Below are 48,288 nucleotides of genomic sequence, written 5' to 3'. Positions count from 1 at the left end.
CGTCGCGGCAGGCCCGGGCCACGCGGACAGCGATTTCGCCACGATTGGCGATGAGCACCTTGCGCAGCATGACGCGAATACCTCCAGAAGACCGTGAGGCCGATCCCGCCCGCCGGGCGCGCGGGGTCCCGGACGGGGCGGGCGGTCGAGTCAGGAGCGGGTGGGGGACGCAGAGCGCACACCGCGGCCGTGTGGGGCGCGTCGGTACGTACGTCTGCGGGTGAGCACGCCTGGAGCAAGCACCGGGTACGCCTGGGGCGAGGAGGTTCCGTGCGGGCGTGCGGAGCGGGTGTGCGGAGACGGGCGGGTGGAGACGGGCGGGCGTCAGAGGGAGGCCGCCGCCGTGCCCGCCGAGGCGGTCTCGGTGCCGGTCTCGGTGCCGGTGCCGGTGCCGGTGTCGGTCTCGGTCTCGGCCGGTTCGGTGCCGGCCGGGCCGAGGGCGTCCACGGTGGCGGCGAGTTCGCCGACGGTTCCGGTGGTGAACGTGCGGGCGGTCGGCTCGGTCCTGCGGCACAGGCCGCCGAGCACGCGCCCCGGCCCGACCTCGACGTACCGCCGTACCCCCCGCCCGGCCAGCGTGCGCACCGTGCCGGTCCACCGCACGGGTGCCGTGAGCTGCCTGCGCAGTGCCGAGACGATCTCCTCGGCGCTGGTCAGCGCGGTGGCGGTGACGCTGGAGACCAGGGGCACCGAGGGGTCGCGGAAGTCCACCGCGGCCAGCGCCTCGGCGAACTCCGCCTCGATGTCCCGCATGAGCGAGCAGTGGAACGGTGCGCCCACCCCGAGCGGAACGACGCGCCGGGCACCCGCCCGCCGCGCCGCCTCGGCCACCGCCCGCACGGCCGCCGCCTGGCCCGAGACCACGGTCTGGGCGGGCTCGTTGTCGTTGGCCACCTCGACCACCTGGCCCGTCTCGGCGGCCGCCCGGGCGCACAGGTCCCGCACGGTGGGCAGGTCCAGGCCCACCACGGCCGCCATGGCCCCCGGCATCCGCTCGTTGACCCCGGCCATGAGCCGTCCGCGCAGTCGCACCAGGCGCAGGGCGTCCTGCCAGGACAGCACGCCGGCGCACACGGCGGCCGCGTACTCGCCGAGGCTGTGCCCGGCGACGACGTCGGGTTCGACGTCGTGGGTGCGCAGCACGTCGAGGACGACGATGCTGGTCAGGAAGACCGCCGGCTGCGTGACCGCGGTGTCGCGCAGGGCCTCGGCGGGCCCTTCGTGACACAGCCGGGACAGCGGAAAACCCAGCAGATCGTCGGCCGCGCGGTAGTAGGTGTCGACCAGGTCGGGGCGTCTGCGGACGAAGTCGGCGCCCATGCCGACGCGCTGCGAGCCCTGGCCGGGGAAGACGAACGCGGTGGATGTCATGTCCGGGTGCTTCCTCTGCGAAATACCGTGGGGGATACCGCCCGGGGAATTCCGGTCCGGCGGCCGGAGAAGTCGGCCGGTGCCTCAGAGCTTCACCGGCGCGGTCCGCCTCGTCAAGGCTGCGAAAGAGCCCGGCAAAGCTACGTCAGAGGACTGCAAAATCTGAAAGGGGAGGACAGCGGAAGGTCATAGGAGTGCAAGGTGCTTCTGTAATCCGTGCGGGGCATCGTATATCTTCTCGACCGGAGAAAAAATCCGTCGGCAACCGGCGCGCAACCGCCGGGAAACCACATGGTCTTTTCTTCGCCCCCCACAGTCCCCCCACAGTTCCGGACCGCCGGTCCCGATGGAAGGTGGATCCCCGTGCGCGTACTCCTCGTCGAAAGCGACCGTGAACTCGCCCGGTGCCTGACCGTCGGCCTGCGACGGCAGGGGTTCGCGGTGGACCACGTGACCACGGGAGCCGAGGCGCTGCGCTCCTGCCGGCAGGCCGACGTCGTGCTGCTGGACCTCGGCGTCCCCGACCTGCTGGGGCTGCGCCTGTGCCGCGACATCCGGGCCGTCGCCGGTGTGCCCGTGGTGGCGGTCAGCGCCGACCGCACGGAGGCCACCCGCGTCCGCGCGCTGCGCGCGGGTGCCGACGACTGCCTCGACAAACCCTTCGGGTTCCGCGAACTGGTCGCCCGCATGGAGGCGGTCACGCGCCGGGCGCGTTCCGCGCGGTCCCGTGACACGGCACCCGGGAGCGACGGTTCACCGGTCACGGTGGACGCGGTCGCCCGGAACGCCCGCGTCGGCGAGCGGCTCCTCTGCCTCACGGAGAAGGAGTTCGACCTCCTCCACCTGCTGGTGTCGCACGCGGGCACCGTGGTCTCACGGGAGGAGATCATGGCGCAGGTCTGGGGCGACGCCCGCAACCGGCGCAGCCGCACGGTGGACACCCATGTGGCCAGTCTGCGCCGGAAGTTGGGCGACGACCGGTGGATCGTCACGGTCCGCGGCGTGGGATTCCGCTTCACCTCGCCGGGCCGCCCCGCCCCGGTCCCCGCCGAGCCCGCCGTCGCCGCCGGATCCGCCGGACCCGTCGAATCTGTCGAGCCCGTCGAGCCCGTTGAATCCGTCGAGCCCGTTGAATCCGTCGAGCCCGTTGAATCCGTCGGGGTCGAACCCGCCGAACCGCCGGAACTTCCCGTCGCCCTGCGACCGCCCCGGCGCCGCCCGGCCGGCCGCGGCCCGGGCGGCCCGGCCACCGCGGAATCGCTCAGGGCGGTCCGCCCCGCGCCCCGGTTGCGCGACCATCGGCCTTCCCGCGAACGCCACTCGCGCCGGCCGCCGACCGCGCTGTGAGACCTCCGACGACGTACCGGGCGTGCGCGAAGGGGGAGTTCACCCGTGCCGGGCCAGATAGGCGTCCAGCGGTTCCAGCGCCCCCCACGCCTGGTCGAAGGAGTCCGTGAAATACCCCGCGAACCGCGCCCCTTCGACACGGAAGCCCGTCAACTGCTGGCGTCCGGCACCGGAGAAGGACAAGTAGGTGGCGGAGTCGTCCATGACGCCCATGTTGTGCCAGGCGCAGGCCGCGCTCCACGGCATCACCCGGGCCTCGTAGGCGTACACGTCCCGGGCCTCGGCCTGGTGCTCCTTCAGCCACTGCAGACTGGCGGCCTTGGGCACGCCCCCGTGCTCGGGGACGCCGATGATGCGCCGTACGCTGCCGCACTCGGCGGAGTGATCCCGGGCCCACTGCAGAACCGTGTCGTAGTAGGCGGACGCCTCGGCGGCTCCCCACTGCCCGGGGGGATGCAGGCGCACATAGGTGAGGCGGATCTCCCGCCGGGCCGCGCGGATGCCGTCGGCGGCGGCCCGGTAGAAGGCGGGCGGGTCCGGGTAGCACACCATCTCCACCCGCGAACTCCCGGCGAGGACACGGCCGAGGTCCGGTACGGCGCCCGAAGTCCCCGGCTCCCGCCGCACGTCCGGCACGCCCCGCTGCAGCGCGTCGAGTTCCGTCTTCGCCTCCCGCCACAACTGCCGCCACCGCCCCCAGTCGCCCCCCAGGGCGTCGACGAGACGCCGGATGACCGACTCACTGGCCAGGCGGCGCCCGTTGAGCACCTCGGAGACGGTCGCCGGACTGCACTGCGCCCGTGCGGCGATCGTCTTGATCTGCGGCTCGCCGGCCGTGATGCGCAGCCGGCGCAGCTCGGCGGCGAACCGCTGCACGGGCGGTGGAAACGGTGTGCGGTCGGGTGCCCATGTCTCCCCCTCGGCTCCGGTCGCCGGCCTCCGGCCCCGGATGTCGGCCGGACGACGGGGAGCCTCCCACCGGACCCGCCGAAACCGCCGGGCTTTACCGAAGTTCACCGAAGAAGTCCGAATGTTTTCCCGCCGGTGCGGTGCCCTTCGGCGGGGATCGGAGGAGCCGGGAATGCGTGGACCCGCGGCACGGAGAGGTGATCGGATGACCGGCACCCAGTAGGAACAACCCGAGAGAGGTGGGGCCCGTGCCGATCACCTTGAGGGCGGTGCTGCACCGCCACTACATGACCTTCCTGGCCGTCCTCGTGACCGCCATCATCCTGATCGCCACCGGCGGAGGCGTCTCGCAGGCCACCGCGGTCTGCCTCGACTGCACCCTCGGCGTGGCCGGCCTCCTGGCCGACTACGCCCTCGCGGCGCCGGCCCCGGCCGGTGGTGCCGCCCACCGCGGCGGACACGGCCGGCGCCATGCCCGCCGCATCCGCCGCGCCCGCCGCATCCGCCGCGCCCGCCGCATCCGACGTGCCCGCTGCGTCCGACGTGCCCGCCGGGTCCGGCGCCGGCCGTCGGCGCCGCGGCCCCGGACCGGCTGACCCGGCCCGCGGCGGTGGCCGGGGCGGGCGGCCCTCCTGGACGCCCGCCCCGGCACGCACGGCGATCAGTGGGAGGAATCCCGCTCCTGCCGCACCACGACGACCGGGCAGGCCGCGTGCTGGGCACAGCGCTGGCTGACCGACCCCAGCATCGCCCGGGCGAAGCCGCCTCGCCCGCGCCGGCCCACGACCAGGATCTCGGCCCCCTCCGACGCCCGGATCAGCACCTCCGAGGGATCGCCCTCGACCAGCCGCTGCCGCAGCTCGGCGGGGGACTCGTCCGGGAAGACGGTGCGCAGTTCCTCCGCGAAGCGCTCCCGGGCCTGCTCCAGGTCGAACTCCGGATCGATCGCCGGCCCGCTCCACCCGACGGCCGACGGGGTGTCCCAGGCGTGCACGGCCTCCACGACACCGCCGACCCGCTGGGCGTACCGTGCCGCCCAGCGCAGCGCCTCGTACGACGACGGGGACCCGTCCACACCCACGACCACCCGCCGTTCCGCCTCAGTGGATTGCATGGTCACCTCGCTCGGCAGTCGACGTCTCCCCGTGTCTGTCCGTGTCTCCCCGTTCACGGCGTCCACGCCGCCCGGTTCACGCATCCACGCTGCCCGTCCCGGCGGTACCGCGCCAGCCGGGGGACTCCGCGCGTGCCATTCCGCGTGCGGCACTCCGCGCGCCGGCCGCGTGTCCGCCGCCGCGGCCGGGCGGCGGCCCGAGCGGGCCAGGTCACGGCGCAGCCCGGGAGTGCGGTAGTGGCGGCGCAGGGCGTCGGTCAGCCGTCCACGGCCGATGTCGCCCAGGGCGTCGGTGCAGGCGCCGTGGAAGTCGGCGACGTGGCCGACGGTGGAGGAGGGGCTGCCGGTGGAGGAGGGGCTGCCGTCGTGGATCCGGGCGGCGGTGTCGGCCGGGGCCGGGCCGACCGTGGCCGGGCCAACTGTGGCCGAAGCGGCTGCGGCTGGGCCGACTATGGCCGAGGTGGTGACGCGACGACGGCCACCGGGCACCGCGCCTCCCCGACCAGGGCGCGCACCACGGACCCCGCCGGCCGGCCGGCGCGCCGTCCCACGACCACCAGGGCACTGCTCGGACAGGGGCGGAGCAGGGCCTGCACCGGCGTGAGCAGGACGACGTCCTCCACCACCGGCACCCGCGGGTACCGCGCGCGCCACGGCCGCAGCGCGTCGGCCAGCAGCTGCACCTCGTGGTCCTCCCACGTGGCACGGTCCTCCTCCGGTGCGGAGAAGGGCAGTCCGGCGGCACGGGCGGGAAGCGACCAGGCGTGCACCGCGCGCAGCCGCGAGCACCGCACCCGGGCGGCCCCGAAGGCGAAGCCGACGGCCTCGGCCGCCGGGTCGCGGGCGTCGACGCCGAGCGTGACCTCGTCCCGGTGGTGCTCGAAGCGGCCGGGACCGGACGGCACGACCACCACCGGACGGGTGGAGGCACCGACGACGGCGAGCACGGCCCGGTGCGGCACGGCGCCGTACGCGCTGTACGCGCCGCCCGTGCCGTACGCACCGTACGCGTCGTACGGTGCGTACGTGCCCTCCGTGTCGCCCCCGCCGTCGCCGGCCCCCGTGCCGACCACGACGATCTCGGCGTCCCGCGGCTCGTCCGGCGGGGCCGAGCCGTGGACCACGCGCAGCGGCAGACCGCGCCGCCGGGCCTCCCGCGTGGCCCACTCGACCGCGGCGGAGCTGCCGGCCGGCCCGTCGGCACGGGCGACGACGACCCGTTTCATGACGGTCTCCTTCCTCGGATTCCTCGACCCCTGCTCACCGGACCGAATTCACCGGGCCGGATCCACCGAGTCGGATGCTCCCGACCGGGTTCACCGGGCCGGATGCGCCGGACGGCACTCACCGGATCGGGCACACCGGGCGGGACTCACCGGGGAGGCGCACCGGGGGAGGCGCACCACGGGAGGCGTCCCGGAAGGCGGGTGTTCTCCCACCGTCCAGCCTGACGGAGGCGGCGGGGGCCGACCAGGAGAAGGCCAGGGCCGACCGGCCCATGCGCGTTCCCGGCGCCCCGGACAAGCTGGAACCACGGGAGTTGTCAGACGATCCCGCGGATGCCGGCAAGAGGGTGAGGTATCGGCATGAAAGGCTACGTCTTCCGCGGCCCCGGCCAGTCCGCCTGGGAGGAAGTCCCCGACCCGGGCCTCAGGGAACCCACCGACGCGATCGTGCGGGTCGACGCCGTCACCATCTGCGGCACCGACCTGCACATCCTCAAGGGCGACGTGCCCGAGGTGCGCCCCGGCACGGTGCTTGGCCACGAGGCGGTCGGCGAGATCGTCGAGACCGGCGGCGACGTACGGTCCGTGCGGCCGGGAGACCGGGTCCTGGTGTCCTGCATCAGCGCCTGCGGACGGTGCCGCTACTGCCGCGAGAGCGCCTACGGCCAGTGCCTGGGCGGCGGGGGCTGGATCCTCGGCCACCTCGTCGACGGCACCCAGGCGGAGTACGTCCGGGTGCCGTACGCCGACCTCTCCGTGTACCCGCTGCCCGCGGCGGTCGCCGACGAGGACGCCGTCCTGCTGGCCGACATCTTCCCGACCGCCTACGAGGTGGGTGTCCTCAACGGGCACGTCCGCCCCGGGGACACGGTCGCCGTGGTCGGCGCCGGGCCCGTGGGACTGGCCGCGATCGCCACGGCCCACCTGCTCGCGCCGGAGCGCGTCATCGCCGTGGACATGTCCCCCGCCCGGCTGGAGGCCGCCCGCAAGCTCGGCGCCGAGGCCGTGGCCGACGCCCGCGAGGCCCCCGAGCAACTGGTCGCGGACCTCACCGGAGGGCTCGGCGCGGACGTGGTCATCGAGGCGGTCGGTGTCCCGGAGACCTTCGAACTGTGCACGCGGATGGTGCGGCCCGGCGGCCACGTGGCCAACGTCGGGGTGCACGGCAAACCCGCGACGCTGCACCTGGAAGACCTCTGGATCAAGAACCTGACCCTCACCACCGGCCTGGTCGACACCCGTTCCACGCCCACCCTGCTGCGGATGGCGGCCGCCGGCCGGCTGCCCACCTCGCACCTGGTCACCCACACCTTCCCGCTCGACCGCATGGAAGAGGCGTACGACGTCTTCGGCCGCGCCGCCGAGACGGGCGCGCTCAAGGTCGTGCTCGGTGTACCGCAGCGCGAGGTCGTCCCGACGAGCGCGTCCTGACACCCGAGGAGCACCGGGCCCGCAGGGCACGCCTCGCCCACGCCGCGCGCGGCCGCGGGCCCGTCGGCAGCCTGAGACCACCGTGAGCCGAGCCTGCGCGCGGCGGACCGGGCGGCCGGAGGCGACGGTGCCGTACGAAGCCGTACGGATCCGGGGCGCCGCGTCGACTCGGCGCCCCGTCGGCGTCTCAACGGCTCAGCGGCTCAACGTCCCAGCGCCCCAGCGCCCCAGCGCCCCAGCGTCTCAGCCGGTCTTCTGGTCCCACCGCGGGCCGATCGCCTCCCACTCCTTGCCCCACTGCGCGAGCCGCCGCCGGTCGAGGTGCCGGCGGGCGAGGGACGCGGTCGCGAGAGCGGCGCCGGAGAGCGCGAGCGCGGCCGCCCCGCCGAACAGGGCCGACTCGGCGGTCGCCACACCGACAGGCGTGGGCTCGGTGGTCAGGGCCCCGTGACGGTCCAGCCAGACGGTGACCCGGGAGCCCGCGAGCAGACCGCTGTCCACCAGCGTCCGGCCCGTGCGGGCGGTGCCGTCGTCGGCGGTCCAGCGCACCGCGGTCAGGGTCCGTACGCTCGTCCCGCCCCTGGCGGTGCCGTCGTACGGCGCGTCGGTGACGAGCACGGCCCGCACGGGGTGGCGTTCGGCGCGCCGGCGGGCGAACATCTCGTCGGCGGCGTGGCTCGTCACCAGGCCGACGAGGGCGCCACCCACCACGACGACCAGCCACATCACCAGCACGATCCACGCTTCGACCACGTCGTCGCGCCGCCGCAGCGGATTGCTCCGCCACCGCCACAGCCGCACCCTCGTACGCCCGCTGCCGTTCCTCCTGGCCTCGCTGCCGTTCATGGGACCCCGCCTCCTCCGCTCCTTTCGACGGTCGCAGCGCCACGGGCGTCCTGACATGGGCCGACCGGAAGGCATGGCCGGGCCGACCGGGCCCGACTTCCCGCCGCGGCCGGGCCTGTCGGCCCTGACGCGCGCACCGGCATCACGAGGCGCGGCCGGATGCGGCCGGACGGCCCTGCCGGAAGGGACCGGACGGCCCTCCCGCCGTGCACCGTCCGGCACTGGGAGACGTCCGGCCAAAGGTGTTGGCTGGAGGGGTCGGAGGAGGCTGTCATGAACACCAAGGCATCTGCCCCGCGTCCGCCTCACCGCCCCCTGGTACCGGCCACGGCCGTGCTGCCGGTGTCGTCCCTGGCGACCGCGTGGCGACCGTCGACCTGTCCGGGCACACCTCCGGGCACACTTCCGGGCGTACCGCGGCCGACGTCCTCGTCACGGCGTCGTCCGGCACCGGGACACGGGGTACGTTCGACGTGACGGTTCCCTACCGGGCGAAACGCCCGGGCCCCGGCCGGCTCACGGCGTACTGGAACTCCCCGAAGGACGGCCACGCCATGATCGAGGACACGGTGCCCCCGACCGCGCACCGGTGAGGCGCCAGGCTGTTGCGGACCCCGCCCCGGGGTACCGCACAGACACGGCCGGATCCGGTGCCCAGCACCCGAGGAGGTGCTCCCATGTCCGTGCGGTACCCCGACGTCCGGACGGTGAAGGCGCTGGTCGCCGACGCGGTCCTCGCCCCCTCCCTGCACAACGCGCAGCCCTGGACGTTCCGCTACGTCACGGCCGACGGCGTCGTGGAGCTGCGGGCCGACCTGGGGCGGGCCATGCCCCGCACCGACCCCGACCACCGGGCCCTGTACATCGGGTGCGGCGCGGCCCTGCTGAACCTGCGGGTGGCCGCCGTCCACCGGGGTCTCGTCCCCGACGTCCGGCTGCTGCCCGATCCGGGCGATCCCCGGCTGCTGGCCGCGGTCCGCCTCGAACCCGCCGCCGAAGGCCGCGGCCCGGACGCGGAGCTGGCGCGCCTGCACCCCGCGATCCCGCGGCGGCACACCAGCCGCCATCCGTTCACCGACCGGCAGGTCCCCGACCCGGTGCGGCAGGAACTGCGCGAGGCGGCCGCACACGAGGGCGCGGAGCTGGCCTTCGCCGCCGCGTGGCACGCCGCCTTCCTGATGGAGCTGGCGCGCGACGCGGAGAGCCGCGACGCCTTGGACGCGGCGGGCCGGCAGGAGCTGGAGAGCTGGACCCGGCTCGGTCCGGAGGCGAACACCGCCGTGGACGGCGTGCCCGAGTACGCCTTCGGGCCGCGCGAACTCGGCGGCAAGGCACCCTGGCGCGACTTCGCCGGCCGCCGGCCCACGGCCGACCGGGGCGCCACCGTGTTCGAGCACGCCCCGCAGCTGGCGCTGCTGAGCACCCGCGGCGACCAGCCGCGGGACTGGCTGTCGGCCGGCCAGGCACTGGAGCGCGTCCTGCTGTGCGCGACACTCGCCGGCCTGGCCACCGCTTTGACCTCGCACGCCCTGGAGAGCCGCGACCTGCGGCAGTTCTCCCGGCCTCCCGTCTCGGGGACGGGCCAGGTGCAGATGGTGCTCCGTCTGGGCTACGGCCCGCAGGGAACGGCCACTCCGCGGCGCCCCGTCGACCAGGTCTTCACGGCCTTCTGAGGCACGGCCGGCGGACCGCCCGAGCAACGGACGGAGCGTGCGGGACCGCCCGAACAACGGACGGCGGGTGCCGAACTGCCCGATCTTTGACGCCTCCTGACGGTCCGTCGACTCGCTCACGGTCGAAGCCGCCGCACCGTCCGCCCCCGCTCTCTCCCTCCCCCCGTGCCGTGCCGGCCGGGGAGGGGGAGCGGTGTGCCGGGCCGGGCCGTGCGGGGGACGGCCGCGCCCGGCGTCAGCCGGGGCCGCCCGCCTCCGGCTGGGGAAGTCTGAAACAAGCGTGGACGATCTTGCCGTCGGGGCAGGGGCGGGCCTGCCACTCGTCGGCCAGTACGTCGACGAGCAGCATGCCGCGCCCGCCGGTGCGTTCGGTGCTCGGCCGGCGCGGCTGCGGCAGCTCGGCCGAGGAGTCGTGCACGGTCACGTGCAGGCAGCGACTGTCCCAGGTCAGCACCAGTTGGGCGGTGCTGTGCGCGTGGACGTGCGCGTTGGTGACGAGTTCGGAGACGGTCAGCAGCACCGCGTCGACCGTCTCCGGCGCGCGGTCGGTCCATCCCAATGTCCTCAGATGCGCCCGCGCCCAGTCCCGGGCCGCCTTCACCCCGCTGCTCACCGGCAGGGCCCGCGCCCAGCCCACCGCCCGCAGGGACGGTCCGCTCGATCCGCTCGATCCGCCCGATCGGTTTGCTCCGCTCAACTTCTCCCTTTCTGCCCCGGCCACCGCCGGACCGCAGGCGGACGGGCCTTCCCGGGGCCGGGCCGGATCGGCCGGGCCGGCCGGGTCGGTGCCGCCTGTGACGTGCCCATACCTACCCGTACCGATCGAGTGCCCGCGAACCCGGGTCCCAACGCCCGGGGCCGGCCGGGCGCCCCGTTCGCACGGTGGGGCCCGGCCTCCCGGCCCGACCGGGGCGATCGCAGCGCGGAAGAGTCGCCACGGGCGTGCGGGCGGGAACAACGCGGCCTTGCGCGGTGCTGTTCCTGATACCCGGCTGGGTATCAGGTCTCCAGAAGGCGACGCTCGTCGGGGACCGTCACCGATCCGGTGGAGGAGCGTGAGAACGATGGCGACGGCGGAACGTGACCGGCCTTCCGCGACCGAGGACACCTCTCTGGACACCTCTCTCGTGACCAGGTGCGGGCGCAGGATCGCCGTGCGGTGCCTGCGGCTCGTGCCCGCGGGGCGGCCCATCAGCCGGGTCGCCCTGGATGTGGGCCGGGGCCGGGGCGGCGAGCCGGGGGCGTGGGCGTCGCTCACCGCCGAGGAGGCGCGCGACCTGGCCCGCCTGCTCCTGCTGCACGCCGGCCTGGCCGAGCGCGGCACCGGGACCGCCGGGCCGCCGCGGAAGGACTCTTCCTCCTCCTGACTCCTGACCTCCGTACCGGCCCGGGGAGTTCCTCTCGAGTCCCTCTCGACTCCCGCGCCGCTCCCGGGGCGTTCCGGACCGCTCCGGACCGTTCCCGTGGTGCCCGCTCTGCCGCCCGGCCGAGTGCCGGGTGCCGGGTGCCGGGTGCCGGGCGCCGGGTGTCGCGCGTCGAGTGCCGTGCGGGAGTTGGGGCGAGGACGAGGCCGAGGAACGCCAGGGCGCCCGCCGTGAACCGGGCCCGGCGCTCCGCGCTCCAGCCGGCTCGGGTCTCACAGGCGTTCTCCGGGCGGGCGCCGGAGGCGCACACCGCGAGCAGGTCGCCGCGCTCGGCCGCGTGCCGGATTTCCGGCAGGGCCCGTCGCAGGTGGTCCAAGGGGATGGTCAGGGCGCCGGGCGGGTGGCCGGAGGTGTACTCGGCGGACGTGCGCACGTCGATGACGGCGAACTCGTACAGCCGGGCGCGGGCTTGGCCGGCGCCGAGGGCGACGGGGGTGGGCGAGTGGGTCGTGGCAGGTGTGATCCTTGTGGTCGACGGTGTCCCGAACCGGGACGTACACTACCCCCAGGGGTATTTTCGAGGAGTGGTTGTGGAACTGGCGTTCGAGGGTGCGGACCTGAAGGCCGTGCTGAACCGGCTGCGCCGCGCGCAGGGGCAGATCGCCGGTGTGATCCGGATGATCGAGGAGGGGCGTGACTGCGAGGACGTCGTCACGCAGCTCGCCGCGGCCTCACGCGCCCTCGACCGGGCGGGATTCGCGATCATCGCGACCGGCCTGCAGCAGTGCGCGTCGGACGTCGAGACCGGTCGGCGCAACGGCGAGGACAGCGAAGCGATGCGCGCCCGGCTGGAGAAGCTGTTCCTGTCCCTCGCGTGACCACGGGTCGTGGCCTCCTCACGTCACCACGGCGTCGATCGGCATGAAGACGGCCACGGCGAGCAGCACCAGGGCGAAGGCCCGCTGAAGCGTGTGCCCGGAGACCTTCGCGGCCGTCCGGGACCGCGGCATGCGCAGGGCGGCCGCTCCCGCGACCACGGCGAAGGCCGCCGTCGGCGCGGCACGTGCGCCGCGGGCCGCGAGCAGTTCCGCAGCCTGCCGGGAGCGGTTGCCCGAGCGGTGGATCACGACCGGGGGCCGTGCCCGCGCCCTCCCGGGCAGCGGGGCTCCGCCGGCCGGCGCGGACAGCGGCAGGCGCGCGGCCGCCTCCTGGACGGGACGGCAGCGGAGGCGTGCCGGACCGCGCCCCGTACGACGCGATCGTCGTGTCCGCCGCGTTCCCGGAGGTTCCCGCGCCGCCGGCCGGGCAACTGCGCCGCGGCGGCCGCCTGGTACAGCCCGTCGGGCCGGACGGCCGGGAGCAGGTCGTGTCCTTCCTGCGCACCGCGACGGGGCTGGAGCGCCGGCGGATGCTCACGCCCGCGCATTTCGTCCGCCTGCGGGGACGGTACGGCTTCCCCTCCTGAGCCGCGCCGGCCGGCGGAGGCGGACCGCGCAGCCCGGCGCCGTGCTTTGTCCCTGACGTCCCTGACGTCCCTGACATCCCGGGCGTCCGCGTGTCCGCGTGTCCGCGTGTCCGAGCGCCCGCGCGCCCGAGCGCCCGTTCCGCCCTCACGCAGGCCGTTCCTCTCTCCCAGCTCTCCGCTCTCCCCGCTCTCCCCGCTCTCCGCCTCCCCGCATGCGAGGCGAGCCCGGGGTGCGGTGCGCAGCGGTGCGCATCGGTTCTTCGCGGGGGTGAGGATGGAAGTACGGGGCGCAGGCGTCGCCCACCGCGTTCCTCCGGGGTGAGGAGGTCGGATCGTGTTCTTCCTGGATCGTCGTGACGCGGGACGACAGCTGGCCGCTCGGCTGGCGCACTTCAAGGGGGCCGAGGTGGTGGTGCTCGGTCTGCCCCGGGGCGGGGTTCCGGTCGCCGCGGAGGTCGCGAGGGCCCTGGGCGCCCCGCTGGATCTCTGCCTGGTGCGCAAGCTGGGCGTGCCGTTCCAGCCGGAGCTGGGGATGGGAGCGATCGGTGAGGGCGGTGTGCGCGTGATCAACGACGACGTGGTGCGCACGGCGCATGTCACCCCGGAGGAACTGGCCGAGGTCGAGGCCCGTGAGCGGACGGTGCTGGAGAGCCGCGCCCGGCGCTATCGGGGCGACCGGGAACCGGTCGGGCTCGAGGGCCGCACGGTGCTGGTGGTCGACGACGGGGTGGCCACGGGATCGACGGCGCGCGCCGCCTGCCGGATCGCCCGCGCCCAAGGGGCCGCACGGGTCGTGCTGGCGGTCCCCGTGGCACCGCACGGCTGGACCGCCCGGCTGGGTGAGGACGCCGACGAACTGGTGTCCCCGTACACCCCGCGGGGCTTCTCCGCGATCGGCCAGTTCTACGCCGACTTCTCCCAGACCGACGACGACGAGGTCGTCGCCTGTCTGGAAGAGGCGGCCGCCCGCCTGGCGGGCCCCCGCCGGCCCGAGCCGCGTCACACCGCTCCCGAGGACCGGGAGGTGGACGTGCGGGCCGGTGCGGTAGTGCTGCGCGGGCAGTTGACCGTACCCGGGGACGCGGTCGGAGTGGTGCTGTTCGCACACGGCAGCGGCAGCAGCCGGAACAGCCCGCGCAACCGGTTCGTCGCCGCCGGGCTGAACCGGGCGGGGCTGGGCACCCTGCTGTTCGACCTGCTCACCGAGGAGGAGGGAGACGACCGGGCCAACGTCTTCGACACGGGCCTGCTGGCCCGGCGTCTGGCGGACGCCACCGGCTGGCTGCGCGGACGGCCCGAGTACGAGGGGCTGCCCGTCGGGTACTTCGGCGCCAGCACCGGCGCGGCCGCCGCGCTGTGGGCGGCCGGCGAGCCCGGCGCGCGGGTCGCCGCGGTCGTCTCGCGGGGCGGCCGGCCCGACCTGGCCGGACCGCGGCTGCCGGCGGTGACGGCGCCCACGCTGCTGATCGTCGGGGGCCTGGACCGGGTGGTGCTCGACCTCAACCGCGACGCGCAGGCTCGGCTGCGGTGTGAGAACCGGCTCGCGGTCGTCCCCGGCGCGACCCACCTCTTCGAGGAGCCCGGTGCCCTGGAGCAGGTCACCGATCTGGCGCGTGACTGGTTCACCGATCACATGGCCCCGGTCTCCCACGCGGTCTGAGGCCCGCCCGCGCGGTCCGGTCACGGGCGGACGCCCGGGTGTCCGGGTACGACGGCACGGGTCCCGTGCCGTCGCCTCACGGGCCGGGACTCTCCTCACGCCGGGCGCGTCGCCGGGGCGTCGCGGCTGCCTCCCGGGGCCGGGGCTGCGTCGGCGGCCTGCCGGGTGGGGCGTGCGGCGATCACCGGGCAGGCTGCCGAGCAGGGCGTACGGGACGAACGCCCCCGGGAGTGGGGACGGCGCGGGGCGCAGGGAGGCCAGAAGAGACAGGGAGGCCAGGAGGGAGCAGGGAGACCAGGAGGGGACAGAGAGGGAGCGGGGCGGCATGGAGAGGGGGCGCTGCGGGCCGCTCGTGGAGGCTCGCAGCGCCCCCCCCGGCATGCACCTGAGGGGTCCTCGGGGTCCTCAGGCAGGTCTTCCGGGATGGGAGACGCCCCGTGTGCGCACGACGCCCCGTGCGCGCACGCGGCCGGGGAACGCGGCCGGCCCGGCGGGCCGGGTGCGCGCCTCCGGGCGCCCCGCCCCGGCGCGGTTCCCGCCCCGGGAAGTGATCCCTGCCAGGACGCCCCCGCTGAGGAGGGGGCCGCCGCTGTCGCCCTGGCAGGTGTCCACGCCACCGGACGGGTGTCCGGGGCAGATCGTGTCGCTCGCGGCGGAGCCGGAGCCGTGGCAGGGCCCGCGGCGGGCCTTGCCGGGGTGGGAGCCGGGGACGAGGGGCGCGGTCGCGGTCCGCGGCCGGCCGGCGAGGCCGCCGGTCGTACAGGTCGTCGCCCGGCCCGGGACGCGGACGGCGGCGCCGGCCGCGCGGGCGGCAGCGGCCGCGGCGGTGCGGGCGGCGGCCCGTCTGGCGCGGGTCAGGCCGGACATGCGTCTCCTCGCAAGGGGGTTGCCGGTGGGGGCGCGCGGGTGGGGGTGGTGCACGGGGATTCCGGGACGGACTCCCCGTGTGCCCGGGCGAGCGGCACGCCCTCACGCTAGGACGGCGTCCGGCGGCTCCCAATGAGGGAAGCCCCTAAGGGAGTTGGGGGAGGGAAAACCCTCGGTGGCCGCGCGGACGGCCCACCGGGCGGCTACACCACCGGGCGACCCGCCGGGCGGCCACATCACCGGGCGACCCGCCGGGCGGCTACGCCGGCGGGCGGCCCGCCGCCAGTCTGACGATGTCCACCCGCGAACGGATCCCGAGTTTGCGGTAGACGCGGGTCAGGGTCGCCTCGACCGTCTTGACGCTGATGAACAGCCGCGCGGCGATCTCCCGGTTGGTGGCGCCCTCCATGACGAGCGCGGCGACCCGCCGCTCCATCGCCGCCAGCCCCTCCAGCGCGGCGGGAGCGGCGGGCCGCGCCTCGGCGTGCTCCGCCGCGGTCCCGGCCGCGGCCGCCTCGACGGCCCGCAGCCACGGCAGCGCCCGGCACCGCCGGAACAGCCGCGCCGCCTCCTCGAACGCCGCCGCCCCGGCCCCGCCGAAGCGCAGCCGGGCCAGCGCGAACGCGGCCCGCGCCTCCTCCAGGCCGTAGCCGAGCTTGCCGAGCCGGTCCCGCACGGACGCCAGCCGGCCCGCGGCCGCCTCCACCTCGCCGCGCGCCGCGAGCACCAGCGCCTCCGACCGGTCCAGCACGGCCAGCACGCTCTCCCGGCCCAGCCGCAGCGCGTGCTCGCGCGTGGTGTCGATGACGTCCTGCGCCTCGGCCGGCTCCCCGATCGCGACCAGCGCCTCGGCCAGGTCCCCGTGCCAGCGGCCGCGCGCCGGATCGGTGATGCCCAGGCTCCGCTCCAGCTCCCGCACCCGCCGCAGCGACGCCACGGCCGCCCGCGCGTCCCCGGCCACCAACTGGGCGTACCCCAGGGCGCCCAGGGCCCGCGACAGGTACATCTGGTCGCCGTCCTCCTCGGCGTGCTCCGCCGCCTCCCGGGCCAGCGCCAGCGCCCGGCCGGTGTCCCCGCCGGAGGCCTCCGCCAGCGAGGTGAGCATGGCGGAGGCGCCCTCGCCGATGCCGGTGTCACGGGCCAGCCCGAGGCTCTCCCGGGCCAGGTCCAGGGCGCGCGAGCAGTGCCCGGAGCGCAGCTCGGTCTCGGCCAGGCCGCGCAGGAAGTGCACCTCGCTCTCCACCGAGCCGCGCCGCCGCACCTCGCGCAGCAGCCCGGTGATCGTGGTGCGGGCCTCGGCCAGCCGGTCGCTCATGATCAGCCAGCGGAAGCGGGCCGAGCCGGCGCCGTTGTGGTGGCACGCCACCTCCGGGTCCTGCGGCTCCCGCAACGCGCGCTTGATGGTCGCCGGGGCGTCCGGGTGGCCCATCAGGGTCTCGGTCTGCGCCTGGAAGGACAGCGCCATCAGCTCGGTGCGGCGGTCGCCGCCGCGCGCCGCCAGCCGCGCCGCGTGCGCGGCCTCCTCCCGCGCCTCGGCGAAGTCGCCCTGCACCAGCAGCGCCCGCCAGGCGAGCTGGTAGTGGATGAGGGCGAGCAGCCGCGGGTCGTCGCCGGCGTCGGCCAGGGCCTGCGGGAAGACCGAGTCGACCTCCGTCATGGCCTGACCCGCGGTGTCGATCACCACGATCCAGGCCCGCACCCGCTCCGCCGGATCGGTCGTCCGGGCCAGCACCTCGCGCGCGATGTCCCGCGCCAGGTCCACCTCGCCCGCGGTGATCGCGTCCTCGGCGGCCTGCAGCCGGTGTTCCTCCGGGCCGGGCACGCCGTCCGGCGGGGTGTGCCGGGCGGCCAGCAGCCCGAGGGAGGCCGCCACCGAGGGGGCGCCGCGGTCCCGGGCCAGCGCGGCGGCCTCGGCGAGCCGGGCGGCCACCTCCGGGTCGGTGCCGGTGGTGGCCAGGGCCAGGTGACGGGCCCGCTCGATCGGGTCGGAGGCCGCCGTGGACAGCGCCGCGTGCGCCGCGCGCCGCTCCTGCGCGGGCGCCTCCGCGTACAGCGCCGCCGAGATCAGCGGGTGCGCGAACCGCAGGGCCGGCTCGTCCGGGTCGGTGACCAGCAGGCCCAGCTCGGCGGCCCGCGCGCACTCGGCCTCGGCGTCGGCGCGGCCCGCCGCGTGCAGCAGCGCCAGCGTGGGGCGCGCGCCGGCGCTGGCCACCAGCAGCGTGCGGCGCGCCTCGGCGGACAGCATCTCCAGCCGGCTGAGCACCAGCGCCCGCAGCGAGGTCGGCACCGGCAGCGGCTCGCCGGGGCGGGGCGCGGTGGGGCTCTCGGCGAGGGCGCGGCCCAGTTCCAGGGCGAAGAGCGGGTTGCCGCCGCTGGTGCGGTGGATGTCGCGGACGGTGGAGCGGGGCAGGCCGGTGTAGCCGCGGTGGGTGAGCAGCTCGGAGACCTGCGCGCGGGTGAGCGGGCCGAGGCGGACGGCGAGCGTGTCCGGCGGGCAGGCGCGCAGGTGACGGTCGTACTCCTCGCCCTCGGTGCGCACCGCGCACAGCAGCCGCACCGGGGTGTCGCCCAGGCGGCGGGCGGCGAAGCCGAGCAGCTCCGCGCTGGCCGCGTCCAGCCACTGCAGGTCGTCGGCGACCACCAGCACCGGGCCGTCGGCGGCCAGCGCGCGCAGCGCCGACAGCACCGCCAGGCGCAGCGCGAGGCCGTCGCTGTGCAGGGTGGAGTCGCCGCGGCCGGTGAGCGCGGACTCCAGCGCCGTGCGCTGCGCCGCGGGCAGCCGGCCGGACACCCGGTCCAGGACCAGGCCGAAGAGGTCGGCGAGCGCCAGGAACGGCAGGTGCGATTCGGACTCGGTCGCCGAGCAGCGCAACACGGTGCGGGCCGTGGCGCCGTATTCCGCGGCCAATGCCCGCAGCAATGTCGACTTTCCTATTCCGGCCGGACCGTGCAGGAGCACGCTGCCGCCCCGGCCGAGCTGCGCGCGCGCCGTCGCGTACGGCTGCTCCCGGCCGATGACCAGGTCGGAGCGGTAGCTCGCCGGCTCCTGGAACTCCCGTCGCACGGTCACCGCTCCCCTCCTGTGTCGTGTTCTGGCCAAAGTTTAGGCACCGGTGCCGGAAATCGGGCGGGCGGTAAGTCCGAAAAGGGCCGGGAGCGGCGCGGCGGCGGAAATTCACCGGGGCGGGGAGGGAATGGGCGGTGCCGCCGGGGCGGCCGTGGGGGCCGGGCAGGAACGGCCGTGAGGGCGGCCGCAGGGGGGCGGCAGGGGGCAGGCGTAAGGGCCGGGCAGGAACGGCCGCGGATGCCGGGCCAGGGGGGCCGTGAGGGCCGGGCCGGGGCATCGCGGGCGCGCCGGCAACTCCCGGCCGCCTGCCCGAACAACCCGCCCACGACAGCCGCACCTTACGACGGCTGCCCCTTACGACAGCCGTCCCCTACGCCTACGACAGCCACCCCTCACGGCAGCACCCCCGCCCGGCGGGCGGCGACCACCGCCTCGCCGCGGGTGTGCGCGCCGAGCTTGCGCATGGCCGACCGCAGGTAGGCCTTCACCGTCTCCGGGCGCAGCCCCAGCCGCTCGGCCACGCCGGCGTTCGTCGCCCCCTCGGCCACACACGCCAGCACGTCCACCTCCCGGGGCGCCAGCGACACCCGCCCGGTCGGCACCCCCGTGGCCAACAGCCCGCACACGCCGAGGAGTTCGGCCCGCAGGTCCGGGTCGGTGATCCGGGGGACCAGGGCCCGCAGCGCCGCGTGCGCCTCCCGCACCTGCTCCCAGGCCGGCCCCGCCGCGCCGCCTTGGACGGGCTCCGGCCGCACCGCGCCCAGCAGCTCCCGCGCCTCCTCCCGGACCACCAGCGCCTGCTCGACGTCCCGCGCCGCCTCCACGGCCGCGGTGAGGGTGCGGTCGCCCAGCGGCTGGACGGTGCGCAGGGCGCCGTAGAGCACGCCGCGCACCCGGCGCCGCACCACGATCGGCACCGCCAGGATCGACCGCAGCCCCTCCGCGGCCACCGGGGCGTCGTACTCGTGGCTGATCTGCCGGGAGGAGGAGTAGTCCGTCACCGCGCACGGCCGGGCCAGGGCCACCGCCTTGCCGCCCAGGCCGTTGCCCGAGGCCACCGTGAGCGCGCGCAGCGCCGGCGTCGCCGTCCCGCTCAGCTCGCTGATGCGCACCTGGTGCCGGCCGGGGTCGACCAGGCCGCCGAACGCGACGGGGAGTCCCGTCGTCCGCTGCAGCCGTACCAGCGCGTTCCGTATGTCGACCGCCACGGCCGCCTCTGCCGTCACTTGTCTGCCCCTTCGTCGCGGCCCTTCCCGCGGGGGAGTCCCCGGTCCGCGGCCCGGCCCCGCGGTGGCGCCCCCGTGCGGGTGAGCCCTCCGCGCGGTCCGGGCCCGGGCACGGGGCCTTTCCCGCGGCGACACCCCCGTTCGGGGGTCCTGCCACAGGCGTACACCCCCGTTCGGGGGTAGTGAGACCTGCATCACGGATTACACGATGTGCGGGAGCCGCCCGGCAATGGTCCGGCACCGCGGGAGCCAGCCGTGGGGCGCGCCGGTTCCGGACGCGTGAGCGCGCACCGGCCCGAGGGGCCGGGCACGGTCGCGCGCCCGGAACGGCTGTGAGCGCCCGGAGCGAGCGACCAGAACAGCGAGGAGGACAGATGACGACGGCGACCGAGCTCTTCCGCAGCGCGCGGGACTTCCTGCTGGAGCACCGCGAGGACTACACGGCGGCCTACGAGGGCTTCACCTGGCCCCGGCCCGAGCACTTCAACTGGGCCCTCGACTGGTTCGACGTCATCGCCGAGGGCAACGACCGCACCGCCCTGCACATCGTGGAGGAGGACGGCAGCGAGCGGCGCCTGTCCTTCGCCGAGATGGCGGAGCGCTCCAGCCGGGTCGCCAACCGGCTGCGCGAGCGCGGCGTCGAACCGGAGGACCGGGTCCTGGTCATGCTCGGCAACCAGGTCGAGCTGTGGGAGACGGCGCTGGCCGCGATGAAACTGCGCGCCGTGGTCATCCCGGCCACCCCGCTGCTCGGCCCCGCCGACCTGCGCGACCGCGTCGAACGGGGCCGCGTGAAGCACGTGATCGCGCGCGCCGGGGACGCCGGCAAGTTCGCCGACGTGCCCGGCACCTACACGCGCATCGCGGTGGGCGGGGTGCCGGAGGGCAACTGGGAGCCGTACGAGGACGCCTACGCCGCCGACGCGCGGTTCCTGCCGGACGGGCCGACCCTCGCCGACGACCCGCTGATGCTGTACTTCACCTCCGGCACGACCTCGCTGCCGAAGCTGGTGGAGCACACCCACGCCTCCTACCCGATCGGGCACCTGGCGACCATGTACTGGATCGGCCTGCAGCCCGGCGACGTGCACCTGAACATCTCCTCCCCGGGCTGGGCCAAGCACGCCTGGTCCAGCCTGTTCGCGCCGTGGAACGCGGAGGCCACGGTCTTCGTGCACCACTACACCCGCTTCGACCCGGCCCGGCTCATGGCCGAGATGGACCGCGTGGGCGTGACCACGTTCTGCGCCCCGCCGACGGTGTGGCGCATGCTCATCCAGGCCGACCTGACCCAGCTGCGGCGGCCCCCGCGCGAGGTGGTCGCCGCCGGGGAACCGCTCAACCCCGAGGTGATCGAGCAGGTGCGGCGCGCCTGGGGGGTGACCATCCGGGACGGCTTCGGGCAGACCGAGACCGCCGTACAGGTCGCCAACACCCCCGGCCAGCCGCTCAAGCCCGGCTCCATGGGCCGCCCCAGCCCCGGCTACCGCGTCGAACTGCTCGACCCGGTCACCGGCGAGCCCGGCGCCGCGGAGGGCGAGATCGCGCTCGACCTGTCCCAGCGGCCCGTGGGCCTGATGGCCGGCTACCACGGCGACGCGGACCGCACCGCGGAGGCGATGGCGGGCGGCTACTACCGCACCGGCGACATCGGCTCCCGCGACGAGGACGGCTACATCACCTTCACCGGCCGCAGCGACGACGTCTTCAAGTCCTCCGACTACCGCATCTCGCCCTTCGAGCTGGAGAGCGCCCTGCTGGAGCACGAGGCCGTCGCCGAGGCGGCCGTCGTGCCCGCGCCGGACGAGGTGCGGCTGTCGGTGCCGAAGGCGTACGTGGTGCTGGCGGAGGGCTGGGAGCCCGGACCGGACACCGCCAAGGTGCTCTTCGAGCACTCCCGCGAGGTGCTCGCCCCCTACAAGCGCATCCGCCGCATCGAGTTCGCCCCCCTGCCCAAGACCGTGTCCGGCAAGATCCGCCGCGTCGAGCTGCGCGAGGCCACCGCCCGGGGCTCGGCGACCGAGTACCGCGAGGAGGACTTCCGGTGACCACCCTCTCCTACAGCCACGGCACCAGCGAGACGCCGCTGCTGGGCGACACCATCGGCGCCGGCCTCGACCGGGCGATCGCCGCGCACCCCGAACGCGAGGCGCTCGTCGACGTGCCGTCCGGGCGGCGGTGGACATACGCCGAATTCGGCGCCGCGGTCGACGAGGTGGCCCGCGGACTGCTCGCCAAGGGGATCGCCAAGGGCGACCGGGTCGGCATCTGGGCGATCAACTGCCCCGAGTGGGTCCTCGTCCAGTACGCCACCGCCCGCATCGGCGCGATCATGGTGAACATCAACCCGGCCTACCGGGCGCACGAGCTGGAGTACGTGCTCAACCAGTCCGGCATCTCGCTGCTCGTCGCCTCCCTCGCACACAAGAGCAGCGACTACCGGGCGCTGGTCGACCAAGTGCGCGGCAACTGCCCCGAACTGCGCGAGACCGTCTACATCGGCGACCCGTCCTGGGACGCGCTCACCGCGGCGGCCGCCACGGTGCCGCAGGAACAACTGGCGGCGATCCAGGACCAGTTGAGCTGCGACGACCCGGTCAACATCCAGTACACCTCGGGCACCACCGGCTTCCCGAAAGGAGCCACACTCTCCCACCACAACATCCTCAACAACGGCTACTGGGTGGGCCGCACCATCGGCTACACGGAACAGGACCGGGTGTGCCTGCCGGTGCCCTTCTACCACTGCTTCGGCATGGTCATGGGAAACCTGGGGGCCACCTCCCACGGCGCCTGCATCGTCATCCCCGCGCCGTCCTTCGACCCGGCGGCCACGCTGCGGGCGGTGCAGCAGGAGCGGTGCACCTCCCTGTACGGCGTGCCGACCATGTTCATCGCCGAACTGAACCTGCCCGACTTCGCGACCTACGACCTCACCTCGCTGCGCACCGGCATCATGGCGGGCTCGCCCTGCCCGGTGGAGGTGATGAAACGCGTCGTCGCCGAGATGCACATGGAGCAGGTCTCCATCTGCTACGGCATGACCGAGACCTCCCCGGTGTCACTGCAGACCCGCATGGACGACGACCTGGAGCACCGCACCGGCACCGTCGGCCGGGTCCTGCCGCACATCGAGGTCAAGGTCGTCGACCCGGCGACGGGCGTGACCCTGCCACGGGGCCGCGCCGGCGAGCTGTGCACCCGCGGCTACAGCGTGATGCTCGGCTACTGGAACGAGCCCGAGAAGACCGCCGAGGCCATCGACCCCGGGCGCTGGATGCACACCGGGGACCTGGCCGTGATGCGCGAGGACGGCTACGTCGAGATCGTCGGCCGTATCAAGGACATGATCATCCGCGGCGGCGAGAACATCTACCCGCGCGAGATCGAGGAGTTCCTCTACGCCCACCCGAAGATCCGGGACGTCCAGGTCGTCGGCGTCCCGCACGAGAAGTACGGCGAGGAGGTCCTGGCCTGCGTCATCCCGCGCGACCCGGCCGACCCGCCGACCCTGCAGGACGTCCGGGCCTTCTGCGAGGGCCGGCTCGCCCACTACAAGATCCCGAGCCGGGTGGAGGTCCTCGACACCTTCCCGATGACGGTGTCCGGGAAGGTGCGGAAGGTGGAACTGCGGCGGGTCTACGGGGGGTGAGCCACGGGGGTTGGCCTATGAGGGTTGGCCCACGGCGTTGGCCTACGAGGGTTGGCCCACGGCGGTTGACCCACGGCGGTTGGCCCACGGCGGTTGGTCTACGAGGGTTGGCCCATGGCGGTTGGCCCACGGCGGTTGGCCCACAGGAGTTGGCCCACAGGAGTTGGCCCGCGGTGGTTGGCCCACGGCCGTTGGTCTACGGGAGTTGGCCTACGAGGGCTGGCCCATGGCTGTTGGCCTACGGGGGTTGGCCCATGGCTGTTGGCCTACGGGGGTTGGCCCACGGTGGTTGGCCTACGGCGGCCCACCGGCGCCGGGCCCGCCGGCGCGGCCGGTCTCCCGTGGCGCCGAACCGGCTCACCGTGGCACGGGGCCACGGGAGGCCGGGCCTACCGCGGCACGGGGCCGGGAGGCCGGATCTCCCACGGTGCCGGGCCGGTGCCGTCGCTCCAGGCGCGCAGGGCCCGGCCGTCCACGCACACGATCCCGCACTGCTCGGCGTACTCGGCGGCGGGCGCGGTCGGCTCGCTCGTGGTGACCAGGACGGCGAGGTCGGCCTCGTGGACGGTGAAGCAGGTGCCGCCGAAGCGCTGCAGGTCCTGGGAGCCCACGCGGTGCGCGGGGTCGTAGCGCTTGCACTGCAGGACGACCCGCCGCCCGTCCGGGGCCGTCGCCACGACGTCGGCGCCCAGGTCGCCCGCGCCGCCGACGACGGCGACGTCCGAGCAGCCGTCCCGCGCGCACAGGGCGGCCACCGCCTGCTCGAACTCCTCCGGCTCCAGGGCCTCGTAGCCGGTGCCGGGCCCGTCGGCCGCCGCGCCGGGTGCGCCGGATCCACCGGGTTCGCCGGGTTCGAGGAGGAGCGTGGGCTCCGTCCCGGCGCGCTCCCGACCGGCCGGGGCCCACGCCGCCGCGGGCGCGGGCGGCGGGGAGTCCAGTTCGTCCAGCGCGGTCCGGGCCGCCTCGTCGAGCGCCTCGACCGCCTCGCGCGCGGCGTGCGCCGGGGAAAAGGACCGCCGGCGCCGCCGCCGCAGGGCCAGGGCGCCCGCGGCGGCGGCGCACCCCACGGCGACCGCCCACACCGGCCGCCGCTCCAGGACGCCGGCCGCCGCGCGGGCGAGGGAGCCGGCGAGGACCACGAGGAGGGCGGCCAGCGCGAAGAACAGGGCTGTGGCGCGCAGGTCGAAGGCCCGCCGGGTGCCCGGCGGGCGCGGAGGGCGGGCAGGTGCGGCCACGGGACGTGCTCCTCTCCGGTGTGCTCGGCCGTACTCAGTGGTGCTCGGCCGTATCAGGCCGTACTCGGGGTCTCGCCGTACTCGGGTCTCTGCGTGGGGTCTTCGCGCGGCCGTCTGGTCTCCCTCCCGTACCAGCCCCTCCCGTACCGGTCCGTACCAGCCTGTACCAGCCCGTACCGGGGAAGATCGTTTGCCTCGTCCTCCCCCGGTTTCCCCCGATCGGGGACTTCACCACGCCGCGCGCCGGGACGGCCGTGCGAGGCCGGGTGCGCCGGGTACTCGGCGGGACATGAGCGAACAGAGCCCGGAGCAGGACGGCCTCCAGCCGCAGAAGGACGTCGAGGAGTGGGTCACCGGGGACGAGCCCGCGACCGGCCCGCAGCTGAGCTACCTGCGCACACTGGCCCGGGAGGCCGGCGAGGACGTGCCCGCGGACCTCACCAAGGCCGAGGCGTCCCGGATGATCGACCGCCTCCAGCGGCGGTCGCCCCGCACGGGCGGGGACGCGGCGGGCGGCGGCGCCGCGGGCCCCTGACCGGCGCGCGCCCGGCCGCCGGCCCTCATCCGGGGGCCGGACCGTCCGCACCGGCGGCGAGGGCGTCGGCGGGGGTGTTCACCGGCCGCGGGACGCCGGAGAGGGCGAGGACGAACAAGGCGACGCCGAGCGCGCCGGCGCGGACGTGGGCGTCGTCGGTGTACCCGGTCAGGGAGAAGTAGGCGCAGTCGGCGGACTCCGTCATCGCCGTGAGCCACAGGCACTCCACGTCCCGCGCGCAGGCCGGGAGCATGCGCGGGTCGACCAGGGCGAGCAGACCGCGCGCGGCCAGGCAGACGCCGGCGGCGGGCCGCTGGTCGGCACGCCGGATGTCGCGGTGGCCGAGCCGGCGCAGGTACAGCACGGTGGCGGTGACCGCGTCGCGGGCGGTGCGGATGGCGACGGAGCGGAAGGCGGGACGCGGCGCGGCGGCCCGCGCCGCGGTCACCGGAGCGGTCTCGGCGGCGGCCCGCGCCGCGGCCGCGTGCCCGGGGACGTCCGCCGCGGTCGCGTGCCCGGGGACGTCCGCCGTGGCCGTGTGGCCGTCGGCCCGCGCGGGCCGGACGCGCAGCAGGGCCCCGCACGGGCAGCCCAGCTCCGGATGCGGCCACTCGCCCGCACGGTCGCACGCCGGGCAGCGGACGGTGATCCACTGCTCCTCCCACACCGGGCGGACGACGACCACGGGCTCCGCCCCTCGGTCGAGGCGCGGAGCGACGGGGTGCCCGCAGGGGCACGGGTAGGACGGCGCCGCGTACGCGTGCACGCGTCGGCAGGCCGGGCAGCGCACCGGAACCCTCTCGGTCATGGGCCCATCGTGCTCCTGCCGGGGCCCGCCTGTCCGTCCCTCGGCGGCCTTCACCGCCACGCCCGCATGCCTTTCGGACGTGCCGCCCCCGAACAGGCCCGCAGGCTCGCCACCGGGCCGGGCCGCGCACCCGCCGCCGTCAGGGCGCCCAAGTCCCGGTCCCGGGAGGAGGGAGAGGGAACGGCAAAGAGAAGGGACGGTCCGACCGGAAGGCCGGGCCGCCCCTTCTGCTTCCCCCGTATTTCCCCCGTGTTCCCCCGTGCTTTCCCCCGTTCGTCCCCCGTGAGGTTCCCCCGTGCTTCCCCCGTTCGCCGGGCCCGCCGCCCCCGTGCCGGCGGGCCCGTGTGATGAGAATGTGCCCATGGCCGGGGGGAGTTGAAGCCCCCGGGGGCGGGTTCAGAGGTTGATTTGAGGGTGGCGTAGACGTCCTACGCCCGGTGGCGTACGGGCGCGGTGCCGCACCCGGCACCGGGGCGCGGGCGCCGACACCCACGACGTGTCAGGGGCGGGCCGCGGGCTCCGGGCCGGAGGTGGGCGCCACCCTCATCGAGGACGGCATCCGGCTGCCCGGGGAGCAACCGCCCCGGCAGGCCGGCGCGGACCCCTGGCCGGGATCCACCGCCGCGGACCCCCGCCTCCTCGCCGGCCCGCCGGATTTCGGGGCACCGGAGCAGGGCGGAGGGGCATCCGGGTCGGCTAGGGTCGCCTCGTGGCGGGCGGACGGGCTCCGTCGCGGTGGGATCGAGCGGCCTGCGGCCCATCGCGGCCGCCGAGCGGCCAGTCGGCGCGCCCCGTCGTGCCTGATGCGCCCTTGCGACGGGCGGCCCGGGCAGAAGCGCAGGCCAGAGAGGTGTTCAGGGGCACAGTGCGACTGAGAGTGGAGTTCACGACCGAGCCCTTCGACCTGGACGAGGTGCCCGCGCACGCGCTCGTGGCCCGCCAGGTCGTCGAGACGGGCGACCTGGACACGGTGGACGTCGGGCCGTTCGGCACCTCCGCCGAGGGCGGGGCGGACGCGGTGCTCACCGCCGTGGACACCCTGCTGCGCCAGACCCTGCAGGCCGGTGCCACCCGGATCTCGCTGCAGGTCAACGTCATCGGAGAAAACGTCACCGGAGAGAACGTCATCGGGGAGGAGGCGTGAGCGGCGCCGGGGACGAGCCGTTCATCGCGGCCGTGAAGCCGCTGGTCGACGCGATCGGCGGCGAGCTGGTCCCACCGGACGAGGCCGGCCCCGAGGACGTCGTCCTCGCCTGGGAGGGCGCCGACGTCGTCGCCGTACGCCTGCCGCAGCTCGCCGACTCCCTCGACCACCTCCTCGCCGCCCTGGAGCGCAAGCAGGGCAAGCCCCTCGCCGAGCTCGACCGCAAGGCCAAGCAGCAGATCGTGCGCACGCTGGAGGCCCGCGGCGCGTTCTCCGTCCGCCACGGTGTGGAGACGGTGGCGAGCGCCCTCGGCGTGAGCCGCTTCACCGTCTACAACTACCTGAACCGCGAGAAGGAGCCGGTGAACCGCGAGAAGGGGCCCGAGCGGCCCCGGGGGTGACCGCGGCTCGTCGCCGGACCGGAGCCGAACCGGGTCCGGGTCGGATCCGATTCGGGTCCGGATCGCTTCCGGATCGCTTCCGGATCGCGTCCGGGCCGGCCGGGTCGGACGTGGCCGGATCGAGTCGGCGCCCCGCACCCGTGCCACCCGTGCCACCCACATCACCCGAAATCCTCAACAAACTGTTGACCTCTCCGTCCCGGAAGGCGTTAGCTGGCGGCAGCCCGTTCCGCACCAGGCCATGACGGAGGCACGCGTGACCTCGACTTCCCCGCCGCCGGGCCTGGCCCGCTTCAACGCCCTGGCGGAGGCGGCGGCCCGCGCCGCGCTGCACGAGGTGTGCGCGAGCCGGGCGTGGGGGGAGCGGCTGCTGGCCGCACGGCCGTACGCCTCCGCGCGGGAGCTGTACGCCGCGAGCGACGCCGCGACCGCGTGGCTGACGCCCGCCGACCTGGAGGAGGCGCTGGCGGGGCACCCGCCCATCGGCCGGCCGGAGCCCGGCGATCCCGCGTCGGCGCGGGAGCAGCGCGGCATGGCCGGCGCCCCGGCGGAGCTGAGGGCGGAGATGCGGGAGCTGAACCTCGCCTACCAGGAGAGATTCGGCCACGTCTTCCTGATCTGCGCCACCGGCCGCAGCGGCGAGCAGATGCGCGACGCGCTGCGGGAACGGATCGGCAACACGCCGGAACGGGAACGTGAGATCGTCCGCACCGAGCTGGGCAGGATCAACCGGATCCGTCTCGCCCGTCTGCTGGAAGAGGAACTGGAAGAGGAAACCGCATGACCACCGGCACCCCCGCCTCCGTGTCCACGCACCTCCTGGACACCAGTGCCGGCCGCCCCGCCGCCGGCGTCGCCGTCCGCCTCGCCGCCCGCGCCGGGCGCACCGCGGACTGGCGGGACCTCGGCGGCTCCACGACCGACGCGGACGGGCGGTGCAAGGACCTCCCGGCCCTGCCGGAGGACACCACCCACGTACGGCTCGACTTCGCCGTGGAGCCGTACTTCGTGACCAGGCAGGCCGACGCGCGGCAGGACGCCCCCGCGGACCGGGGCGGCGGTGCCGGGGCGGTGTTCTTCCCGGAGGTGACGGTGACGTTCGCCGTCGCACCCGGCGAGCACTACCACGTGCCGCTGCTGCTCAGCCCGTTCGGCTACTCCGTCTACCGAGGGAGCTAGCGCCATGGCAGTCGACCCCGGCCCCGCCCGCCCCGCAGTCCTGGGCCAGAACCAGTACGGCAAGGCCGAGACCCGAGTCGTCAGGATCACCCGGGACGGCGCCACCCACCACATCAAGGACCTCGGCGTCTCGGTGTCGCTGAGCGGCGACATGGACGAGGTCCACTACTCCGGCTCCAACGCCAACGTCCTGCCGACCGACACCGCCAAGAACACGGTGTACGCGTTCGCCAAGGAGTACGGCATCGCGTCCGCCGAGCAGTTCGGCATCCACCTCGCCCGCCACTTCGTCACCTCCCAGCCGCCGATCCACCGGGCCCGCGTCCGCATCGAGGAGTACGCCTGGGAGCGCATCGAGCACTCCGGGCGGGGCGCGCACTCCTTCGTCCGCAGGGGCCAGGAGACCCGCCTGGCGCAGATCACCTACGACGGCTCGTCCTGGGAGGTGGTCTCCGGCCTGAAGGACCTGACGGTGCTGAACTCCACCGACTCCGAGTTCCGGGGCTACGTCAAGGACAAGTACACGACGCTCCCGGAGGCCCGCGACCGGATCCTGGCGACCTCGGTCCGCGCCCGCTGGCGGTTCGGCTGGACCGGCGAGGAGCAGCCGGTGCCCGACTGGGAGGAGTCCTACGCGGAGACGAAGCGGCACCTGCTGCAGGCGTTCGCCGAGACGTACTCGCTGTCGCTGCAGCAGACGCTGTACCGCATGGGCGCACGCGTCATCGAGCACCGCGGCGAGGTGGACGAGATCCGCCTCTCCCTGCCCAACCGGCACCACTTCCTCGTCGACCTGGAGCCGTTCGGGCTGAAGAACGACAACGAGGTGTACTTCGCCGCCGACCGCCCCTACGGCCTGATCGAGGCGACGATCCTGCGGGACGGCCGCGAGGCGCGGATCCCCGTCGACCTCACTCACCTGTGACGCGAACACGGAAAGTGACAGTGGAGGACGAACGATGACCCGGCGCACCGTCATCGAGAACTGCGCGATCGCGACCGTGGACGCGGACGGCACCGAGTACGCCTCCGGGCACCTGGTCCTGGCGGACGACCGCATCGAGGCGGTCGGCGCGGGCCGGGCCCCGCGGGACGTGGAGAACGTCGTGCGCCGCATCGACGCCTCCGGCCACCTCGCCACCCCGGGCCTGGTCAACACCCACCACCACTTCTACCAGTGGCTCACCCGGGGACTGGCCACCGACCACAACCTGTTCGACTGGCTCGTCGCGCTGTACCCGGTGTGGGCGCGCATCGACGAGGAGATGGTGTACGCGGCCGCGCAGGGCTCGCTCGCGATGATGGCCCGCGGCGGCGTCACCACGACGACGGACCACCACTACGTCTTCCCGCGCGGCTGCGGCGACCTGTCCGGCGTGATCGTCCGCGCCGCCCGCGAGATCGGCGTCCGCTTCACCCTCGCCCGCGGCTCCATGGATCGCGGCGAGAAGGACGGCGGCCTGCCCCCCGACTTCGCCGTGGAGAGCCTCGAAGGCGCGCTGGCCGCCACCGAGGCCACGATCGACGCCCACCACGACGCGTCCTTCGGCGCCATGACCCAGGTGGCCGTCGCCCCCTGCTCCCCGTTCTCCGTCTCCACCGAACTGCTCCGTGAGGGAGCCGAGTTGGCCCGCCGCAAGGGCGTGCGGCTGCACACGCACGGCTCGGAGACGGTGGAGGAGGAGAAGTTCTGCCGCGAGCTGTTCGGCATGGGCCCCACCGCCTACTTCGAGTCCACGGGCTGGCTCGGCGAGGACGTGTGGATGGCGCACTGCGTCCACATGACCGACGACGACATCGCCGCCTTCGCCCGCACCGGGACGGGCGTCGCCCACTGCCCGTCGTCCAACGCGCGGCTGGCGGCCGGCATCGCACGTGTGCCGGACCTGCTCGCCGTCGGTGTCCCCGTCGGCCTCGGCGTCGACGGCACTGCCTCCAACGAGTCCGGCGAACTCCACACCGAACTGCGCAACGCCCTCCTGATCAACCGCCTCGGCCCCCACCGCGAGGCCGCTCTCGGCGCCCGCCAGGTCCTGCGGCTCGGCACCCACGGAGGCGCCCAAGTGCTGGGCCGCGCACGGGAGATCGGCTCCCTGGAACCGGGCAAGCTGGCCGACCTGGTGCTGTGGCGCATGGACACGCTCGCCCACTCCTCGATCGCCGACCCGGTGGCCGCCCTCGTCCTGGGCGCCCCGGCACCCGTCACCGCCTCGTTCGTCAACGGCCGCCAGATCGTCGAGGACGGGCGGCTGCTGTCCGCGGACGAGGACGCCATCGCCCGCTCCACGCGCGAGCAGGCGCGGCGGCTGGCGCGGATCGCGGCGTCCACGGCGTGACGCGTCGGGCGGAGGCGGGGGACCGACGCCGCGTACCGATCCGGATCCGGGCGGGCGGGGACGCGGAACATCCCGTGCCCCCGCCCGCGCACGGCCCGGCCGCCCCGCACCACGTCGCCTTCAGCCGGGCACCTGTCCCGGCCCGGAAACGCCCGGCCACGCCACGAGGTTGGCCGGCAGCTCGGCCTGTTCGACCGCGTCGTCGAGGGCGTGATGGGTGGGGCGGCGCCGCGAGGGAGATGTACAGGCTGGGCTTGACACGTCGCGTGGTCATGGGGACGCAGCATCCCAGCCGGACGGGCGGTGCGCACCCGAATGCGCGGGCGGCCCGGCCCCGCGGCCGGGAGCCCGGCGGATCCGGCCGGGGCGGGCGGGGCGGGCCGCGGCGAGACGCCCGTCGGCCCCGAAGGCGCCGGGAGCAGGTCCCTGCCCTGAAGGCGCCGGGAGCAGGTCCCAGCCCGAAGACGCCGGGAGCGGGCTCCGGCGCCCGGGCCGGCTACAGGCCGAACAGGCCCGGGTCCTCGGCGAGTTCTTTGAAGCGCTCCTGCGGGTCCGTGACCAGCCGGCGCTCCTTGAGGTCCAGCAGGCCGCCGACGGCGGTGATCTCGGCCGCCACCGCGCCGTCGTCCGCCCGGCGGATCTCCTGCAGGATGCGGAACGTCTTGCCCTCGCCCCACTCGAAGGCGCAGGTCACGTCCACCTCGTCGCCCGCCAGCAGCTCGCGCCGGTAGCGGATGGTGGTCTCCAGGGCGACCGGGCCCACGCCCTGGGAGACCAGCCCGTGCTGGCTCACCCCGGCCGCCTGCAGCAGCGACCAGCGGGCGTGCTCGGCGTAGTTGAGGTAGACCGCCTGGTTGAGGTGGCCCTGCACGTCGGTCTCGTAGCCCCGGACGGTCACCCGGACGGAAAACGGTTCGCTCACGACAGACAGCCCCTTCTCGCGTGCTCGCACCGGCCCTTGCGATCCGATCTTGGCATGTACCTCACACCCGGCGGGGCGAAGCGAGCAGATAGCGCCTGCGCGTCCGCGGCTCCGTGTGCTCCCCGGTCTGCCATCCCGCCCGCTCCAGTGTGGCCGCGAACTCCCGCAGCGCCTCCGCGTCCGGCCCGTACACGGCGACCGCCTCCGGCTGCGGGGTCGCCCGCACCCGGTAGCCGTCGTCCTGCGCCGCCTCCCGGCCCGCCGGCTGCGCCCGGCCCGGCGGCGCCCCGGTCGCCGGCCGGTGCCCGGCCGCCTCCAGCGCGAGCGCCGCGGCCTGCACCAGATGCGTCCGCTCCCAGCCGCAGGGCCGGTCCACGGCCCCGTCCGCGTTCGTCATCCGCCGCAGCTCCAGCAGCCCCTGCCAGGCGCTGTGCACCTCGCGGGCCCGGCGCGGGGAGTCGTCGGCCCGTTCCTCGCCGCCGACCCGCGCCGCGAACACCCCGGCGGGCGAGGAGGCCGGGGGCCGCGGGGGCTCCTCGGGCGCCGCCTCCCGTATCCGGTGCCCGGCCGGCGTCAGGAAGTGGTCGTGCGGCGGCCGCGGATGCCGGAAGGCCAGCCCCCGCTTCACCAGCGCCGCGAGCTGCGCCTCGGTCCCCTTCAGCCGTCCCGTCACGGGATCGGCGGCGTCGATCACCCGCCGCAGCGCGGCGGTCGGCGGTCGCGTCACGGCGTGGCCCCTCTCTCGCACCCGGTCACCGGCACCCTCGCTCCGAAGGCTACGCCGGGGCTCCGACAGTCCCCGGGCGGGAGCACGGCGCGGGCAGGAGCACGGCGCGGGCAGGAGCACGCCGCACGCGGGAGCATGCCGCACGCGGGAGCACGCCGCACGCGGCCGGAGGAGCCGACCGCTGCCGCCGGTAGCTACTGCCGGTAGCCGCTCAGGAACCGTCCGATCCGGCTGATCGCCGCGTCCAGGACGTCGGCGTGCGGGAGGGTGAGGATGCGGAAGTGGTCGGGGGCGGGCCAGTTGAAGCCGGTGCCCTGCACCACCTGGATCTTCTCGCGCAGCAGCAGGTCCAGGACGAACTTTTCGTCGTCGTGGATCCTGTGGACCTTGGGGTCGAGGCGCGGGAAGGCGTACAGGGCGCCCTTGGGCTTGACGCAGGTCACGCCGGGGATCTCGTTGAGCTTCCGCCAGGCGACGTCGCGCTGTTCGTGCAGGCGGCCGCCGGGCGCGGTCAGGTCGCGGATGGACTGGCGGCCGCCGAGCGCGGCCTGGATGGCGTACTGGGCGGGCGCGTTGGCGCACAGGCGCATGGAGGCCAGCATGGTCAGGCCCTCCAGGTAGTCCTTCGCGTGCTGCTTGGGACCGGTGACCACCAGCCAGCCGGAGCGGAAGCCCGCCACCCGGTACGTCTTCGACAGGCCGCAGAAGGTCAGCACCACCAGGTCGGGGGCGAGCGCGGCGGTGGAGTGGTGCGCGGCGTCGTCGTAGAGGATCTGGTCGTAGATCTCGTCGGCGAAGACCATCAGGCCGTGCCGGCGGGCGAGGTCGAGGATGCCCTCCAGGACCTCCTTCGGATAGACCGCGCCAGTGGGGTTGTTCGGGTTGATGATCACCACCGCCTTGGTGCGGTCGGTGATCTTCGACGCCAGGTCGTCCAGGTCCGGGTTCCAGTCCGCCTGCTCGTCGCACAGGTAGTGGACCGCCTTGCCGCCCGCGAGCGTCGTCACCGCCGTCCAGAGGGGGAAGTCCGGTGCGGGGATGAGGATTTCGTCGCCGTCCTCCACCAGGGCCTGTACGGCCATGGAGACCAGCTCCGAGACGCCGTTGCCCAGGTACACGTCGTCGACGTCGACGTCCAGGCCGAGGGTCTGGTAGCGCTGGGCGACCGCGCGGCGGGCGGGGAGGATGCCGCGCGAGTCCGTGTAGCCGTGGGCCTGCGGCAGCATGCGGATCATGTCCTGGAGGATCTCCTCCGGCGCCTCGAAGCCGAACAGCGCCGGGTTGCCGGTGTTCAGGCGCAGCACGCTGTGCCCGGCCTCCTCCAGCGCGTTGGCGTGCTCGATCACCGGGCCGCGGATCTCGTAACAGACCTCGCTGAGCTTGCTCGACTGCCGGAATTCCATGCGCCGCTTCCCCTCCGGTGAGTGGTGTTGCTTGGTTTTACCAAGTACGAGCTTGGAAAGTCCAACAACGTGTCTAGACTGCGTCGCATGTCACCCCGCACTCGCCGCAGCTACGACCAGTACTGCTCCGCCGCCCGGGCGCTCGACCTCGTCGGCGACCGCTGGACCCTGCTGATCGTCCGCGAACTCCTCGCCGGCCCCCGCCGCTACACCGACCTGCACGCCGACCTGCCCGGTGTCAGCACGGACGTCCTCGCCTCGCGGCTGCGGGACATGGAGCGCGACGGACTGACCACACGGCGCCGGCTGCCTCCGCCGGGCGCCGCCTACGTCTACGAACTCACCCCGCGAGGAAGGGAGTTGCTGCCGGTGCTGCAGGCCCTCGGCGCCTGGGGCGGACCCGAGCTGGGGGAGCGGCGGCCCACCGACGCGGTGCGTGCCCACTGGTTCGCGCTGCCGCTGCTGCGCGCCCTGCGGGCGGCGGCACAGGAGGACGGACTGGTCGAAGTACGGCTGGAGGAGGGCGACTTCCACCTGTACGTCGGCGACGGGGCGGGCCCCGACGGCGCCGTCTACGGCGACGGGCCCGCGCCCGCCGAACCCGACGTCCGGCTCGCCCTCGACGCCGGCACCTGCGCCGCCGTCAGCCGCGGCGACCTCGGCCTGGCAGAAGCGGTGCGGGACGGGCGGATCCGGGTGACCGGCGAGGGACCGCTCGCCAAGGCGCTGCTGAGGGCGTAGGGCGGTGCGGGCGGTGCCGGTGGCGTGCGGGCGGTGTCGGTGATGTGCGGGTGCTGCCGGGCGCGGGCAGGCATCGCCGGCCGGTGGGCAGGTGCCGCGGCACGGCGGGCAGGTACCGCCGGATACAGGCAGGTGCCGTCGGCGTGGCGGGCAGGTGCCGCGGGGACACAGGCGAAAGGCCCGCCGATCGGCGGGCCTCCACCCTGAAATGACGGAGCGTCAGGCGCCCGGCGGCACCCGCGACGGCCGTCCCGACCCCCGCGTCAGCGCGTACCCGCCGACACCCGCGAGCGCGGCCAGCACACCGCCCACCGCGGTCCACACCCACCGGTCGGACCACCAGCCGGAGGACCAGCCGCCGTCCGGTTCGACCGCGGACAGGACGGCCGAGGACGCCGACGCGTCCTTCTCGTCCGTGCCGTCCGTCCGCGAGGAGGCCGCGATGCCCGGCACCAGGGGCCGCGCCAGCGAGCCGTCCACCGCCGCCGCGCCGCCGATGTCCTTGGCGTCGACGCGCACCTCGGCGTCGACGGGCAGGCCGAGGTCGGCGTCGGTCAGACCGACGGCGGTCAGGCGGATGTAGTACGTGCCCGGCAGCGGGTCGTTGGCCCACGGCTCCGACCAGGCGCGCACGGTGCGCAGGACGCACGCCAGGTCGACGGAGGCCGCACCGGCCGCCGCGGTGCGGGTCTGGGCGCCGTACTGGCAGGCCTGGCGGCGCCGCAGCCCGTCGTACACGTCGATCTGCCAGGTCTGGGCCGCGTGCGACCGCGGCAGCCGCACCGTCGCGTGCACGGTGGGGCGCTGCCCGGCGTCGGCCGGGAACGACCAGTACATGTAGTCGCCGGTGGCGCCGCTCGCCGTGGCCCGCTGCCCCTGCTCGATCTCCGTGGCGGTGCGGAAGGAGGTGCCCGCCAGGGTGGGGGCCGAGCCGCTCTGCGACGGGCTCGGGGAGGGCGAGTCAGCGGCCGCGGGCCCGGCGGCCAGGCCGAGCGCGAGCGCCGCCGCGCCCAGTATGTGTGCGATACGCATCAGTTGGTCCTCCACACCGCGATCCGCCAGCGCGACAGCCAGCCCCACAGCACGCCGGCCAGGAAGCCGGCCACCACCAGCACGCCCAGCAGCCACCAGCCGCGGCCGAGGCCGAAGGCGGCCACGTCGTGCGCCGGGTCGGGGCCGGAGACGACGTCGACCGTCAGCTCCAGGGGCAGGCCGGGCGTGGTCTTCACGCCGGGGGCCGCGGAGAACGAGTGGGTGACCTGCAGGCACACCGTCTCCGTCGCGGCCTGGGCGTCGTCCCCGTCGTTCTCGTCGTCCCCGTCGCGCTCGGGCTTCGGGTAGCGCAGCCCGGTGGAGACGGCGTCCGTGCGGCCGGTGCCCGCCGCCTCGCCGCGTACGATCTCCCGGCCGTGCAGCGTGACCGCGCGCAGCAGCAGGCCGTAGCCGGGGTTCACGGCGCGGTCGGCGGCGACGCTCGCGGAGGCGCGCAGCTCCTGGCCGGGCCGCACGTCGACGCGGTACCAGCGCTGCTGCCCGAAGGCGACGCGGTCGGTGTACAGGCCGGACTTCAGCACCGGCGCCTGCGCGCACGTGCCGGCGCCCTCGGTGGCCACGGGGGTCACCACCGGGTCGGCGGTGCGGTCGACCAACTGGCCGACCCGGTCGGAGAGTTCGTCCTTGTGCCGGACGGAGGTGTAGGTGCCGCCGGTGGCGTCCGCGATGCAGCTGAGCTGGTCGCGGGTCTTGGCGTCCGGCACCAGGCCGAGGGTGTCGATGGTCAGGCCGATGCCCTTGGCCGCGATCTCGCGCGCGACCTCGCACGGGTCGAGGGGCTGACAGGTGTCCTCGCCGTCGCTGATCAGCACGATGCGGCGGGTGCCGCTGCCGCCGCCGAGGTCGTCGGCCGCCTTCAGCAGGGCGGGGCCGATCGGAGTCCAGCCGGTGGGCGTGAGGGTCGCCACCGCCGTCTTGGCCTCGGTGCGGTCCAGCGGGCCGACCGGGTAGAGCCGCTGGGTGTCCTTGCAGCCCTCCTGCCGGTCGTTGCCGCGGTAGGTGGCGCCCAGGGTGCGGATGCCGAGCTCGACCTCCTTCGGGGTGGCGTCGAGCACCTCGTTGAACGCCTGCTTGGCCGCGGCCATCCGCGAGCCGCCGTCGATGTCGCGGGTGCGCATGGATCCGCTGACGTCCAGGACGAGTTCGACCTTCGGGGCCGCCTCGCCGTCGGTCTCGCCGGCGACCGCCGGGGCGGGTACGGCGATCCCGGCCGCGAGCGCGGCGAGGAGGGCGCAGACTCCTGCCGCCAGCCGTTGTCTTGTGATCATCGGCGGATCTTATTGATCTCACCGGCCCGGCTTCAAAACGGCAACCGCGAGCCGGCCATGACACCCGGCCGGGAGCGTGCCGCGACGGCGGGCGGGAGCGTGCCGCGGACGCTCGGCCGGGGGCCTGCCGCGGGCATTCGGCCGGAGACCCGCTGTGACGGCGGGCGGCGGGAGCCCGTCACCCCGCCCCGGACAGCGGGTTGGGCAGCAGCGCCCACAAGTCCCCCTGCCTGTCCGGCGACAGCCGCATCAGCGTGAGCGCCTTCGCCGGCAGCGGCTCCGCACACAGCGCCGCCAGGTCCGGGCCGCGCGGCAGGTCCCGTACGGCCGCCGCCAGTGCCGCCCGCAGCCGCGGCCCCGACCCCGCCACACCGGCCAGCGCGCCCGCGACCAGCGACCCGAACAGCTTGCGCCGCAGCGCCGTGACGTCGTCCGTGACCAGCCGACCCGTGATCGGCGGCGCCGGGATGCCGTGCCGGGCCAGGCGGGCCGGGCTGATGCGGATGTCGGCGAGGTCGCGGTAGACCAGCCGCAGCGGGGCGCCCGACGCGGACAGCACCACCAGCAGGTTCTGCCCGTGCGCCTCCAGGGCCACCCCCAGCTCCAGCAGCCGCAGCCCGACACCCAGCGCGAGCCGGGCGAGGTCCGCCAGCCAGGCGGGGGAGGCGGGCAAGGAGGTCGTGGCCAGGGCGGCGACCGGCAGCACGTGCTCCCCGGGGCCGGCGTGGACCTGCGGGGACTCGCGCAGCACGGCCGCCAGGTCGGGGGAGTGGGCGGTGGCCGCGCCCAGGGTGCGGGTGACGTGCAGCAGCCCGTCCAGCCGGTCCACCAGGTGCTCCGCGAACGCCGACAGGGCCGCGGACACCGTCACCGAGTACACCGAGATGTCCCGCACCGACGACGTCAGCCGCGCGCTGAGCGCCGTCTTCACATGCGGTCCGCCGGGCACCGCGAGGGTGCGCAGCGACATCAGCGGATGGGCGGGGATCCCGCCGGCCCGCTCCTCGTACGGCGGCGGCTCCCCGTCGTACGGCCGTGCGCGGTACGGCTGTTCCTCGCCCCGCGGCCGTGCGCAGGCGTCGTCGTACGGCCGTGCCCCGCCGCGGGGGCCGTGCGGCTGCTTCAGTACGTGCTCCGCCTGCCACGGGTGCACCGGCAGCAGGATCCGCCGCCCGTCCCGCAGCTCCGCCGGCCACGCGCCGGTCACCAGGCAGATCTCCTCGGGGACGGCGAACGGCCGCAGGGTCACCACGGGCCGGTGCTCCGGCGCGTAGGCGAGCTGCTCGGCCGCCGAGAAGCCGGGCCGGGAGCGGCAGCCGGGGTGGAAGGGGTGGCCGTCGACCACCCGCTGCTCCGCCTCCCAGCCGTTGTCCCGCCCGGTCCGCCACCCGTCCGCCGGCCGCTCCTTCGGGGCATGCGGCGGGGGAACCGGCTGACCGGCCCGGGACAGGGCCAGGGAGGCGGCGCTGTGCCCGAGTTCCGCGGCGAAGGCGTCCGCGTACGGCACGGCGAGGTCCGCCATCAGGCGGGCCGGATCGCCGTGGGGCACGCCCTCCAGGTGGACGACGGGGGCGTACGGCCCCGTCGCGTACGGGTCGGCGGCGGGGCCGTGCAGCCGCCGCCCGTCGCGCAGCCGCAACAGGAGGCCGTCGCGGGTCCGTTCGCGGCCGGTGATCCACGGCAGCGGCTCGTGCGCCAGCGCCCGCCACAGGCGGGTCAGCACGGCCGCCCGCGCGCCGGGCAGCTCGGCCGCGTACCGCGCGAGCAGATCCGGGCGGACGGCGGCCAGCTCCTCGGCGAGCCCGGCCTCGGCGCCGGCTCCGGCGGCTCCGGCGGGCAGGGCGGGAAGGGCAGGAACGCGGTGCACGATCGGGCTCCTCGGGTACGGATGGGGCGTGACGACAACAGGTGCGACGAGACGGATACGGGTGCGAGACGGATACGGACATACTGATTACTGATCACCGACCGCCGATCACTGACCACCGATCATTGATCATTGATCACCGACCGCCGATCACTGACCGCTGACCGCGCGCACCGCGGTGGCGCGGTCACCCCAGGGAGGCAACCCCCAGGGACGTGGACGAACGAAGGGAACGCGTGTCTTTCATGCTCCCCGGCGACGGCGTCGCCGAACGCGCCGACGCCTACGCGACCGCGCCCCTGCTCGCCTGCCTGCTGCGGGAGGTGGCCGAGCCGCTCGGGCACACCGGCGGGCGCCGCACCTACCGGCTGCCCGGCAGCGACCGGCTGCTGCGGGTGCGCGACGGCCGGCGGCCCGCCGAGCCGGAGGTGTACGGGGCCGGCCGCTGGCGGCGCCTCGACCACACGGAGCTGGTCAAGCTCACCGCCGACGAACTGCGCCGGCACACCGGCGTCGGCAACGACGAGCTGCCCGCCGAGATGATCGACAGCCGGGACGCCGTGGCCGCCCTGCTTGCCGCCCGCCGGCACGCCGTCCCGCCCGACGACCCCTACCTGCGCTCCGAGCAGTCCCTGCTCACCGGCCACCCCTGCCACCCGGCGCCCAAGGCGCGCGGCGGCGGACCGGTCGCGAGCTGGCTGCCGTACGCGCCGGAGGCGCACGCCCGCTTCCCGCTGGCGCTGCTCGGGGTGCGCAAGGACGCGGTCGCCGAGGAGGGCGACACCTCGGCGCTGGACGCGCTCGGCCAGGCCCCGCCCGGCTACCGGCTGCTGCCCGCCCACCCCTGGCAGCTCGACCTCGCCGCCGACGCCCTCGCGCCCGCCTTCGCCGACGGCCGCCTGGTCCGGCTCGGCACCACCGGCGTCACCGCGTGGCCCACGGCCGCGGTGCGCACGCTGTACGTCCCCGAGCGGGACCTGTTCGTCAAGTTCAGCCTGGACGTGCGCATCACCAACGACGTCCGCCGCCTGTGGCGCCGCGACCTGACGCGGCTGCGCCGCACCGACGGCGCCGCGCGGGCCGCGTTCGCCGCCCTGGACGGGCCCGCGGCCTGGCTGAGCGACCGCGGCTACCGCACCGCCCGGTTCGCCTTCGAGGAGCTCGCCGTGCTGGTCCGCGACGGCTTCGGCGGCCACCTCGTGCCCGGTGCGACGCCGCTGCTCGCCGCCGGCCTCGTGGAGGGCTTCGACGGCAGCCCGCTCGACGGCCCCATCGACCCGGACGACTGGTGGGAGGCGTACCTGCGGCACGTCGTCCCGCCCGTGCTGCACGCCTTCGCCCGCCACGGCGTCGTCGTCGAGGCGCACCTGCAGAACTGCCTGGTCGCCGTCGACGCCGCCGGGCTGCCGGTGCAGGCGCTGTTCCGGGACGCGGAGGGCGTCAAGCTGCTGCCGGAGGTGCCGCGCGCCGCCGGGTGGGAGCGGCTGGTGTACTGCCTGGTCGTCAACCACCTCAGCGAGGTCGCCGCCCTGCTCGCCGAACGCCACCCCGGCACCGACCCGTGGCCCGCCGTCCGCCGCGAACTGGCCCGGCACGGCATCCCGGAGGCCACCGCCCTCCTCACCGCCCCCGCCGTGCCCGGCAAGACCAACCTGCTGCTGCGCTGGACACGCGCGGACGGCGCGGCCGCGCGGTACCGGCGGATGCCGAACCCGCTGCTCACCGGGGACTCGCCGGCCACCGGGAAACCCTGACCGGCACGCGGGCGGGCTCGGGCTGCCGTACCCGGCCCGCGCGCGGTGTTCACCAGCGGATCCTGGCCGCCACCGGCAGGTGGTCACTGCCCGTGGCCGGCAGCGTCCACGAGCTCTCCGGTTTCACGCCGCGGACCAGGATCTGGTCGATCCGCACCACCGGGAACTTCGCCGGCCAGCTGAAGCCGAAGCCGTCCCCGGCCGCGTCCTGGGCCGAGCGCAGCCGCGAGGTGATGCCGGCGAACGCGCGGTCGTCCAGGGTGCCGTTCAGGTCGCCGAGCAGCACCACCCGCTCGTTCCGCTCGGCGGCGACGGCCTCGCCGAGCGCCTGCGCGCCCCTGTCCCGCGAGTCCGTCCAAAAGCCCGTCCTGGGAGTCACCCGCGCGGACCCCAGGTGGGCCACATACACCGCCAGCGGCCCCCGGTCCGTGGCCACCGTGGTGCGCAGCGCGCGGTTGTAGGTCATCTTGACCGCGGCCGGCTTGGTGTCCGCCAGCGGCCCGTAGTCCATCTTGACGTCGACCGGCCGGGTGTCCGACAGCGGCAGCTTGCTCCACAGCCCGACCGTGCCCAGCACCGTGTGGTACGGGTACGCCTTCGCCAGCTCCTTCTCGTACGTGCCCCTGGCCTGCCGGGTCAGCTCCTCCAGCGCCAGCACGTCCGCACCGGAGGCGATCAGGTCGCGGGCGGTGCCGGCCGGGTCGGGGTTGCCGGCGCCGACGTTGTGGCTGACCACGGTGAGGTCGCCGCCCGGGTGGGACTTGTCGCCGAGCAGCCCGCCGAAGAGGTGCAGCCACACCGCGACCGGCAGCAGCAGCGCGGCCACCGCGGAGGCGGAACGGCGCCACAGCGCCCCGGCCAGCAGCACCGGGACGAACAGGCCGAACCACGGCAGGAAGGTCTCCACCAGACTGCCGAGATTCCCGACCCGGTTCGGGATCTTCGCGTGCAGCAGCATGAGCAGGCCCAGCAGCAGTGCCGGCGCCGCGAGCACCGGGCCGCGCTTCCACGGCCCCGGTCGGGAGCCGATGCGGATCGCCCGCCGGATGCCCGCCCGCAGGACGCCCGCCCACCGGATGCCCGCCCACCGGATGCCCGCGCGCCGGGTGCCGGAGCCGGTGTCCGGGTGGCCGGCGCCGCCCTGGCCCTGCCCGGTCTCCGCCGTGTCCACCCGCGTCATCGTCCGTCCTCGCTCGCTGCCGGTCACCGCTGCATCCTCGGGTCCTGGGCGGGGGAGGACGGTGGGGCCGAGCAGGCCGAGGAGGCCGGGCAGGCCGAGGAGGCCGATGAATTCGGCACCTGGTAGCCGAAGGCCGCGGTGATCACCGCTGCGACGACCATCAGACCGGGGGCAAGGGGCCGGCGAACCCGGCGGGACGTTGTTCGTGCTGAGGGTGGGGTTCGAAGCATGCCGCCAGTGAAGGCGGCGCGGTGTTGCCGGCACGTATGCGGTTTTCGATACGCCGGCGATATGCGCCGGCTCGTAGCATCGGCGGTATGCGCGTGCTGATCGTCGAGGACGAACCTTATCTGGCGGAAGCCGTCCGCGACGGCCTGCGCCTGGAAGCGATCGCGGCCGACATCGCCGGTGACGGCGACACCGCTGTGGAGCTGCTGAGCATCAACACCTACGACATCGCCGTCCTCGACCGGGACATTCCCGGACCGTCCGGTGACGAGATCGCCCGGCGCATCGTCGCCTCCGGCAGCGGCATGCCGATCCTCATGCTCACCGCGGCCGACCGGCTCGACGACAAGGCCTCCGGGTTCGCGCTCGGCGCCGACGACTACCTCACGAAACCCTTCGAACTCCGGGAACTCGCGCTCAGGCTCAGAGCACTCGACCGCAGACGTGCCCACCACAGGCCGCCCGTGCGGGAGATCGCGGGTCTGCGGCTGGACCCGTTCCGCCGCGAGGTCTACCGGAACGGCCGCTACGTGGCGTTGACCAGGAAGCAGTTCGCCGTGCTCGACGTCCTCGTCGCCGCCGAAGGCGGTGTCGTCAGCGCCGAAGAACTTCTGGAACGCGCGTGGGACGCGAACGCCGACCCGTTCACCAACGCCGTGCGCATCACCGTCTCGGCACTGCGCAAGCGCCTCGGCGAACCCTGGATCATCGCCACCGTGCCGGGCGTCGGCTACCGCATCGACACGGGAGCAGGCGCCGGAGGGAAGGGAGGTGAGCATGGATAGAGCACCCGGGTTGAGCGTTCGCCTCAAACTCACCCTCAGCTACGCCGGATTCCTGATGCCGGCCGGCATCCTGCTGCTCGCGGCGGTGTGGGTGTTCCTCCTGCGTTACGTCCCCGACCGTGCGCTCATCGTCTCCGCCGACACCCCCCTGCACGGTGTTTTTCCCATCCGGTCCAACCTCCTGCGCGTTTTCGCTCCGAGAGCAGCCGCGGTGCTGGCGTTCCTGCTGGTGTTCGGCCTCGGGGGAGGGTGGATCCTCGCCGGCCGCATGCTCGCCCCCCTGACCCGCATCACGGACGCCACACGCAGGGCCACGAGCGGGTCGCTTTCCCACCGGATCCGGCTACCGGGCCGCAAGGACGAGTTCCGCGAACTCGCCGACGCCTTCGACGCGATGCTCGCACGGCTCGAAGCACACGTCGCCGAACAGCGGAGATTCGCGGCCAACGCCTCTCACGAGTTGCGCACCCCGCTGGCGATCTCGAAGGCGCTCCTCGACGTGGCCCGCACCGATCCGCACCACGACGCCGGTGAGGTCATCGACCGCCTCCACGCCGTCAACACCCGGGCGATCCACCTCACCGAAGCACTGCTCCTGCTCAGCCGCGCCGAGCAAAGGTCCTTCACCCGGGAACCCGTCGACCTGTCCCTGCTCGTGGAAGAGGCCACCGAAACGCTCCTCCCCCTCGCGGAAAAGCACGGCGTCACCCTCGAGACCTCCGGCGACATCACCCCCACGATCGGATCGCAGGCGCTCCTGCTGCAGCTGACCACGAACCTCGTGCACAACGCGATCGTCCACAACCTGCCCGAACAGGGCACCGTGTGGGTCAACACCGGCGTCCGCCCCAAGACCGTGGTGCTCACTGTCGAGAACACCGGCGAGAAGCTCACTCCGGAACTGGTCTCGACACTCACCGAGCCCTTCCGGCGCGGCACCGAGCGCCTGCACACCGACCACGCGGGCGTCGGCCTCGGCCTGGCCATCGTCAAGACCATCACCCGCGCACACGACGGCACCCTCACCCTCACCCCGCGCTCCGCCGGCGGACTCCTCGTCACCGTGGAACTGCCCGTGGAACCCCCCACGACAACCCCGCACACCGACGGGTGACGCATCAGGGAACCGATGCGCCGCCCCTACGGTGAGCAGGCGGTCGGTGAGTCTCTTCCACCCGGTGTTCACGCAGATCAGAAGGGTGCGGACGGCACGGACGACAAGGACGGCTGCCCCGTGCTACGGCATATCCGCGCCTCGATCATGCCGGAGACGGGAGAGTCCGTCGTGGCCTCGGCGCGGTGCCTCGGGCACTCCCCGTCGGCAGTCACCTTCGGTTACCATGCTCACTTCGTGCCGGAGGCCGGAGGCCGGAAGCGAGGGGCGCACCGCCGTCGACGGACTGCCCGGAAGGCAGGGGGGACCCGCATGCCAGGCGAAACTCCCCGGATTCTCCCCGGGGCTGATGCCGGGCGGTTCCCGCTCCTTCGCACCTCCGAAGCCGGGCGCGGGTTCTGAGGCCAGAGAGGCGAACGGCATGGGGAAATGCTGAGAGAGGTCACCGCGACCCGCTACATCGCGCCGCTGAGGTCCGGCGGCTCCGTGCCCGGCGTGGTCGAGGCGGACGACCTGGGCACGTACGTGGTGAAGTTCACCGGTTCCGCGCAGGGGCGCAAGGCGCTGGTCGCCGAGGTGATCGTGGGCGAGCTGGCCCGCGCGCTGGGCCTGCGCGTCCCCGAGCTGGTGCTCACCCGCTTCGACCCGGCCCTGGGCGCGCACGAGCCGCACCAGGAGGTACGCGACCTGCTGAACGCCAGCGCGGGCGTGAACCTGGGCATGGATTACCTGCCGGGCGCCCGCGACTTCACCCCCGAGGTCGCCCGCGCCTTCCGCGTGGACCCGGTGGAGGCCGGCCGCGTCGTATGGCTGGACGCCCTCACGGTCAACGTGGACCGCACCGTCCACAGCTCCAACCTGATGGTCTGGCCGACGCTCGGCGTCGCGCCCCCGCGCCTGTGGCTCATCGACCACGGCGCGGCCCTCCTCTTCCACCACCGCTGGGACACCTCGGCCCCGGAGAAGACCTACGACTTCCGGCACCACGCCCTCGGCCCCTGCGGCCCGGACGTCCGCGCCGCCGACGCCGCCCTCGCGCCCCGCGTCACCGAACGGCTGCTGCGCGAGGTCACCGCCGCCGTCCCCGACCGGTGGCTGGCCGGCGAGCCCGGCTTCGCCACGCCCGACGACGTGCGCGAGGCCTACGTCCGCTACCTCCACGCGCGGGCGCGGGCCTCGTCCGCCTGGCTGCCCACCGACTTCCCCAGCCGCCGGGAACTCGACGCCGAGAACGCCCGGCGCGCCGCACGCACTCGGCAGGGCCGCCCGGACTGGCTCAAGCAGGTCCCCGACCTGCACGGCAAGCCGGCGGCGGAACAGGACTGGTCGGTGCACCTGGAACGACGGCGGTGACCCCACCGGCCCGGGGCGCTCACCCCGGGCCGGTGGGGGCATCCCGGGCCCGGGGGGTCACCCCGGGCCGGTGAGGGGCCCGCTCAGCCCTCGAGCCGCTCGTAGGCCGGCAGCGTGAGGAAGTCGGTGTACTCCTCGTCGAGGGCGACCGTGAGGAACAGGTCGTGCGCCTGCCGCCAGCGGCCGGCCGCGAAGGCATCCTCGCCCAGTTCGGCGCGCAGGTGCGCGAGGTCGTCGGCGGCGACCCTGCGGGCGAGGTCCGCGGTGACCCGCTCGCCGTTGTCGAGGACGACGCCGGCGTTGATCCACTGCCAGACCTGGGAGCGGGAGATCTCGGCGGTGGCCGCGTCCTCCATGAGGTGGAAGATGGCGACGGCGCCCAGGCCGCGCAGCCAGGCCTCGATGTAGCGGATGCCGACCTGGACGGCGTTGACCAGGCCCGCGTACGTCGGCTTGGCGTCGAGGGAGCCGACGGCGAGCAGGTCGGCGGCCTCGACCTCGACGTCCTCGCGCAGGCGGTCCTTCTGGTGCGGGCGGTCGCCGAGGACCTTGTCGAAGGACTCCATGGCGATCGGGACCAGGTCGGGGTGGGCCACCCAGGAGCCGTCGAAGCCGTCGCCCGCCTCCCGGTCCTTGTCGGCGCGGACCTTCTCGAAGGCGACCCTGTTGACCTCGGGGTCCCTGCGGGAGGGGATGAACGCCGCCATGCCGCCGATCGCGTGCGCGCCGCGCCGGTGGCAGGTGCGGACGAGGAGTTCGGTGTAGGCCCGCATGAACGGGGCGGTCATCGTGACCGCGTTGCGGTCCGGCAGCACGAACTCCGGTCCCGCGTCACGGAAGTTCTTGATGATCGAGAACAGGTAGTCCCAGCGGCCGGCGTTCAACCCCGAGGCGTGGTCGCGCAGTTCGTAGAGGATCTCCTCCATCTCGAACGCGGCCGTGATCGTCTCGATGAGGACGGTCGCGCGGACGGTGCCCTGCGGGATGCCGAGGTGGTCCTGGGCGAAGACGAACACGTCGTTCCAGAGGCGGGCCTCCAGGTGCGACTCCAGCTTCGGCAGGTAGAAGTACGGGCCCATGCCGAGGTCGAGCAGGCGCCGGGCGTTGTGGAAGAAGTACAGGCCGAAGTCGACGAGGGCGCCGGGGATCCGGCGGCCGTCGGCGTCGCGGAGGTGACGCTCGTCCAGGTGCCAGCCGCGCGGACGCACGACGACCGTCGCCAGCTCCTCGGCGGGGCGCAGCGCGTACGACTTGCCGGAGGCGGGGTCCGTGAAGTCGATGTTCCGGGTGTAGGCGTCGATCAGATTGAGCTGGCCGAGGACCACGTTGTGCCAGGTGGGGGAGGAGGCGTCCTCGAAGTCCGCCAGCCACACCCGCGCGCCCGAATTGAGCGCGTTGATCGTCATCTTGCGGTCGGTGGGGCCGGTGATCTCCACCCGGCGGTCCTGCAGCGCGGGCGGGCAGGGCGCGACCCGCCAGGAGTCGTCGGCGCGGATCGCGGCCGTCTCCGGCAGGAAGTCGAGGGTGGCGGTGCGGGCGATCTCGGCGCGCCGCTCGGCACGGCGGGCGAGGAGCTCGTCGCGGCGCGGTGTGAACCGCCGGTGCAGCTCGGCCACGAAGGCGAGCGCCGCGTCGGTGAGGACCTCCTCCTGCCGCGGCAGGGGCTCGGCGTCGACGACGACCGGCGGGGACGGCGCTGATGCGGACATCGGCTGTCACTCCCTTGGACGGGCTTCTGGAAAACGGATGCTAATTTCCTCATGGTGGAAGTTCAATGGTTTGTTGACGCCGGGAGGCTCTGAGCCGCGGCAGGTTCTGGAGCCGCGGCAGGCTCTGGAACCGAGGCGTCCGCGGTTCCTCCTGCCGGGCGCCGCGGCCCTTCCGTCGGGGCGTTCCATCCCTTCCGCCGGGGCGCTCCGGCCTTTCCGTCGAGGCGGTATGGCCCCTCCCGCGGCGGCCCTCACCGCAGGTGCGTCAGGTCGGCTTCCGTGTCGATGTCGTACGGCTGCGCCACGTCCGCGCACTCCACCCACCGGATCGCCGCCTCGTGCGCCTTCAGGTAGGCCCGGGCCCCCCGGTCGCCCGTCGCGGTCGCCGCGACGCCCGACCAGTGGGCGGCGCCGAGCAGGACCGGGTGCCCACGCACTCCGCCGTAGGACGCCATGGCGAGCGACTCCGGTGACGCGTACGCGGCCCGGATCCGGGTTACCGCCTCCGGTCCGATGCCGGGCTGGTCGACCAGCAGCACCAGCGCCGCCCGCGCGCCCGTCCCGGCCAGCGAGGCGAGCCCGGCGCGCAGGGAGGAGCCCATGCCCTGCGCCCACTCCGGGTTGTCCACCACCGTGCAGCCGCTCAGGTCCGCCCGCTCCCGTACGACACCGGCCCGCGCCCCCAGCACCACGTGCACGCGCGCGCAGCCGCCCGCCCGCAGCACCCGCACCGCGTGCTCCACGAGCGGCCGGCCCCGGTGGGTGAGCAGCGCCTTGGGCCGCCCGCCGAGCCGCCGCCCCCCGCCGGCGGCCAGCAGCAGCCCGGCGACCTGCCCTTCCTCACGGTCCGACCGGGGCACGGGGCCGGAGTCCGTCCGTGGGGCGGGGTCGGAGTCCGTCCGCGCGGGGTCGTGGTTCGTCCGGGGCGCGGGGTCGTGGTTCGTCCGGGGCGCGGGGCCGGGGGCCGGGGGTGCCGTGGGGCCACGCTTCGTCTGCGTCATGGCTCCTGCATACCGGACGGCCGCGCCCGCCGCCGCCCCGCCGGGCGGGCGGGCAGACAGGCGGGCGGCCGGACAGGCGGGTGGACGGACGGGACGACAGGCGGCCGGGGCGCGTGTCCGGGTCACGGGTGGGGCCGGGGCGCCGAATTTCGCCCCGTACGGTGGCGCGGGCGCACTCGGTGGCGTTTACTGGCCCGCGTCCCCGGCGCACGGGAGGCGCAGGGGGCGCTCGCGAACGGAGAAGCCGCGCACGACGGCGTGCGAGGGGGAGCTGTGGTGCGAAGCTTGGGGCAGAGACCGGTGGCCGGCAGCGGCGAGGACCCGAGA

At 74.9% G+C, this 48,288-nt stretch carries 46 protein-coding genes and 1 pseudogene (1 of these 47 cut by a window edge); 24 read left to right on the top strand and 23 right to left on the bottom strand.

Going from position 1 to position 48,288, the window contains the following annotated elements; translation table 11 throughout:
• Positions 1-324: 324 nt before the first annotated feature.
• On the bottom strand, positions 325-1,371 hold the full coding sequence (fabD, locus tag IE225_RS20270) for an ACP S-malonyltransferase (RefSeq protein ID WP_229879806.1): 1,047 nt from the start codon (positions 1,369-1,371) through the stop codon (positions 325-327).
• 363 nt (positions 1,372-1,734) lie between these two features.
• On the opposite strand from fabD, the gene IE225_RS20265 reads away from it, so the two are divergent.
• Positions 1,735-2,718 (top strand): response regulator transcription factor, encoded by a 984-nt coding sequence (locus IE225_RS20265; RefSeq protein ID WP_229879805.1) that lies wholly within the window; start codon positions 1,735-1,737, stop codon positions 2,716-2,718.
• Positions 2,719-2,757: 39 nt separating this feature from the next.
• On the opposite strand, the gene IE225_RS20260 is transcribed toward IE225_RS20265, so the two are convergent.
• Positions 2,758-3,594: a helix-turn-helix domain-containing protein gene (locus tag IE225_RS20260; protein ID WP_190058976.1), complete on the bottom strand. Its 837-nt coding sequence runs from the start codon at positions 3,592-3,594 to the stop codon at positions 2,758-2,760.
• Positions 3,595-3,875: 281 nt separating this feature from the next.
• Here IE225_RS20260 and IE225_RS20255 point away from each other — a divergent pair, with 281 nt between their 5' ends.
• Positions 3,876-4,223, top strand: a complete 348-nt coding sequence (locus IE225_RS20255) for a hypothetical protein (protein WP_190058975.1) — start codon at positions 3,876-3,878, stop codon at positions 4,221-4,223.
• Between the two features lie 65 nt (positions 4,224-4,288).
• On the opposite strand, the gene IE225_RS20250 is transcribed toward IE225_RS20255, so the two are convergent.
• Together IE225_RS20250 and IE225_RS20245 are read right to left on the bottom strand one after the other, a co-directional pair.
• The gene (locus IE225_RS20250) at positions 4,289-4,741 is read right to left on the bottom strand and encodes a universal stress protein (RefSeq protein ID WP_190058974.1); all 453 of its coding nucleotides are present in this window, start codon (positions 4,739-4,741) and stop codon (positions 4,289-4,291) included.
• A 449-nt stretch (positions 4,742-5,190) separates the two neighbouring features.
• Positions 5,191-5,967, bottom strand: coding sequence for a universal stress protein (locus IE225_RS20245; RefSeq protein ID WP_190058973.1), 777 nt, complete (start codon positions 5,965-5,967; stop codon positions 5,191-5,193).
• Positions 5,968-6,327: 360 nt separating this feature from the next.
• On the opposite strand from IE225_RS20245, the gene IE225_RS20240 reads away from it, so the two are divergent.
• Positions 6,328-7,398, top strand: a complete 1,071-nt coding sequence (locus IE225_RS20240) for a zinc-dependent alcohol dehydrogenase family protein (RefSeq protein ID WP_190058972.1) — start codon at positions 6,328-6,330, stop codon at positions 7,396-7,398.
• 243 nt (positions 7,399-7,641) lie between these two features.
• Here the strand turns inward: IE225_RS20240 and IE225_RS20235 are convergent, their stop codons facing one another.
• Positions 7,642-8,244 (bottom strand): Rv1733c family protein, encoded by a 603-nt coding sequence (locus IE225_RS20235; protein ID WP_190058971.1) that lies wholly within the window; start codon positions 8,242-8,244, stop codon positions 7,642-7,644.
• Positions 8,245-8,606: 362 nt separating this feature from the next.
• Between IE225_RS20235 and IE225_RS33325 the strand changes: the two genes are divergently transcribed.
• Together IE225_RS33325 and IE225_RS20225 are read left to right on the top strand one after the other, a co-directional pair.
• Positions 8,607-8,837 (top strand): Gmad2 immunoglobulin-like domain-containing protein, encoded by a 231-nt coding sequence (locus tag IE225_RS33325; RefSeq protein ID WP_229879803.1) that lies wholly within the window; start codon positions 8,607-8,609, stop codon positions 8,835-8,837.
• An 84-nt stretch (positions 8,838-8,921) separates the two neighbouring features.
• Positions 8,922-9,917, top strand: a complete 996-nt coding sequence (locus IE225_RS20225) for an Acg family FMN-binding oxidoreductase (RefSeq protein WP_190058969.1) — start codon at positions 8,922-8,924, stop codon at positions 9,915-9,917.
• 235 nt (positions 9,918-10,152) lie between these two features.
• Here the strand turns inward: IE225_RS20225 and IE225_RS20220 are convergent, their stop codons facing one another.
• On the bottom strand, positions 10,153-10,614 hold the full coding sequence (locus tag IE225_RS20220) for an ATP-binding protein (protein ID WP_229879801.1): 462 nt from the start codon (positions 10,612-10,614) through the stop codon (positions 10,153-10,155).
• Positions 10,615-10,981: 367 nt separating this feature from the next.
• Between IE225_RS20220 and IE225_RS20215 the strand changes: the two genes are divergently transcribed.
• Positions 10,982-11,284, top strand: coding sequence for a hypothetical protein (locus tag IE225_RS20215; RefSeq protein ID WP_190058968.1), 303 nt, complete (start codon positions 10,982-10,984; stop codon positions 11,282-11,284).
• 193 nt (positions 11,285-11,477) lie between these two features.
• On the opposite strand, the pseudogene IE225_RS33320 reads toward IE225_RS20215, so the two are convergent.
• Positions 11,478-11,804: pseudogene (locus IE225_RS33320) on the bottom strand (rhodanese-like domain-containing protein); the annotation flags it as partial.
• 67 nt (positions 11,805-11,871) lie between these two features.
• On the opposite strand from IE225_RS33320, the gene IE225_RS20210 reads away from it, so the two are divergent.
• A complete protein-coding gene (locus IE225_RS20210) occupies positions 11,872-12,159 on the top strand; it encodes a metal-sensitive transcriptional regulator (RefSeq protein WP_190058967.1) in 288 nt (95 codons plus the stop codon).
• Between the two features lie 18 nt (positions 12,160-12,177).
• On the opposite strand, the gene IE225_RS34085 is transcribed toward IE225_RS20210, so the two are convergent.
• Entirely contained in the window at positions 12,178-12,408 is a 231-nt protein-coding gene (locus tag IE225_RS34085) for a hypothetical protein (protein WP_373303238.1), read from the bottom strand.
• Here IE225_RS34085 and IE225_RS34080 point away from each other — a divergent pair.
• Together IE225_RS34080 and IE225_RS20190 are read left to right on the top strand one after the other, a co-directional pair.
• Positions 12,345-12,746 (top strand): protein-L-isoaspartate O-methyltransferase family protein, encoded by a 402-nt coding sequence (locus IE225_RS34080; protein WP_373303235.1) that lies wholly within the window; start codon positions 12,345-12,347, stop codon positions 12,744-12,746. The genes IE225_RS34085 and IE225_RS34080 overlap by 64 nt on opposite strands.
• A gap of 334 nt (positions 12,747-13,080) precedes the next feature.
• Positions 13,081-14,406: a phosphoribosyltransferase family protein gene (locus tag IE225_RS20190; RefSeq protein WP_190058966.1), complete on the top strand. Its 1,326-nt coding sequence runs from the start codon at positions 13,081-13,083 to the stop codon at positions 14,404-14,406.
• 405 nt (positions 14,407-14,811) lie between these two features.
• Here the strand turns inward: IE225_RS20190 and IE225_RS33310 are convergent, their stop codons facing one another.
• The 3 genes from IE225_RS33310 to IE225_RS20175 form a co-directional block, all read right to left on the bottom strand.
• Positions 14,812-15,273, bottom strand: a complete 462-nt coding sequence (locus IE225_RS33310; protein ID WP_229879798.1) for a trypsin-like serine protease — start codon at positions 15,271-15,273, stop codon at positions 14,812-14,814.
• 259 nt (positions 15,274-15,532) lie between these two features.
• On the bottom strand, positions 15,533-18,343 hold the full coding sequence (locus tag IE225_RS20180; protein WP_190058965.1) for a helix-turn-helix transcriptional regulator: 2,811 nt from the start codon (positions 18,341-18,343) through the stop codon (positions 15,533-15,535).
• Positions 18,344-18,732: 389 nt separating this feature from the next.
• On the bottom strand, positions 18,733-19,566 hold the full coding sequence (locus IE225_RS20175; protein WP_190058964.1) for a LuxR C-terminal-related transcriptional regulator: 834 nt from the start codon (positions 19,564-19,566) through the stop codon (positions 18,733-18,735).
• 374 nt (positions 19,567-19,940) lie between these two features.
• On the opposite strand from IE225_RS20175, the gene IE225_RS20170 reads away from it, so the two are divergent.
• Both IE225_RS20170 and IE225_RS20165 read left to right on the top strand, forming a co-directional pair.
• Positions 19,941-21,614, top strand: coding sequence for an AMP-binding protein (locus IE225_RS20170; RefSeq protein WP_190058963.1), 1,674 nt, complete (start codon positions 19,941-19,943; stop codon positions 21,612-21,614).
• Positions 21,611-23,218: an AMP-binding protein gene (locus tag IE225_RS20165; protein ID WP_190058962.1), complete on the top strand. Its 1,608-nt coding sequence runs from the start codon at positions 21,611-21,613 to the stop codon at positions 23,216-23,218. The genes IE225_RS20170 and IE225_RS20165 overlap by 4 nt, the downstream gene beginning before the upstream one ends.
• A gap of 389 nt (positions 23,219-23,607) precedes the next feature.
• Here IE225_RS20165 and IE225_RS20160 read toward each other — a convergent pair whose 3' ends face one another.
• Positions 23,608-24,453, bottom strand: coding sequence for a restriction endonuclease (locus IE225_RS20160; protein WP_229879797.1), 846 nt, complete (start codon positions 24,451-24,453; stop codon positions 23,608-23,610).
• A 289-nt stretch (positions 24,454-24,742) separates the two neighbouring features.
• Between IE225_RS20160 and IE225_RS20155 the strand changes: the two genes are divergently transcribed.
• Entirely contained in the window at positions 24,743-24,988 is a 246-nt protein-coding gene (locus IE225_RS20155; protein WP_190058961.1) for a DUF3072 domain-containing protein, read from the top strand.
• A gap of 25 nt (positions 24,989-25,013) precedes the next feature.
• On the opposite strand, the gene IE225_RS20150 is transcribed toward IE225_RS20155, so the two are convergent.
• Positions 25,014-25,796 (bottom strand): hypothetical protein, encoded by a 783-nt coding sequence (locus IE225_RS20150; RefSeq protein ID WP_190058960.1) that lies wholly within the window; start codon positions 25,794-25,796, stop codon positions 25,014-25,016.
• Between the two features lie 865 nt (positions 25,797-26,661).
• On the opposite strand from IE225_RS20150, the gene IE225_RS20145 reads away from it, so the two are divergent.
• From IE225_RS20145 to IE225_RS20120, 6 genes are all read left to right on the top strand, one after another.
• Complete coding sequence (locus IE225_RS20145) at positions 26,662-26,940, top strand: hypothetical protein (RefSeq protein WP_190058959.1); 279 nt, start codon at positions 26,662-26,664, stop codon at positions 26,938-26,940.
• Positions 26,937-27,341, top strand: coding sequence for a helix-turn-helix domain-containing protein (locus tag IE225_RS20140; protein WP_190058958.1), 405 nt, complete (start codon positions 26,937-26,939; stop codon positions 27,339-27,341). Before IE225_RS20145 ends, IE225_RS20140 begins: the two co-directional genes overlap by 4 nt.
• Before the next feature lie 256 nt (positions 27,342-27,597).
• Positions 27,598-28,125, top strand: coding sequence for a 2-oxo-4-hydroxy-4-carboxy-5-ureidoimidazoline decarboxylase (uraD, locus tag IE225_RS20135; protein ID WP_190058957.1), 528 nt, complete (start codon positions 27,598-27,600; stop codon positions 28,123-28,125).
• The gene (gene uraH / locus IE225_RS20130; protein WP_190058956.1) at positions 28,122-28,520 is read left to right on the top strand and encodes a hydroxyisourate hydrolase; all 399 of its coding nucleotides are present in this window, start codon (positions 28,122-28,124) and stop codon (positions 28,518-28,520) included. Before uraD ends, uraH begins: the two co-directional genes overlap by 4 nt.
• Positions 28,521-28,524: 4 nt before the next feature.
• On the top strand, positions 28,525-29,445 hold the full coding sequence (pucL, locus tag IE225_RS20125; protein ID WP_190058955.1) for a factor-independent urate hydroxylase: 921 nt from the start codon (positions 28,525-28,527) through the stop codon (positions 29,443-29,445).
• Positions 29,446-29,479: 34 nt separating this feature from the next.
• Positions 29,480-30,856 carry an 8-oxoguanine deaminase gene (locus tag IE225_RS20120; RefSeq protein ID WP_190058954.1) on the top strand — a complete coding sequence of 459 codons (1,377 nt, stop codon included), beginning with the start codon at positions 29,480-29,482 and terminating at the stop codon, positions 30,854-30,856.
• 496 nt (positions 30,857-31,352) lie between these two features.
• Here IE225_RS20120 and IE225_RS20115 read toward each other — a convergent pair whose 3' ends face one another.
• From IE225_RS20115 to IE225_RS20105, 3 genes are all read right to left on the bottom strand, one after another.
• Positions 31,353-31,778, bottom strand: coding sequence for an acyl-CoA thioesterase (locus tag IE225_RS20115; protein ID WP_190058953.1), 426 nt, complete (start codon positions 31,776-31,778; stop codon positions 31,353-31,355).
• A 61-nt stretch (positions 31,779-31,839) separates the two neighbouring features.
• On the bottom strand, positions 31,840-32,505 hold the full coding sequence (locus IE225_RS20110; RefSeq protein WP_190058952.1) for a hypothetical protein: 666 nt from the start codon (positions 32,503-32,505) through the stop codon (positions 31,840-31,842).
• Positions 32,506-32,699: 194 nt separating this feature from the next.
• Positions 32,700-33,908 carry a pyridoxal phosphate-dependent aminotransferase gene (locus tag IE225_RS20105; protein ID WP_190058951.1) on the bottom strand — a complete coding sequence of 403 codons (1,209 nt, stop codon included), beginning with the start codon at positions 33,906-33,908 and terminating at the stop codon, positions 32,700-32,702.
• Between the two features lie 87 nt (positions 33,909-33,995).
• On the opposite strand from IE225_RS20105, the gene IE225_RS20100 reads away from it, so the two are divergent.
• Positions 33,996-34,649 (top strand): winged helix-turn-helix transcriptional regulator, encoded by a 654-nt coding sequence (locus tag IE225_RS20100; RefSeq protein WP_190058950.1) that lies wholly within the window; start codon positions 33,996-33,998, stop codon positions 34,647-34,649.
• Positions 34,650-34,868: 219 nt separating this feature from the next.
• Here IE225_RS20100 and IE225_RS20095 read toward each other — a convergent pair whose 3' ends face one another.
• From IE225_RS20095 to IE225_RS20085, 3 genes are all read right to left on the bottom strand, one after another.
• Positions 34,869-35,681 (bottom strand): hypothetical protein, encoded by an 813-nt coding sequence (locus IE225_RS20095; protein WP_190058949.1) that lies wholly within the window; start codon positions 35,679-35,681, stop codon positions 34,869-34,871.
• Positions 35,681-36,970 (bottom strand): VWA domain-containing protein, encoded by a 1,290-nt coding sequence (locus IE225_RS20090; RefSeq protein ID WP_190058948.1) that lies wholly within the window; start codon positions 36,968-36,970, stop codon positions 35,681-35,683. The genes IE225_RS20095 and IE225_RS20090 overlap by 1 nt, the downstream gene beginning before the upstream one ends.
• 178 nt (positions 36,971-37,148) lie before the next feature.
• Positions 37,149-38,837 (bottom strand): IucA/IucC family protein, encoded by a 1,689-nt coding sequence (locus IE225_RS20085; RefSeq protein ID WP_229879796.1) that lies wholly within the window; start codon positions 38,835-38,837, stop codon positions 37,149-37,151.
• Between the two features lie 245 nt (positions 38,838-39,082).
• Between IE225_RS20085 and IE225_RS20080 the strand changes: the two genes are divergently transcribed.
• Positions 39,083-40,591 (top strand): IucA/IucC family protein, encoded by a 1,509-nt coding sequence (locus IE225_RS20080; protein WP_190058993.1) that lies wholly within the window; start codon positions 39,083-39,085, stop codon positions 40,589-40,591.
• A 49-nt stretch (positions 40,592-40,640) separates the two neighbouring features.
• Here the strand turns inward: IE225_RS20080 and IE225_RS20075 are convergent, their stop codons facing one another.
• Positions 40,641-41,771, bottom strand: coding sequence for an endonuclease/exonuclease/phosphatase family protein (locus tag IE225_RS20075; protein ID WP_190058992.1), 1,131 nt, complete (start codon positions 41,769-41,771; stop codon positions 40,641-40,643).
• A 23-nt stretch (positions 41,772-41,794) separates the two neighbouring features.
• Positions 41,795-41,932 carry a hypothetical protein gene (locus tag IE225_RS20070; protein WP_190058947.1) on the bottom strand — a complete coding sequence of 46 codons (138 nt, stop codon included), beginning with the start codon at positions 41,930-41,932 and terminating at the stop codon, positions 41,795-41,797.
• A 156-nt stretch (positions 41,933-42,088) separates the two neighbouring features.
• Here IE225_RS20070 and IE225_RS20065 point away from each other — a divergent pair, with 156 nt between their 5' ends.
• The 3 genes from IE225_RS20065 to IE225_RS20055 all read left to right on the top strand — a co-directional run bounded on the left by IE225_RS20065 (position 42,089) and on the right by IE225_RS20055 (position 45,251).
• Entirely contained in the window at positions 42,089-42,784 is a 696-nt protein-coding gene (locus IE225_RS20065; protein WP_190058946.1) for a response regulator transcription factor, read from the top strand.
• Positions 42,777-43,898, top strand: a complete 1,122-nt coding sequence (locus IE225_RS20060; RefSeq protein WP_190058945.1) for a sensor histidine kinase — start codon at positions 42,777-42,779, stop codon at positions 43,896-43,898. Before IE225_RS20065 ends, IE225_RS20060 begins: the two co-directional genes overlap by 8 nt.
• Before the next feature lie 429 nt (positions 43,899-44,327).
• The gene (locus tag IE225_RS20055; protein WP_190058944.1) at positions 44,328-45,251 is read left to right on the top strand and encodes a HipA family kinase; all 924 of its coding nucleotides are present in this window, start codon (positions 44,328-44,330) and stop codon (positions 45,249-45,251) included.
• An 83-nt stretch (positions 45,252-45,334) separates the two neighbouring features.
• Here the strand turns inward: IE225_RS20055 and aceB are convergent, their stop codons facing one another.
• Positions 45,335-46,960, bottom strand: a complete 1,626-nt coding sequence (gene aceB / locus IE225_RS20050) for a malate synthase A (protein ID WP_190058943.1) — start codon at positions 46,958-46,960, stop codon at positions 45,335-45,337.
• Positions 46,961-47,211: 251 nt separating this feature from the next.
• Complete coding sequence (locus IE225_RS20045) at positions 47,212-47,961, bottom strand: nucleotidyltransferase family protein (RefSeq protein ID WP_190058942.1); 750 nt, start codon at positions 47,959-47,961, stop codon at positions 47,212-47,214.
• Positions 47,962-48,234: 273 nt separating this feature from the next.
• On the opposite strand from IE225_RS20045, the gene IE225_RS20040 reads away from it, so the two are divergent.
• Positions 48,235-48,288 carry the start of a DUF5955 family protein gene (locus IE225_RS20040; RefSeq protein ID WP_190058941.1) on the top strand. 285 nt of this gene lie beyond the right edge of the window, so 54 of the gene's 339 nt are visible here — the first part of the coding sequence; its start codon is at positions 48,235-48,237; its stop codon lies off the right edge, out of view.

It is taken from the genome of Streptomyces echinoruber (assembly GCF_014651135.1).
Lineage (GTDB): Bacteria > Actinomycetota > Actinomycetes > Streptomycetales > Streptomycetaceae > Streptomyces > Streptomyces echinoruber.
Note: the sequence above shows the minus strand (reverse complement) of the source record. Positions and strands in the feature narration are given on the sequence as shown.

Coding starts and splice junctions, on each gene's coding strand:
- IE225_RS20150 (WP_190058960.1), bottom strand. CDS start 25,796: ATGACCGAGAGGGTTCCGGTGCGCTGCCCGGCCTGCCGACGCGTGCAC.
- IE225_RS20100 (WP_190058950.1), top strand. CDS start 33,996: ATGTCACCCCGCACTCGCCGCAGCTACGACCAGTACTGCTCCGCCGCC.
- IE225_RS20045 (WP_190058942.1), bottom strand. CDS start 47,961: ATGACGCAGACGAAGCGTGGCCCCACGGCACCCCCGGCCCCCGGCCCC.
- IE225_RS20080 (WP_190058993.1), top strand. CDS start 39,083: ATGCTCCCCGGCGACGGCGTCGCCGAACGCGCCGACGCCTACGCGACC.
- fabD (WP_229879806.1), bottom strand. CDS start 1,371: ATGACATCCACCGCGTTCGTCTTCCCCGGCCAGGGCTCGCAGCGCGTC.
- IE225_RS20105 (WP_190058951.1), bottom strand. CDS start 33,908: ATGGAATTCCGGCAGTCGAGCAAGCTCAGCGAGGTCTGTTACGAGATC.
- IE225_RS20250 (WP_190058974.1), bottom strand. CDS start 4,741: ATGCAATCCACTGAGGCGGAACGGCGGGTGGTCGTGGGTGTGGACGGG.
- aceB (WP_190058943.1), bottom strand. CDS start 46,960: ATGTCCGCATCAGCGCCGTCCCCGCCGGTCGTCGTCGACGCCGAGCCC.
- IE225_RS20235 (WP_190058971.1), bottom strand. CDS start 8,244: ATGAACGGCAGCGAGGCCAGGAGGAACGGCAGCGGGCGTACGAGGGTG.
- IE225_RS20245 (WP_190058973.1), bottom strand. CDS start 5,967: ATGAAACGGGTCGTCGTCGCCCGTGCCGACGGGCCGGCCGGCAGCTCC.
- IE225_RS20215 (WP_190058968.1), top strand. CDS start 10,982: ATGGCGACGGCGGAACGTGACCGGCCTTCCGCGACCGAGGACACCTCT.
- IE225_RS20120 (WP_190058954.1), top strand. CDS start 29,480: ATGACCCGGCGCACCGTCATCGAGAACTGCGCGATCGCGACCGTGGAC.
- IE225_RS20240 (WP_190058972.1), top strand. CDS start 6,328: ATGAAAGGCTACGTCTTCCGCGGCCCCGGCCAGTCCGCCTGGGAGGAA.
- pucL (WP_190058955.1), top strand. CDS start 28,525: ATGGCAGTCGACCCCGGCCCCGCCCGCCCCGCAGTCCTGGGCCAGAAC.
- uraH (WP_190058956.1), top strand. CDS start 28,122: ATGACCACCGGCACCCCCGCCTCCGTGTCCACGCACCTCCTGGACACC.
- IE225_RS20155 (WP_190058961.1), top strand. CDS start 24,743: ATGAGCGAACAGAGCCCGGAGCAGGACGGCCTCCAGCCGCAGAAGGAC.
- IE225_RS20090 (WP_190058948.1), bottom strand. CDS start 36,970: ATGATCACAAGACAACGGCTGGCGGCAGGAGTCTGCGCCCTCCTCGCC.
- IE225_RS20065 (WP_190058946.1), top strand. CDS start 42,089: ATGCGCGTGCTGATCGTCGAGGACGAACCTTATCTGGCGGAAGCCGTC.
- IE225_RS20055 (WP_190058944.1), top strand. CDS start 44,328: ATGCTGAGAGAGGTCACCGCGACCCGCTACATCGCGCCGCTGAGGTCC.
- IE225_RS20225 (WP_190058969.1), top strand. CDS start 8,922: ATGTCCGTGCGGTACCCCGACGTCCGGACGGTGAAGGCGCTGGTCGCC.
- IE225_RS20170 (WP_190058963.1), top strand. CDS start 19,941: ATGACGACGGCGACCGAGCTCTTCCGCAGCGCGCGGGACTTCCTGCTG.
- IE225_RS20070 (WP_190058947.1), bottom strand. CDS start 41,932: ATGGTCGTCGCAGCGGTGATCACCGCGGCCTTCGGCTACCAGGTGCCG.
- IE225_RS33310 (WP_229879798.1), bottom strand. CDS start 15,273: ATGTCCGGCCTGACCCGCGCCAGACGGGCCGCCGCCCGCACCGCCGCG.
- IE225_RS20060 (WP_190058945.1), top strand. CDS start 42,777: ATGGATAGAGCACCCGGGTTGAGCGTTCGCCTCAAACTCACCCTCAGC.
- IE225_RS20095 (WP_190058949.1), bottom strand. CDS start 35,681: ATGCGTATCGCACACATACTGGGCGCGGCGGCGCTCGCGCTCGGCCTG.
- IE225_RS20075 (WP_190058992.1), bottom strand. CDS start 41,771: ATGACGCGGGTGGACACGGCGGAGACCGGGCAGGGCCAGGGCGGCGCC.